This is a genomic window from Pseudomonas sp. BMW13 (assembly GCF_013357275.1).
Taxonomy (GTDB): Bacteria; Pseudomonadota; Gammaproteobacteria; order Pseudomonadales; family Pseudomonadaceae; genus Aquipseudomonas; species Aquipseudomonas khazarica.
On record NZ_SUKD01000022.1, the window covers coordinates 110,701 to 165,481 of the forward strand.

The 54,781-nt window shown below is 65.7% G+C and carries 56 protein-coding genes and 1 pseudogene (2 of these 57 running past the window's edge); 25 read left to right on the top strand and 32 right to left on the bottom strand.

Features of this window, described 5'->3' with window-relative positions:
* Positions 1 to 855, top strand: partial view of a DMT family transporter gene (locus E4487_RS17210; protein ID WP_150609916.1) — the 3' portion only. The gene continues 39 nt to the left of window position 1, outside the view; the window shows 855 of its 894 coding nt (coding positions 40-894); its start codon lies beyond the left edge, outside the window; its stop codon occupies positions 853 to 855.
* Here the strand turns inward: E4487_RS17210 and mnmC are convergent.
* Positions 852 to 2,813 carry a bifunctional tRNA (5-methylaminomethyl-2-thiouridine)(34)-methyltransferase MnmD/FAD-dependent 5-carboxymethylaminomethyl-2-thiouridine(34) oxidoreductase MnmC gene (mnmC, locus tag E4487_RS17215; protein WP_150609914.1) on the bottom strand — a complete coding sequence of 654 codons (1,962 nt, stop codon included), beginning with the start codon at positions 2,811 to 2,813 and terminating at the stop codon, positions 852 to 854. The genes E4487_RS17210 and mnmC overlap by 4 nt on opposite strands.
* 145 nt (positions 2,814 to 2,958) lie before the next feature.
* Here mnmC and pap point away from each other — a divergent pair, with 145 nt between their 5' ends.
* The 7 genes from pap to E4487_RS17250 all read left to right on the top strand — a co-directional run bounded on the left by pap (position 2,959) and on the right by E4487_RS17250 (position 11,933).
* Complete coding sequence (pap, locus tag E4487_RS17220) at positions 2,959 to 4,446, top strand: polyphosphate:AMP phosphotransferase (protein ID WP_175253943.1); 1,488 nt, start codon at positions 2,959 to 2,961, stop codon at positions 4,444 to 4,446.
* A 790-nt stretch (positions 4,447 to 5,236) separates the two neighbouring features.
* On the top strand, positions 5,237 to 6,424 hold the full coding sequence (locus tag E4487_RS17225) for a thiolase family protein (RefSeq protein WP_175253944.1): 1,188 nt from the start codon (positions 5,237 to 5,239) through the stop codon (positions 6,422 to 6,424).
* 147 nt (positions 6,425 to 6,571) lie between these two features.
* Positions 6,572 to 7,192: a LysE family translocator gene (locus E4487_RS17230; RefSeq protein ID WP_175253945.1), complete on the top strand. Its 621-nt coding sequence runs from the start codon at positions 6,572 to 6,574 to the stop codon at positions 7,190 to 7,192.
* Positions 7,193 to 7,255: 63 nt separating this feature from the next.
* Complete coding sequence (locus tag E4487_RS17235; protein ID WP_175253946.1) at positions 7,256 to 8,179, top strand: LysR family transcriptional regulator; 924 nt, start codon at positions 7,256 to 7,258, stop codon at positions 8,177 to 8,179.
* Complete coding sequence (locus tag E4487_RS17240; RefSeq protein ID WP_175253947.1) at positions 8,176 to 9,066, top strand: LysR family transcriptional regulator; 891 nt, start codon at positions 8,176 to 8,178, stop codon at positions 9,064 to 9,066. Before E4487_RS17235 ends, E4487_RS17240 begins: the two co-directional genes overlap by 4 nt.
* A 144-nt stretch (positions 9,067 to 9,210) precedes the next feature.
* Entirely contained in the window at positions 9,211 to 9,837 is a 627-nt protein-coding gene (locus tag E4487_RS17245; RefSeq protein WP_152488847.1) for a glutathione S-transferase family protein, read from the top strand.
* 50 nt (positions 9,838 to 9,887) lie between these two features.
* Positions 9,888 to 11,933, top strand: coding sequence for a pyridoxamine 5'-phosphate oxidase family protein (locus tag E4487_RS17250; protein WP_175253948.1), 2,046 nt, complete (start codon positions 9,888 to 9,890; stop codon positions 11,931 to 11,933).
* Between the two features lie 19 nt (positions 11,934 to 11,952).
* Here E4487_RS17250 and E4487_RS17255 read toward each other — a convergent pair whose 3' ends face one another.
* The 7 genes and pseudogenes from E4487_RS17255 to E4487_RS17280 form a co-directional block, all read right to left on the bottom strand.
* Complete coding sequence (locus tag E4487_RS17255; RefSeq protein WP_257229446.1) at positions 11,953 to 12,909, bottom strand: diguanylate cyclase domain-containing protein; 957 nt, start codon at positions 12,907 to 12,909, stop codon at positions 11,953 to 11,955.
* Between the two features lies 1 nt (position 12,910).
* Complete coding sequence (locus E4487_RS17260) at positions 12,911 to 17,311, bottom strand: CHASE domain-containing protein (protein WP_175254016.1); 4,401 nt, start codon at positions 17,309 to 17,311, stop codon at positions 12,911 to 12,913.
* 63 nt (positions 17,312 to 17,374) lie between these two features.
* Positions 17,375 to 19,075, bottom strand: a pseudogene (locus E4487_RS17265) (putative bifunctional diguanylate cyclase/phosphodiesterase).
* 378 nt (positions 19,076 to 19,453) lie between these two features.
* On the bottom strand, positions 19,454 to 19,627 hold the full coding sequence (locus tag E4487_RS17270; RefSeq protein WP_167494343.1) for a hypothetical protein: 174 nt from the start codon (positions 19,625 to 19,627) through the stop codon (positions 19,454 to 19,456).
* A 176-nt stretch (positions 19,628 to 19,803) separates the two neighbouring features.
* A complete protein-coding gene (locus E4487_RS24710) occupies positions 19,804 to 19,893 on the bottom strand; it encodes a helix-turn-helix transcriptional regulator (RefSeq protein WP_333983971.1) in 90 nt (29 codons plus the stop codon).
* Between the two features lie 3 nt (positions 19,894 to 19,896).
* Positions 19,897 to 21,162: an NADH:flavin oxidoreductase/NADH oxidase family protein gene (locus E4487_RS17275; RefSeq protein WP_175253949.1), complete on the bottom strand. Its 1,266-nt coding sequence runs from the start codon at positions 21,160 to 21,162 to the stop codon at positions 19,897 to 19,899.
* Between the two features lie 163 nt (positions 21,163 to 21,325).
* Complete coding sequence (locus E4487_RS17280; RefSeq protein WP_037047965.1) at positions 21,326 to 21,763, bottom strand: MerR family transcriptional regulator; 438 nt, start codon at positions 21,761 to 21,763, stop codon at positions 21,326 to 21,328.
* 195 nt (positions 21,764 to 21,958) lie between these two features.
* Between E4487_RS17280 and E4487_RS17285 the strand changes: the two genes are divergently transcribed.
* Positions 21,959 to 22,708 (top strand): ABC transporter substrate-binding protein, encoded by a 750-nt coding sequence (locus E4487_RS17285; RefSeq protein WP_175253950.1) that lies wholly within the window; start codon positions 21,959 to 21,961, stop codon positions 22,706 to 22,708.
* Positions 22,709 to 22,759: 51 nt separating this feature from the next.
* Here the strand turns inward: E4487_RS17285 and E4487_RS17290 are convergent, their stop codons facing one another.
* The 3 genes from E4487_RS17290 to E4487_RS17300 all read right to left on the bottom strand — a co-directional run bounded on the left by E4487_RS17290 (position 22,760) and on the right by E4487_RS17300 (position 25,044).
* Positions 22,760 to 23,146, bottom strand: coding sequence for a cupin domain-containing protein (locus E4487_RS17290; RefSeq protein WP_037047959.1), 387 nt, complete (start codon positions 23,144 to 23,146; stop codon positions 22,760 to 22,762).
* A 64-nt stretch (positions 23,147 to 23,210) separates the two neighbouring features.
* On the bottom strand, positions 23,211 to 24,020 hold the full coding sequence (locus tag E4487_RS17295) for an AraC family transcriptional regulator (protein ID WP_373921542.1): 810 nt from the start codon (positions 24,018 to 24,020) through the stop codon (positions 23,211 to 23,213).
* 121 nt (positions 24,021 to 24,141) lie between these two features.
* Complete coding sequence (locus tag E4487_RS17300) at positions 24,142 to 25,044, bottom strand: LysR family transcriptional regulator (protein WP_175253951.1); 903 nt, start codon at positions 25,042 to 25,044, stop codon at positions 24,142 to 24,144.
* 101 nt (positions 25,045 to 25,145) lie between these two features.
* Between E4487_RS17300 and E4487_RS17305 the strand changes: the two genes are divergently transcribed.
* The 4 genes from E4487_RS17305 to E4487_RS17320 all read left to right on the top strand — a co-directional run bounded on the left by E4487_RS17305 (position 25,146) and on the right by E4487_RS17320 (position 27,875).
* Positions 25,146 to 25,589, top strand: coding sequence for a cupin domain-containing protein (locus tag E4487_RS17305; protein ID WP_175253952.1), 444 nt, complete (start codon positions 25,146 to 25,148; stop codon positions 25,587 to 25,589).
* Positions 25,590 to 25,627: 38 nt separating this feature from the next.
* Positions 25,628 to 26,572: an alpha/beta hydrolase gene (locus tag E4487_RS17310; RefSeq protein ID WP_175253953.1), complete on the top strand. Its 945-nt coding sequence runs from the start codon at positions 25,628 to 25,630 to the stop codon at positions 26,570 to 26,572.
* 75 nt (positions 26,573 to 26,647) lie between these two features.
* A complete protein-coding gene (locus tag E4487_RS17315; RefSeq protein ID WP_175253954.1) occupies positions 26,648 to 27,142 on the top strand; it encodes a cupin domain-containing protein in 495 nt (164 codons plus the stop codon).
* Positions 27,111 to 27,875: a carboxymuconolactone decarboxylase family protein gene (locus tag E4487_RS17320; protein ID WP_175253955.1), complete on the top strand. Its 765-nt coding sequence runs from the start codon at positions 27,111 to 27,113 to the stop codon at positions 27,873 to 27,875. The genes E4487_RS17315 and E4487_RS17320 overlap by 32 nt, the downstream gene beginning before the upstream one ends.
* Before the next feature lie 31 nt (positions 27,876 to 27,906).
* On the opposite strand, the gene E4487_RS17325 is transcribed toward E4487_RS17320, so the two are convergent.
* On the bottom strand, positions 27,907 to 28,575 hold the full coding sequence (locus E4487_RS17325; protein WP_175254018.1) for a phytanoyl-CoA dioxygenase family protein: 669 nt from the start codon (positions 28,573 to 28,575) through the stop codon (positions 27,907 to 27,909).
* A 155-nt stretch (positions 28,576 to 28,730) separates the two neighbouring features.
* On the opposite strand from E4487_RS17325, the gene E4487_RS17330 reads away from it, so the two are divergent.
* Positions 28,731 to 29,210: a hypothetical protein gene (locus E4487_RS17330; RefSeq protein ID WP_047592557.1), complete on the top strand. Its 480-nt coding sequence runs from the start codon at positions 28,731 to 28,733 to the stop codon at positions 29,208 to 29,210.
* Positions 29,211 to 29,222: 12 nt separating this feature from the next.
* On the opposite strand, the gene E4487_RS17335 is transcribed toward E4487_RS17330, so the two are convergent.
* A complete protein-coding gene (locus E4487_RS17335; RefSeq protein ID WP_150609890.1) occupies positions 29,223 to 29,702 on the bottom strand; it encodes a VOC family protein in 480 nt (159 codons plus the stop codon).
* An 88-nt stretch (positions 29,703 to 29,790) separates the two neighbouring features.
* Positions 29,791 to 30,243 (bottom strand): Lrp/AsnC family transcriptional regulator, encoded by a 453-nt coding sequence (locus tag E4487_RS17340; protein WP_037047941.1) that lies wholly within the window; start codon positions 30,241 to 30,243, stop codon positions 29,791 to 29,793.
* Between the two features lie 85 nt (positions 30,244 to 30,328).
* On the opposite strand from E4487_RS17340, the gene E4487_RS17345 reads away from it, so the two are divergent.
* Complete coding sequence (locus E4487_RS17345) at positions 30,329 to 30,958, top strand: LysE family translocator (protein ID WP_244229938.1); 630 nt, start codon at positions 30,329 to 30,331, stop codon at positions 30,956 to 30,958.
* A 154-nt stretch (positions 30,959 to 31,112) separates the two neighbouring features.
* Here the strand turns inward: E4487_RS17345 and E4487_RS17350 are convergent, their stop codons facing one another.
* The 6 genes from E4487_RS17350 to E4487_RS17375 all read right to left on the bottom strand — a co-directional run bounded on the left by E4487_RS17350 (position 31,113) and on the right by E4487_RS17375 (position 36,638).
* A complete protein-coding gene (locus E4487_RS17350; protein WP_175253956.1) occupies positions 31,113 to 31,550 on the bottom strand; it encodes a hypothetical protein in 438 nt (145 codons plus the stop codon).
* Positions 31,550 to 32,395 (bottom strand): enoyl-CoA hydratase/isomerase family protein, encoded by an 846-nt coding sequence (locus E4487_RS17355; protein ID WP_037047935.1) that lies wholly within the window; start codon positions 32,393 to 32,395, stop codon positions 31,550 to 31,552. Before E4487_RS17355 ends, E4487_RS17350 begins: the two co-directional genes overlap by 1 nt.
* 32 nt (positions 32,396 to 32,427) lie before the next feature.
* Positions 32,428 to 33,159, bottom strand: coding sequence for a nitroreductase family protein (locus E4487_RS17360; RefSeq protein WP_150609887.1), 732 nt, complete (start codon positions 33,157 to 33,159; stop codon positions 32,428 to 32,430).
* Complete coding sequence (locus tag E4487_RS17365; protein ID WP_175253957.1) at positions 33,156 to 34,070, bottom strand: alpha/beta fold hydrolase; 915 nt, start codon at positions 34,068 to 34,070, stop codon at positions 33,156 to 33,158. Before E4487_RS17365 ends, E4487_RS17360 begins: the two co-directional genes overlap by 4 nt.
* Positions 34,067 to 35,755, bottom strand: a complete 1,689-nt coding sequence (locus E4487_RS17370) for an AMP-binding protein (protein ID WP_175253958.1) — start codon at positions 35,753 to 35,755, stop codon at positions 34,067 to 34,069. The genes E4487_RS17365 and E4487_RS17370 overlap by 4 nt, the downstream gene beginning before the upstream one ends.
* An 85-nt stretch (positions 35,756 to 35,840) precedes the next feature.
* Complete coding sequence (locus tag E4487_RS17375) at positions 35,841 to 36,638, bottom strand: crotonase/enoyl-CoA hydratase family protein (protein WP_175253959.1); 798 nt, start codon at positions 36,636 to 36,638, stop codon at positions 35,841 to 35,843.
* A gap of 153 nt (positions 36,639 to 36,791) precedes the next feature.
* Between E4487_RS17375 and E4487_RS17380 the strand changes: the two genes are divergently transcribed.
* Positions 36,792 to 37,355 (top strand): TetR/AcrR family transcriptional regulator, encoded by a 564-nt coding sequence (locus E4487_RS17380; RefSeq protein ID WP_037048355.1) that lies wholly within the window; start codon positions 36,792 to 36,794, stop codon positions 37,353 to 37,355.
* Positions 37,356 to 37,436: 81 nt separating this feature from the next.
* Positions 37,437 to 37,913 (top strand): PaaI family thioesterase, encoded by a 477-nt coding sequence (locus E4487_RS17385; protein ID WP_037047925.1) that lies wholly within the window; start codon positions 37,437 to 37,439, stop codon positions 37,911 to 37,913.
* Between the two features lie 42 nt (positions 37,914 to 37,955).
* On the opposite strand, the gene E4487_RS17390 is transcribed toward E4487_RS17385, so the two are convergent.
* Positions 37,956 to 38,540, bottom strand: a complete 585-nt coding sequence (locus E4487_RS17390) for a TetR/AcrR family transcriptional regulator (protein WP_081876427.1) — start codon at positions 38,538 to 38,540, stop codon at positions 37,956 to 37,958.
* A 127-nt stretch (positions 38,541 to 38,667) separates the two neighbouring features.
* Between E4487_RS17390 and E4487_RS17395 the strand changes: the two genes are divergently transcribed.
* From E4487_RS17395 to E4487_RS17420, 6 genes are all read left to right on the top strand, one after another.
* On the top strand, positions 38,668 to 39,063 hold the full coding sequence (locus E4487_RS17395; RefSeq protein WP_051800527.1) for a cupin domain-containing protein: 396 nt from the start codon (positions 38,668 to 38,670) through the stop codon (positions 39,061 to 39,063).
* A gap of 384 nt (positions 39,064 to 39,447) precedes the next feature.
* Positions 39,448 to 39,750, top strand: a complete 303-nt coding sequence (locus E4487_RS17400) for a helix-turn-helix transcriptional regulator (protein WP_037047921.1) — start codon at positions 39,448 to 39,450, stop codon at positions 39,748 to 39,750.
* A gap of 150 nt (positions 39,751 to 39,900) precedes the next feature.
* Positions 39,901 to 40,917, top strand: a complete 1,017-nt coding sequence (locus E4487_RS17405; RefSeq protein ID WP_175253960.1) for a zinc-dependent alcohol dehydrogenase family protein — start codon at positions 39,901 to 39,903, stop codon at positions 40,915 to 40,917.
* Entirely contained in the window at positions 40,914 to 41,246 is a 333-nt protein-coding gene (locus E4487_RS17410) for an antibiotic biosynthesis monooxygenase (RefSeq protein ID WP_175253961.1), read from the top strand. Before E4487_RS17405 ends, E4487_RS17410 begins: the two co-directional genes overlap by 4 nt.
* A 190-nt stretch (positions 41,247 to 41,436) precedes the next feature.
* Positions 41,437 to 42,309: a pyridoxal kinase PdxY gene (gene pdxY / locus E4487_RS17415; RefSeq protein WP_175253962.1), complete on the top strand. Its 873-nt coding sequence runs from the start codon at positions 41,437 to 41,439 to the stop codon at positions 42,307 to 42,309.
* Positions 42,310 to 42,458: 149 nt separating this feature from the next.
* On the top strand, positions 42,459 to 42,764 hold the full coding sequence (locus tag E4487_RS17420) for a hypothetical protein (protein ID WP_037047911.1): 306 nt from the start codon (positions 42,459 to 42,461) through the stop codon (positions 42,762 to 42,764).
* A 4-nt stretch (positions 42,765 to 42,768) separates the two neighbouring features.
* Here the strand turns inward: E4487_RS17420 and E4487_RS17425 are convergent, their stop codons facing one another.
* The 10 genes from E4487_RS17425 to E4487_RS17470 form a co-directional block, all read right to left on the bottom strand.
* Entirely contained in the window at positions 42,769 to 43,731 is a 963-nt protein-coding gene (locus tag E4487_RS17425) for a spore coat protein U domain-containing protein (protein ID WP_037047908.1), read from the bottom strand.
* A complete protein-coding gene (locus E4487_RS17430) occupies positions 43,728 to 46,040 on the bottom strand; it encodes a fimbria/pilus outer membrane usher protein (RefSeq protein ID WP_257229450.1) in 2,313 nt (770 codons plus the stop codon). Before E4487_RS17430 ends, E4487_RS17425 begins: the two co-directional genes overlap by 4 nt.
* 13 nt (positions 46,041 to 46,053) lie before the next feature.
* Complete coding sequence (locus E4487_RS17435) at positions 46,054 to 46,809, bottom strand: molecular chaperone (protein WP_175253963.1); 756 nt, start codon at positions 46,807 to 46,809, stop codon at positions 46,054 to 46,056.
* Positions 46,810 to 46,812: 3 nt separating this feature from the next.
* Positions 46,813 to 47,385: a spore coat U domain-containing protein gene (locus E4487_RS17440; protein ID WP_175253964.1), complete on the bottom strand. Its 573-nt coding sequence runs from the start codon at positions 47,383 to 47,385 to the stop codon at positions 46,813 to 46,815.
* Positions 47,385 to 47,885, bottom strand: a complete 501-nt coding sequence (locus E4487_RS17445; protein WP_175253965.1) for a spore coat U domain-containing protein — start codon at positions 47,883 to 47,885, stop codon at positions 47,385 to 47,387. Before E4487_RS17445 ends, E4487_RS17440 begins: the two co-directional genes overlap by 1 nt.
* A 51-nt stretch (positions 47,886 to 47,936) precedes the next feature.
* Positions 47,937 to 48,458: a spore coat U domain-containing protein gene (locus E4487_RS17450; protein ID WP_175253966.1), complete on the bottom strand. Its 522-nt coding sequence runs from the start codon at positions 48,456 to 48,458 to the stop codon at positions 47,937 to 47,939.
* A gap of 239 nt (positions 48,459 to 48,697) precedes the next feature.
* Complete coding sequence (locus E4487_RS17455; RefSeq protein ID WP_175253967.1) at positions 48,698 to 49,519, bottom strand: ABC transporter ATP-binding protein; 822 nt, start codon at positions 49,517 to 49,519, stop codon at positions 48,698 to 48,700.
* Entirely contained in the window at positions 49,516 to 50,580 is a 1,065-nt protein-coding gene (locus E4487_RS17460) for an iron chelate uptake ABC transporter family permease subunit (RefSeq protein WP_175253968.1), read from the bottom strand. The genes E4487_RS17455 and E4487_RS17460 overlap by 4 nt, the downstream gene beginning before the upstream one ends.
* A gap of 1 nt (position 50,581) precedes the next feature.
* Positions 50,582 to 51,583 carry an iron ABC transporter permease gene (locus E4487_RS17465; protein WP_175253969.1) on the bottom strand — a complete coding sequence of 334 codons (1,002 nt, stop codon included), beginning with the start codon at positions 51,581 to 51,583 and terminating at the stop codon, positions 50,582 to 50,584.
* Entirely contained in the window at positions 51,583 to 52,497 is a 915-nt protein-coding gene (locus tag E4487_RS17470; protein WP_175253970.1) for an ABC transporter substrate-binding protein, read from the bottom strand. Before E4487_RS17470 ends, E4487_RS17465 begins: the two co-directional genes overlap by 1 nt.
* Before the next feature lie 271 nt (positions 52,498 to 52,768).
* On the opposite strand from E4487_RS17470, the gene nfsB reads away from it, so the two are divergent.
* Positions 52,769 to 53,419: an oxygen-insensitive NAD(P)H nitroreductase gene (gene nfsB / locus E4487_RS17475; RefSeq protein ID WP_150609867.1), complete on the top strand. Its 651-nt coding sequence runs from the start codon at positions 52,769 to 52,771 to the stop codon at positions 53,417 to 53,419.
* A gap of 33 nt (positions 53,420 to 53,452) precedes the next feature.
* Here nfsB and E4487_RS17480 read toward each other — a convergent pair whose 3' ends face one another.
* Entirely contained in the window at positions 53,453 to 53,848 is a 396-nt protein-coding gene (locus E4487_RS17480) for a RidA family protein (RefSeq protein ID WP_037047879.1), read from the bottom strand.
* Positions 53,849 to 53,989: 141 nt separating this feature from the next.
* Between E4487_RS17480 and E4487_RS17485 the strand changes: the two genes are divergently transcribed.
* Positions 53,990 to 54,781 carry the 5' portion of a LysR family transcriptional regulator gene (locus tag E4487_RS17485; RefSeq protein ID WP_134676715.1) on the top strand. 129 nt of this gene lie beyond the right edge of the window, so the window shows 792 of its 921 coding nt (coding positions 1-792); its start codon is at positions 53,990 to 53,992; its stop codon lies off the right edge, out of view.

Below are 54,781 nucleotides of genomic sequence, written 5' to 3' on the forward strand. Positions count from 1 at the left end.
GGCACCACCTGGATCGCCATCAAACTCCAGGTCGGCGAGGTGGCGCTTGCCGCCTCCATCGCCTACCGCTTCGCCCTGGCCTCGCTGGTGCTGTTCGTCATGCTCTGGCTCAGCGGGCGCCTGCAGCCGCTGGATCGCCGCGCCCAGGGGATCTGCGTGGTGCAGGGGCTGTGCCTGTTCTGCCTCAACTTCCTGTGCTTCTACACCGCCAGTCAGTGGATTCCCAGTGGCCTGATCGCGGTGATCTTCTCCACCGCGACCCTGTGGAACGCGATCAATGCGCGGCTGTTCTTCAAGCAGCGCATCGCCAGCAACGTGTTGCTGGGTGGCGCCCTTGGCCTGGGCGGGCTGGGACTGCTGTTCTGGCCCGAACTGGCCGGCCACCAGGCCACCCGGGAAAGCCTGCTGGGCATTGGCCTGGCGCTGTGCGGCACGCTGTTCTTCTCGGCCGGCAACATGCTCTCCAGCCTGCAGCAGAAGGCCGGCCTCAAGCCGCTGACCACCAACGCCTGGGGCATGCTCTACGGCGCCCTGATGCTGGTGCTGATCTGCCTGGTCAGCGGCACGCCGTTCGCGTTCGACTGGAGCCTGCGCTACGTCGGTTCGCTGCTGTACCTGGCGATTCCCGGATCGGTGATCGGTTTCACCGCCTACCTGACCCTGGTCGGGCGCATGGGGCCGGAGCGCGCGGCCTACTGCACCGTGCTGTTTCCGGTGGTGGCGCTGAATATCTCGGTGTTCGCCGAAGGCTACCAGTGGACGGCCCCGGCGCTGCTCGGCCTGGGCCTGGTGATGCTGGGCAACGTGCTGGTGTTTCGCAAACCCCGGCCGGTGCTGACGCAGGCCCGCGCCTAGGTGCCGCGAATCAGCTTGCGCAGCATGAAGCGATTGGGGTGGCTGGCCTCGGCCACTTCGCGCGGCACCGGCAAGGGCTCGCCGTTCAGCCAGGCGGCGATCAGCTCGCCTGACAGCGGCGCCGTGATCAGCCCGCGCGAGCCATGGCCGCTGTTGATGTACAGGCCGGGCAGCCAGGGGCAGGGTGCGTCCGGCACCTGGCGGGCGTCCCTGGCCAACACGGCATAGGCCTCGGCGAAGGCCGACTGCTCGGCCAGTGGCCCGACCAGCGGCAGGTAGTCCGGGCTGGTGCAGCGGAAGGCGGCGCGGCCCTGCAGCGTGGCCGGATCGAGCGCCGGCGCACCCAGACGCTGGCTGAGGTCCGTGGAGATTTCCTCCAGCAGCGCCAGGTTGCCGGCGTGTTCGGCGACGCTGGGCGTGAGGTCGTCACTGTGAAAGTCGAAGCTGGCGCCGAGGGTGTGTTCCCCCTCTCGCGGCGGGGCGACGTAGCCTTCGGCGCAGACCACCGTGCGCAGCGCGCGGCTGGCGTCGCTGGCCGGCAGGCGGCTGATCTGCCCGCGAATGCGCTTGAGCGGCAGGTTCGCGGCCGGCAGCAAGCGGCCTATCTCGGCGGCGCAGGCCAGCACCACGACAGGCGCCTCGGCCAGCACGCCGCTGGCCCCGCTGACCTGCCAGCGGTCAGCCTGGCGCTGCAGGCCCAGCGCCTCGCGGTAGGTCTGCAGGCTGATCAGCGGGTGCTGCACCAGGTGCCGGCACAGCGCCGGCGGGTGCACCCAGCCGGCATCGGGGTAGAACAGACCACCGGCGGGCAGGGCGACAGCGGCGCGCTGCTCGGCTTCGGCCTGGCTCAACGGCTGCAGCAGGTCGGCGGGGAAGGCGGCGGCCAGTTTGCCTTGGCGTTCGCCTTCCTTGGCGTCGAAGGCCAGCTGCAGCACGCCGCAGGCATCCCAGTCCTGGCCGCGCTGCAGGCGTTCGAGCAGGCGCCGGGTGTGGCCGAAACCGGCGACGATCAGGCGCGACAGCGATGTGCCATGGGCCGAGAGCTTGAGGTAGAGCACGCCCTGCGGATTGCCCGAGGCCTCGCGGGCGACGTCGTCCTGGCGTTCCAGCAGGGTCACCCGCCAGCCGCGCGCGGCCAGGCTGGCTGCCGTGGCACAGCCGGCCAGGCCGGCGCCGATGACCACGGCATGGCGTTCGGCGCTGGGCGGCTCGGGGCGGGCGAACCAGGGCGCGACGCCCTGGCGGTGGGTGTGCTGGAAAGGCCCGGCGAGCATCTCGCGCTTGTGGCCGAAACCCTTGACGCGAACCATGGCGAAGCCGGCTTCGATCAGCCCGCGGCGGACGAACCCCGCACTGGTGAAGGTGGCCAGGGTGGCGCCGGGTGCGGACAGCCGGGCCAGTTCGGCGAACAGCTCTGGCGTCCACATCTCCGGGTTCTTCGCCGGGGCGAAGCCATCGAGGAACCAGGCGTCGACCTGTGCGTCGAGCTGCGGCAGGCAGTCGAGCACGTCGCCGATCATCAGCGTCAGCACCACGCGGCCGCCGTCGAGCAGCAGGCGCTGGAAACCCGGATGGATTGCCCGGTACTGCGCCAGCAGCGGCGTGGCGAAGGGCGCCAGTTCCGGCCACAGGGCCAGGGCGCGCTGCAGGTCGGCGGCGCTCAGCGGGAATTTCTCGACGCTGACGAAATGCAGGCGGGCATCGGCCGGCGCGTGTTCGGCGAAGGCCTGCCAGGCGCAGAGAAAGTTCAGCCCGGTGCCGAAGCCGGTCTCGCCGATCACCAGGCTGCCGCCGGCCGGCAGGGCCTGGCAGCGCTCGCTGATACGGTTGTGGGCGAGGAACACGTGGCGGGTTTCCTCCAGGCCGTTGGCGCGGGAGAAGTACACGTCGCCATAGCTGCGTGACAGCGGCTGGCCGTGTTCGTCCCAGTCGAGCTGGGCGTTGTGCAGATCGGGCATGACGGGGTTCCGGGCAGAGCAGGCGGCGATTCTACCCGTTGTGCAGGGTGTTTTCCCGGCTCAGGTCAAGTCGCGACACTTCGGCGTCAGGCAAAGTCGCGGCCTATCCGTTAGGCTGTCATGACCATTCCAGGGAGGTCACTGCATGTTCGAATCCGCCGAAATCGGCCGCACCATCGACAAGGCCACGTTCGACGCCGAAGAGCCGGCGTTGCGCGAGGCGTTGCTGGAAGCGCAGTACGAGCTGAAGCAGCAGGCGCGCTTTCCGGTGATCGTGCTGATCAACGGTGTCGAAGGGGCCGGCAAGGGCGAGACGGTCAAGCTGCTCAACGAGTGGATGGACCCACGGCTGATCCAGGTCAGCACCTTCGACCTGCAGACCGACGAGGAGCTGGCGCGTCCGCCGGCCTGGCGCTACTGGCGTCAGCTTCCGCCCAAGGGGCGCATGGGCGTGTTCTTCGGCAACTGGTACAGCCAGATGCTGCAGGGGCGGGTACATGGGCGTTTCAAGGATGCCGTGCTGGACCAGGCCATCGACGGTGCCGAGCGCCTGGAGCGCATGCTCTGCGACGAGGGGGCGCTGATCTTCAAGTTCTGGTTTCACCTGTCCAAGAAACAGATGAAATCGCGCCTCGAAGCGCTCAAGGACGATCCGCTGCACAGCTGGCGGATCAGCCCGCTGGACTGGCAGCAGTCGAAGACCTACGACAAGTTCGTGCGCTACGGCGAGCGCATCCTGCGTCGTACCAGCCGCGACTACGCGCCTTGGTACGTGGTCGAGGGCGTCGACCACTACTACCGCAGCCTGACCGTCGGACGCATCCTCCTCGAAGGCCTGCAGGCGGCGCTGGCCAGCCCGCAGGGGACGAAGTTGCAGCCGCACGCCGCGCCGCTGATCTCCAGCCTGGACAATCGCGGCCTGCTGGCCAGCCTGGACATGACCCAGGCACTCGGCAAGGACGACTACAAGGAACAGCTGGCCACCGAGCAGGCGCGTCTGTCCGGCCTGATGCGCGACAAGCGCATGCGCAAGCACGCCCTGCTCGCGGTGTTCGAAGGCAACGACGCGGCGGGCAAGGGGGGCGCGATTCGCCGGGTCACCGGCGCCCTGGACCCGCGCCAGTACCGCATCGTGCCGGTGGCCGCACCGACCGAGGAGGAGCGAGCGCAACCCTATCTGTGGCGGTTCTGGCGGCACATCCCCGCGCGCGGGCACTTCACCATCTTCGACCGCAGCTGGTACGGCCGCGTGCTGGTGGAGCGGGTCGAGGGCTTCTGCAGCGAAGGCGACTGGCTGCGCGCCTATGGCGAGATCAACGACTTCGAGGAAGAGCTGACCAGCGCCGGGGTGATCCTGGTGAAGTTCTGGCTGGCCATCGACCAGCAGACGCAGTTGCAGCGCTTCAAGGAGCGCGAGCAGATCCCGTTCAAGCGCTTCAAGATCACCGAGGAAGACTGGCGCAACCGCGACAAGTGGGATGACTACGCCGATGCGGTGGGCGACATGGTCGACCGCACCAGCACCGAGATCGCCCCCTGGACGCTGATCGAGGCCAACGACAAGCGCTTCGCCCGGGTCAAGGTCCTGCGCACCCTCAACGAGGCCATCGAGGCGGCTTTCGCCAGGGACTGATGCCTGTCGCGGCTGAAGCCCCTCCCACGGTTTCCGTGCGCATCGGCAGGCGCGCTGCGCATGGGCCGGAATGGTGGGGCGTCTGTAGGTACGCATTGGCAGGAACGGCGGAGTGTCTGTGGGAGCGGCTTCAGCCGCGATGCTTTTGATCGTCACGGGTGCCATATGGGCGACGGGGCCTGGCAAGTGCATCGGGCGGCCTTCGCCGCAGGCTCAGGCGCTATCGCGGCTAAAGCCGCTCCTACGGGTTGGTGTATATCGACCGGAACGGTGGATCGTCTGTAGGCGCGCATCGGCAGGCGCGCTGCGCATCTGTGGGAGCGGCTTCAGCCGCGATGCTTTTGATCGTCACGGGCGCCATCTGGGCGACGGGGCCTGGCAAGTGCATCGGGCGGCCTTCGCCGGAGGCTCAGGCGCTATCGCGGCTAAAGCCGCTCCTACGGGATCGTGCGTATCGGCCGGGACGTGGAGCGTCTGTAGGTGTGCATCGGCCGGAATGGTGGGGCGTCTGTAGCTACGCATCGGCAGGAACGGCGGAGTGCCTGTGGGAGCGGCTTCAGCCGCGATGCTTTTGATCGTCACGGGTGCCACCTGGGCGACAGGGCCTGGCGATGCTCTTGAACAGCGCAACTACCATCCGGGCTGGCCAGTCCCGGGCCATGCTTTCGGTCGAGCGGGCCTCGCCCCTGGTCCCATCGACCCGTATACGCCAGATCAATGATGGTCGCTTCCCGACAGTGGCTGGATTTATCTTCGGTGCATTCGCCATCCAATAACAACGAGGTGCGTCATGCGTGAAGTGGTGATCGTCGACAGCGTACGGACTGGCCTGGCCAAGTCCTTCCGCGGCAAGTTCAATATGACCCGGCCGGACGACATGGCCGCCCATTGCGTCGATGCCCTGCTGGTGCGCAACGGCATCGACCCGAAACTGGTCGATGACTGCATCGTCGGGGCGGGCTCCAACGAGGGCGCGCAGGGCATGAACATCGGTCGCAACGTCGCGGCACTCTCGCGCCTGGGCAATCCGGTGGCGGGCATGACGCTCAACCGCTTCTGTTCCTCCGGCCTGCAGGCCATCGCCATCGCCGCCAACCAGGTGGCGTCCGGCTGCAGCGAGATCATCGTCGCTGGTGGCGTCGAGTCCATCACCATGACCCTGAAAAGCATGAACATGGACAACCTGTTCAATCCGCTGTTGCAGCAGGACAACCCCGGCATCTACTACCCCATGGGCAAGACCGCCGAGATCGTGGCCAGCCGTTATGGCGTGACCCGCGAGGCGCAGGACGCCTATGCCCTGCAGAGCCAGCAGCGTACCGCGCGTGCCCAGGCCGCAGGCCTGTATGCCGACGAGATCGTGCCGATGGCGGTGAAGTACCAGGTCGAAGACAAGGCCACGGGCGAGAAGCGGATCGTCGACGGCGTGGTCGAGGCGGATGACTGCAACCGCCCGGACACCACCCTGGAATCCCTGGCCAAGCTGCAACCGGCGTTCGATCCGGCCGGCAGCGTGACGGCCGGCAACGCTTCGCAGCTCTCCGATGGCGCCTCCATGACCCTGGTGATGAGCCTGGACAAGGCCCTGGAGCTGGGCCTCACGCCCAAGGCGTACTTCCGTGGCTTCACCGTTGCCGGTTGCGAGCCGGACGAGATGGGCATCGGCCCGGTGTATTCGGTAACCAAGCTGCTCGCGGCCAAGGGCCTGAGCGTGGCCGACATCGACCTGTGGGAACTGAACGAGGCCTTCGCTTCGCAGTGCCTGTACTGCCGCGACACCCTGGGCATCGACAACGACAAGTACAACGTCAATGGCGGCTCCATCTCCATCGGCCATCCCTTCGGCATGACCGGCTCGCGCCAGGTCGGCCACCTGGTGCGTGAACTGCAGCGGCGTGAGCTGCGCTACGGCATCGTCACCATGTGCGTCGGCGGCGGCATGGGCGCCACCGGGCTGTTCGAGGCGTATCGCGGCTGACGAGGCGCTGTTCGGCGCCCGTGTCGCCACGGGCGTCGGAAACGCTGGGCAAGGCGTGCCCTCGGCGCCTGCCGCGTCGGCTTATTTTTTCCTGCCTGCGCTGCCTATAATCGGCCTCCGTCAGCCCCAGCCTGCGAGTCGCCGTCGATGCCCTTTGCCGAGAACCTGATCGCCTTCACCCTGGCAGCCAGCCTGCTGACCCTCACGCCGGGCATCGACACGGCGCTGGTGCTGCGTACGGCTGCCGTCGAGGGGCGGCAGCAGGCCTTGCGCGCCGCCCTCGGCATCAATGCCGGCTGCCTGCTCTGGGGCGCGGCGGTGGCCTTCGGGCTGGGTGCGCTGCTGGCCGTCTCCGAGTTTGCCTATAACCTCCTCAAGTACTGCGGCGCGGCTTATCTGGCCTGGCTCGGGCTGAACATGCTGGTGCGCCCGCGCACCTCGCTGGCAGCGGCGCAGGCCTCCGGCACGCCCGGCGCCAACTGGTTCCTGCGCGGTCTGCTGGGCAATGTGCTCAACCCCAAGGTGGGCATCTTCTACGTGTCCTTCCTGCCGCAGTTCATTCCGCACGGGCAGCCGCTGATTGCCTGGACCTTCGCCCTGGTGGGCATCCACGTGGCGCTCAGCCTGGTCTGGGTGCTGCTGCTGATCGGCGCGACCCGGCCGCTCGGCCACTGGCTGCGCCGTGAGCAGGTGATCAAGTGGATGGATCGCGGCACCGGCCTGGTGTTCGTGCTGTTCGCTGCACGTCTGGCCCTGAGCCGACGCTGAGTCCTGCCACGGCGGCGGCATGCTTTACTCTGTGCCGGCACAACAGACGACCAGGCGGTGACGATGGATCGGTTTCAGGAAATGAGGGTGCTGCTGGCGGTGACCGAAGCCGAGAGCTTCGCCGGTGGCGCCAAGCTGCTGGGCATCTCGCCACCCAGCGTGACCCGTGCCGTCGCGGCACTGGAGGCACGTCTGGGCACGCTGTTGCTGGCCCGCAGCACGCGCAGCTTGCGCCTGACCGAGGCCGGCCAGCGGTATGTCGAGGACTGCCGGCGCATCCTGCTCGAACTGGAGGAGGCCGAAGAGCTGGCAGCCGGTGGCAGCGTGCGGCCGCGTGGCCGGCTGACGGTGACGGCACCGGTGATGTTCGGCGAGCTGTTCCTGATTCCACGCATCGCCCAGTACCTCGATCTGTACCCGGAGGTGGAGATCAACGCGCTGCTGGTCGACCGCGTGGTGAACATGATGGAGGAGGGCATCGACATCGCCGTGCGCATCGGCTCGTTGCCCGAGGGCGATCACCCGGCACTGCAGGTCGGGCAGGTGCGCCAGGTGCTGTGCGCGTCCCCGGCGTTCCTCGATCGTGTCGGGCGGCCACGCCATCCGGATGAGCTGCGCAGCGCGCCCATCGTCATGCCCAGTGGCAGCGGGCTGCTCAGTCACTGGCAGTTCAGCGCGGCGGACGGCACCTTCGGTTTCACCCCCACACCGCGTTTCACCGTCAACTCCAACCAGGCGGCGATCAGTGCGGCGCGCCTGGGCTGGGGCTACACCCGTGTGCTGTCCTATCAGGTCGCGGCGGCGGTGGCCCGTGGCGAGGTCGAACTGGTGCTGGAGGCCTTCGAGCCGCCTGCGCTGCCGGTGCACATCATTCATCAGGGCGGCCGCCAGGTCTCGGCCAAGGTGCGTGCCTTCGTCGACTACTGCGCGGCGAGCTTCCGTGCCGACCCGGCCTTGCGGGCGGCCGGCCAGCCACCGGCGGCATGAACCCGTACCGCGAGATGCAGGTGTTTCTCGCCGTCGTTCAGGCGGGAAGCCTGGCCGCTGCCGCGCGGCAGTTGCAGCTGTCGCCGGCCAGCGTGATGCGCAGCATCGCCGCGCTGGAACGGCGCCTGGACAGCAGGCTGCTGCTGCGTGGGCCGCGTGGCGTCAGCCCGAGCGCGGCCGGTGAGGGTTTCGCCGAGCGCTGCGAGGGCATCCTCCTGCGCGTGGCAGAGGCCGAGCGCTCCGTCTCGGGGCTGCACGCGAACCCGGCCGGGCATCTGCAGGTGGCGCTGCCGTTGCTGATGATCCATCAGGTGCTGACGCCCATCGCCCTGGGTTATCTGGCCGCGTTTCCCGACGTCAGCCTGACCACCCTGGCGCGTGAAGAGCTGCCACGGCTGGTGGAAGAGGGCGTCGACCTGGCGCTGGTGGTCGGCCACCTGCCCAGCTCGTCCGGCTTCGCCGTGCCGCTGGGCCAGGTGCGGCCGCTGGTCTGCGCGGCGCCGGACTACCTGCAGCGCCGGGGCCGGCCGGACACTCCGCAGGCCTTGCACGCGCATCGCATCATCGCCACGTCCTCGACGGGGCATGTCGCCGACTGGCGCTTCGCCAACCAGCAGACGAAGCTTGCGCCGCGCCTGGTCTGCAATACCGCGCAGGCCGCGATTCGGGCGGCCGTTTCCGGCTTCGGCCTGACGCGCTGCCTCAGCTACGAGGTCGATCAGGAGTTGCGCAGTGGTCAGCTGCAGACGGTGCTGGACGACTTCGCCGCCGCGCCCCTGCCGGTGCAGCTGTACTACCGCGAAGGGCGCCGGGCTGCCGCGCGGGTGCGCAGTTTTCTCGATTTCGTGGTGCCGCGCCTGCGTGCCCACCCGGCATTCCGGGCCTGAGCGACTGCTTGATTGCAGAAAGTGAAATAGTGGATTGCCTTGGATGGGGATTCTTTTCATCGATGGATGAGGTGAACATGGCCCCATCGTCGCGAAGGCAAGTCGTCTCGCGGTGACCTTAGCCAACTCCAAGGAGTCATCGCCATGTCCCGTCCCGCTATCAAGCTGTACAACTTTCCCCGTTCCGGCCATGCCCACCGCGCCGAGCTGATGCTCTCGCTGCTGCAACTGCCAACCGAGCTGATCTTCGTCGATCTGGCCAAGGGCGAGCACAAGACGCCAGAGTTCCTCGCGCTCAACCCCTTCGGCCAGGTACCGGTGATCGATGACGGCGGCACCATCATCAGTGACTCCAACGCCATTCTCCTGTACCTGGCCACGCGTTATGGCAATGACGACTGGCTGCCCAAGGAGCCTGCCGCCGCCGCCCGCGTACAGCGCTGGTTGTCGGTGGCCGCCGGCCAGGTGGCCTTCGGCCCGGCTGCTGCGCGTCTGGTCACGGTATTCGGTTACGCCTTCAACAGCGAAGAGGTGATCAATCGCGCCCATGCCCTGTTCAAGATCATGGAAGGCGAGTTGAGCGACACCCCGTTCCTCACCGGTGACAAGCCGAGCATCGCCGACGTCGCCAACTACTCCTACATCGCTCACGCGCCGGAAGGCAACGTGTCGCTGGAGCCCTACCCGAATATCCGTGCCTGGCTGGCGCGCATCGAGGCGCTGCCGGGTTTCGTGCCCATGCCGCGTACCGCTGCCGGTCTGCAGGCCTGATCCACGCCCGCTGCCGGGTTACCGGCAGCACCTCTGAAGGAGGGCGCAACATGCAACAGCTCCCCAGTCACCGGCACTCGCCCTGGCATGCAGGTGAAAGGCAATTGCAGGAGAAGGTGGGCGTCGCCGAGCGCATGGAAGTGCTCGGGCAGAAGGTGATTCGCGACTATATGCCGGATCAGCATCGCGAGTTCTATCACCAGTTGCCCTTCATGATCGCCGCTGCCGTCGACGGCTCGGGCCAGCCCTGGGCGACGCTGATCGAGGGCGAGGAGGGCTTCGTCACCTCGCCCGATCCACGCAGCCTGTCGTTCGATCTCGACGCCATGGCGCTCGATCCACTCGACCCGGCCACCGCCGGCCTCGCTGCCGGCGAGGCCATCGGCCTGCTCGGCATCGAGCTGCACACGCGCCGGCGCAACCGTATCAACGGGCATATCCAGCGGGCCTCGGCGCAGCGCCTGGAGATCAGCGTGGAGCATTCCTTCGGCAACTGCCCGCAGTACATCCAGCTGCGCCACTACCAGCGGGTGCCCGAGGGGCGGGCCAGCGAGCGCCTGGATGCGCACGAGCTGGATGCGCGCAGCGCCGCGATGATCGCCAGCGCCGATACCTTCTTCGTGGCCAGTTACGTCGAACACGACGATGGCCGGCGCTCGGTGGACGTTTCTCACCGTGGCGGGCGCGCCGGTTTCGTGCGCGTGCAGGGCAATCGCCTGACCATCCCGGACTACGCCGGCAACCTGCACTTCAACACTCTGGGCAACCTCAGCGTCAACCCGCGGGCCGGTCTGCTGTTCGTCGATTTCAGCAGCGGTGACGTGCTGCAGCTGGCCGGGCGTGCCGAGATCATTCTCGACAGCCCGCTGATCAGGTTGTTCGAGGGTGCCGAACGGCTGTGGACCTTCGATGTCGAGCAGGTGGTCCTGCGTCCTGCGGCGGCGTCGCTGCGCTGGGCGTTCGAAGCCTACGCACCGACCAGCCTGATGACCGGCACCTGGGCGCAGGCCGACGCACGGCTGCGCGAGCGCGAGCAGCGCAACGCCTGGCAGCGCTGGCGCGTAAGCAGCGTGCAGCAGGAGAGCGCCGATATCCGCTCACTGGTGCTGGCACCCGAACTGGGCGATGCGCCACGCTTCGCCGCGGGCCAGCATCTGCCGATCCGGATCACCCGCGCCGATGGGCAGCAACTGCTGCGCACCTACAGCCTGTCCAGCGCGCCATCGGATGCTCACCTGCGTATCAGCGTCAAGGCACAGGGCCAGGTTTCCAGGCACCTGCACGAGCAGGTCCGGGTCGGCGACCTGCTCGACGTACGGCCACCGCTGGGCAGTTTCACCCTCGATAGCGACAGCCCCCGTCCCGTGGTGCTGATCGGTGCCGGCGTCGGCATCACGCCACTGCTGTCGATGCTGCGCGAGCAGGTGGCGCTGGGGCAGGGCAAGCGCATCCATTTCTTCCAGGGCGCACGTTGCCTGCGCGACCTGCCGTTCCAGGCCGAACTGCGTGAACTGCAGCAACGTGGCAAGGGGCTGTTGCACGTTCACCGCGCATTGAGCGCGCCAGAGGCCGATGCCGAGCTGGGACGTGACTACGAACAGCAGGGGCGGATCGATCTGCAGCAGATCAAGCACGCGCTGTCGTTCGATGACTACGACTTCTACCTGTGCGGGCCGGCGGCCTTCACTCAGACGATCTACGACGGCTTGCGCGACCTCAATGTGGCCGATGAGCGCATCCATGCCGAGGCGTTCGGCCCCTCGACGCTGACACGCCGCCAGGCCGGAGGGGCCAGTGAACCGGCCCAGCCGCCTGCGGCGAGCGAGCCGGTGCCGGTGTACTTCACCGCCTCGGCCAAGGAGGCCCGTTGGACACCGGGCAGCGGCAGCCTGCTGGAACTGGCGGAGAGCCGCGGGCTGACGCCTGAGTTCAGTTGCCGTGGCGGTTCCTGCGGTACCTGCAAGACGCGGCTGGTCAGCGGTGCGGTGCACTACCCGAATCCGCCGGCACAGCTGCCGGAGGGCGATAGCGTGTTGATCTGCTGCGCGGTGCCGGCTGCCAGCGAAGAGCGCCAGAGCCTGGTGCTGGACCTCTGAGCGAGGCCCCGGGCGCCTGTCAGGCCTCGCTGCTCATTCTCACGGGCGAGGTGTAGGTCTTGCTGCAGATGCGATCGCGTCCCTCGGCCTTGGCCCTGTACAGCTGCTCGTCGGCCCAGTTCAGGTGCTGCTCCACGCTGGCGCCAGCGTTCGGCGGCAGGGTCGCACTGCCGATGGACAGGGTCAGGACAGTGGCCACGTCCGAACTGCCGTGTTCGATGGCCAGGCGCCTGATGGCTTCCTGCAGGCGTTCGGCTACCTGGCGCGCGCCGGCTTCGTCGGTATCCGGCAGCAGGGCGGCGAACTCCTCGCCACCGAAGCGCGCGACGAGGTCATAGGGACGGTTCAGGGTGTTGGCCAGCGCCTGGGCGACGTCACGCAGGCACTGGTCGCCGCGCAGGTGTCCGTACTGGTCGTTGTAGCGCTTGAAGTAGTCGACATCGATCATCAGCAGCGACAGCGGCTTCTGCTCGCGCTGGGCCTGCGCTCTGGCCGCGTCGAAGCGCTCGTCGAAGCCACGGCGGTTGAGAATGCTGGTCAGGCCGTCGATCAGGGCCATCTGACGCAGGTAGTCGCCTTGCAGTTTCAGGCGCAGGTGGTTGATCACGCGAGCGCGGACCACCAGCGCGTTGAAGGGCTTGCGGATGTAATCCACCGCGCCGAGCTCGAAGCCCGTGGCTTCATCGTCCTCATGGCTCTTGCCGGTGACGAAGATGATCGGGATCTCGCTGGTTTCGGGATTGGCCTTGAGGCGCCGACAGACTTCGTAGCCGTCCATGCCGGGCATGACCACGTCGAGCAGGATCAGGTCAGGGCGCAGTTCACGGCTGATGGTCAGTGCCTGTTCGCCATGGGTGGCCATGAAGACATCGCACTCGGGACGAAACAGCTCGTGCAGAACCCGGATGTTGATTGGCTGGTCATCGACCACCAGCAGTTTTGGGCGTCCATGGAAAAACGGTTTCAGGCGCTCCAAATCAATCCCCTATGGCAGAGTGCTGTAAATCTTGAAGCAATCGCTTGGCTCGCTCGAAGTCAAGGGAGGTCACGGCCTGACGCAGCGCATCGAACAGGCTGTCGAGATGTTGTGGTGCATGGGCAGCGAGTGCCTGCACGGTCTCCAGCGCTGCAAGGTTGCCCGTATCGAGTTGTACCTTAAGCGCTTCCACCTCCTGCGTCCACAATCCAGTGGTTGCTGGCGCGGCTGGGCTGGCCGGCTCCTCGGGGATGGCGAACATCGCCTGCAGACGGGCGTGGCTCTCCTGCAGCGACTGCTTGAGCTCGCTCAGCCAGTCATCGTCGCCATAGGCGCTGTCCGGGGTCTGGGCGAAACGCCGTTCCAGCTCGGCGAATCGGGCGGACAGTTCCATGGCGCCCATGGTGCCGGAAGTGCCCTTGAGGGTATGCAGGTCCTTGAGCATGGCCGGCAGATCACGTGCCTGCCGGTGCGCCTCCAGTTGCGTCAGCTGCTTGTTCAGTTCGTCCGGGAGCAGGACCAGCATCGAGCGCAGCAGGTTCAGGTTGCCGCCGAAGCGCTTGAGGATGGCTTCGGCACCTTCCACTTTGCCCGGCGGCTGCGGGGCGCTCGCGGCAGCGTCGTCGAGGCCGCACCAGGTGCGGATCACGGCGACCAGCTTTTCGATGTCGATGGGCTTGCCCACATGGTCGTTCATCCCGGCCGCAAGGCAGGAGTCGCGGTCGCTGTTCGACGCGTTGGCGGTCATGGCGATGATGGGTTGTGCCGGCTGCCCCGACTGCTGGCGGATGCGTCGCGTCGCCTCCAGCCCGTCGATATCGGGCATCTGGATGTCCATGAGAATGGCGTCGAATGGCGGCTCGCTGCCCAGCGCCAGTTCGACACCCTGCAGACCACCTTCCGCCAGGCTGACCTCGGCACCTTCGCCGATCAGCAGTTCACGCGCCACCTGACGGTTGAGGGCGTTGTCCTCGACCACCAGCAGGCGCAGGCCCTGCAGGCGCTGGCCCAGCTTGTAGCCCGGAACGGGCAGGGCGCGACTGTCGCCGTGACGTGCGCTGAGGATGCTGGCGATCAGCTGGCGTGGGGTCACCGGTTTGGTGAGGAAGCCGGCGAACGGGGCGTCGGCCTCGCTGTAGCGATCGGCCAGGACCTCGCGGCCATGGGCGGTGATCATGATCACCGTGGGCGGTGTGCGCTCGTTCCGCCCCTGTGCCCGCAGGCGCTGGGCCGCTTCCAGGCCGTCCATGCCCGGCATGCGCCAGTCCATCAGCACGATGTCGTAGGGCGGCTCGGCCCGCTGCACCTGGTCCAGCGCCTCCTGGCCACCGACCGCAGTGTCGGCCAGCCAGCCCAGGCTGTGCGCCGTCTGCTGCAACAATTGCCGGGCCAGCGCGTTGTCATCGACGATCAGCAGGCGCAGGCTCTCCGACCGGTCCGCCGGCTCGGCCAGCAGATTCGCCTGCGCGCCAATGCCAAGCTCGATCTCGAACCAGAAGCGGCTGCCTTCACCCTGGCGGCTCTCCACCTGCAGCTCGCCGCCCATCAGCTCCACCAGGCGCTTGCAGATCACCAGGCCCAGCCCGGTGCCGCCGTAGCGCCGGGTAGTCGATGCCTCGGCCTGGGTGAAACCGTCGAAGATGCGCTGCAGCTGCGCCTCGCTGATGCCGATGCCGGTGTCGCTGACGGCGATCCGCAGGCGCACCTGGTGCGGCGAACGCGCCACCTGATGCAGGCTGACGACCACCTGGCCGGATTCGGTGAACTTCAGCGCATTGCCGGACAGGTTGATCAGCACCTGCTGCAGGCGCAGGCTGTCGCCGCAGAGCACGTCCGGCAGCGAGGTGTCGACATCGAACATCACCTCGATGTCCTTGTCGCCCTGATTGCCGGCCAGTACCACCGCCAGGTCGCTGAGCATGGGTTCCAGCTCGAAGTCGTGGAGGTCCAGCTGCAGCTTGCCGACCTCGATCTTCGAGTAATCGAGAATGTCGTTGAGCAGGCCCAGCAGCGAGTGAGCCGCTCCCTGGGCCTTGAGGATGTAGTCGAGCTGGCGCGGGTTGAGTTCGGTCGCCTGCACCAGCTGCAGCATGCCCAGTACCGCGTTCATGGGCGTGCGAATCTCATGGCTCATGTTGGCCAGGAAGGCGCTTTTCGCCGCGCTGGCGGCATCGGCCTGTTCCTTGGCGTGGCGCAGACGTGATTCGAGCTGCAGTTGGGCGGTGATGTCGCGGTTGATACCCGTCACCTTCGCCGGCCGGCCCATGGCGTCGTACTCGACGTGGGCGCCGGCCTGGATATGCAACACCTGGCCATCGGGCCTGACGATGCGGAACACCACGTCGAAGGTCGAAACCCGGGCGAGGGCCTCCTGCAGGCTGGCCTCCATGGCGGCGCGATCCTCCGGGTGGATGCGTGCCTGCCAGTGCCCATAGCTGAGGCCTTGCTCGCGCTGCGACAGTGGGTAGTCGTAGAGCTCGAACATCCGCTCGTTCCACTGCAGCTGGTCATCGCCCGGGATCCAGGACCAGATGCCCAGCTCGGCCACCTCGGCTGCCATGGCCACCTGATCCCGCGCGGCGAGCGCTTCGCGGCGCAGCCGCTGTTCTTCGGAGAGGTCGAGCGCGATGCCCAGGTAGCCGGTCAGCTGTCCGCCGGTGTCGCGCATGGCGGTCACCATCAGCGTCACGGCAAGCCTGGAACCGTCCTTGCGGATATAGGACCACTCGCGGCTCTCCGCGCCCTCCAGCTCCGACTTGTGCACGAAGACGCGAAAACCGCTGATCGGCTGGCCGTATTCCTCGCTCAGTTCGCGGCTGCGCGCCTCCACCTCCTCGGGCAGGTGGAACACCGCCGGCTTCTGCTTGCCGATCATCTCCTCGGCGCTGTAGCCCAGCAGGCGTTCCGCGCCGCGATTGAACACGCGGATGGTGCCTTCCAGGTCGGTGGCGATGATCGATACCTCGGAGGCCGACTCCAGTACGTTGTTCAGCAGCAGGTTGAGCTCGCTCAGCTCCTGGGTGCGTTTGCCCACCTGTTCTTCGAGGCTGGCGTTGAGTTCGAGAATGCGTGCCTCGGCGGCTTTCTGCGCCGAGATGTCGCGCACGGTCTTCGACAGGCCGGTCAATACGCCACTGGCATCGATCAGCGGGGAGATCGAAGCGGAAACGTCCACCAGGCTGCCGTCCTTGCGATGCCGCTGGGTATCGAAGTTGCCGATCGGCTTGCTGGCCGCAACGTTGGCGAGGATGTTTCGTTCTTCCTGAAAAAGGGCTTCGGGCACGATCAGTTCGATCAGCGTATGGCCGATGGCCTCCTGCGCGGTGTAGCCGAAGATCCGTTCTGCGCCGTGGTTCCAGCTGATCACCGTGCCATCGAGTGACTGACCGATGATGCCGTCGCTGGAGCTTTCCACGATCGCGGCGGAGCGTGCCTGTTCGGCGAGGATCTGCCGATGGCGCTGGCGATTGACCAGCAGCACGCCGGCGAGGCTCGCCAGCAGTAGGCTGACCAGGCTGCCGACCAGCATCACCAGGCGCGGCGAGGCCTGGTGCAGGCCGGCGACGAAACCGGGGTGGGCCAGCAGTTCGACCTGCCAGTCGCGCCCGTAGATATGCCGTGATACCGCATGCCGAGCGATGACAGGGGCATCGTCGCTGGCTTCGCTGGCGTAGAAATCGACGACATGCCCGGCGTCGGTGACGTCGCTCAGCTGTAGCTGCAGGCCGTCGTTGCTCAGTTTCAGGCCTTGCAGGACCTCTTCGGTCAGCAGCGGGGCGTAGCTCCAGCCGATGCCCTTGGCCATGCGCTCCTCGACGCTGTCCGGGGTGACGGCACCGCGATAGATCGGCAGCAGGATAAGGAAGGATTGCAGGGGATTGCCGGTCGCCTGCACCAGGGTGATGGGCCCGGTGATACGCACCTCGCCGCTGGTCAGTGCGGCGAGCGCTGCGCTGCGGCGGTTGTTTTCCGAGGCGATGTCCAGGCCGACGGCGGGGAGATTCTGCTCGACCGGCTCGATGTACTGGATGATGAAGCGCTCGCCATCGTGTGGCGTCAGCTGGCGAATCTCGAAACCGGGCATGTCGTCGGCGCGGGCCTGGGCGATGAAGCGCTCCTGTTCCGCTGCCGGCACCCGCCGGATGAAGCCGAAACCACGGGCGCCGGGAAACTCGCGGTCGACGTCGCGCGTCTTGCTGTAGCTGAGGAAGCGTTTGCGGGTGATGCCGCCGTCACCGCTGGCCAGCACGGCTCCGCGTGCCCCGCGCAGGCCGTACTGATAGAGCTCGATGCGCTTGGTGACGACATCCGCGGCGCGCTCCGTGGCTTTGGCGAGTTCATCGCGGGCCTGTTTTTCGTTGGCCTGATGCACCCAACCGGCCACCAGCGCGGTAGCGGCCATGCCCGTTGCGAAAGTCAGCAGGACGATCAGTCTCAATGTGGTTTCTTCTTTTCTGCGAGGTGATCAGTTGTGCTCGAGTGCTGGCAGCAGATCCAGGTTCTTGCGCAGTTGCTCGAAGGGCATGGGGCGGCAGTAGAGGTAACCCTGCATCAACTCGCAGCCCAGTGCGAGCAGTTGCTGCGACTGTTCGCTGCACTCCACGCCCTCGGCGACCAGCTCCAGGTCCAGTGCCTGGCCCATGCGCACGATGGCCTCGATGATCGCAGCATCGCTGCGATCCGTCAGCATGTCGCGCACGAAGCTCTGATCGATCTTCAGCACATCGATCGGCAGGCGCTTGAGGTAGGACAGGCTCGAATAGCCGGTGCCGAAGTCGTCGATGGCGATGCGCACGCCCATGTGCTTGAGCTCGTCGAGCAGGGCCCGGGTCTGGTCCATGTCGCGCGCCAGCACCCCTTCGGTGATCTCCAGTTCCAGCAGTTCCGCTGGCAGGCCGGTGTCGTTGAGCACTTCCTTGATCATGTCGAGGAAGGACTCCTCGCGGAACTGCACCACCGAGATGTTGACCCCGACGCACAGGCGTTTGCCCTGGTCGAGCAGCAGCTTGGCATCGTGGCAGGCCTGGTGGAGGACCTACTTGCCCATCGGTACGATCAGGCCGGTTTCTTCCGCCAGCGGGATGAACTCGGCAGGGGAGACCAGTTCGCCGTCGGCTCGGCGCCAGCGGATCAGCGCCTCCATGCCGCAACTCTGCTGACGACTGACATCGAAACGAAGCTGGTAAAAGACTTCGAAGACCCCCGACTCCAGCGCGCTGCGCATGTGGCTTTCGAGCAGGTGGCGGGCTCTGGCATCGCTCTCGATGCTCTGGGAGAAGAAGCGATAGCGGTTGCGACCCTCCTGCTTGGCCTGGTACATCGCGGCATCGGCCTGGCGATAGAGGGATTCGAGGTCGTCGCCGTCATCCGGGAACACGCTCACGCCGATGCAGGCGGACAGGTCGAAGCGACTGCCGGCGATGTTCATCGGCATCGCGATGACTTCCAGCAAGCGCTCCACGTAGTCGCTGATCACCTCCGAGCGCTGGATATCGGTCACCAGGATGACGAACTCATCACCGCCCTGGCGGCTGACGGTGTCGAGGTTGCGTGATACCTCGGTCAGGCGTGCGCTGACCTCCTTGAGAATCAGGTCGCCCGTCGAGTGGCCCAGGGTGTCGTTGATGCCCTTGAAGTTGTCCAGGTCCAGCAACAGCAGGGCGAGGCGGCTGCCGCTGCGCCGCGCTTTCTGCAGCATCTGCTCGGCGCGGTCGCGCAGCAGCATGCGATTGGGCAGGTTGGTCAGCGCGTCGAAGTAGGCCAGCCGCTTGGCTTCCGTCCGCAGGTTGAGGTGCGCACGGACATGGGCGCGCACCACGGGAATGCTCAGCGGTTTCTGGATGAAGTCGATGGCGCCTTGCTCCAGCGCCGCCACTTCATTCTCCGTCTGGGTGTGCGCGGTGACGAACAGGATGGCGGCATCGCACAGCTTGGCGTCGGCCTTGATCAGGCGGCACAGCTCGAAACCGCTCATGCCGGGCATCTCGATATCCAGCAGGACCACATCGGGCCGACAGAACCGTGCGACCTCCAGCGCCATGCGTCCGTCATGAGCGATATGCACCTGCGCCAGCTCACCGACCGCCTCTTGCAGGATTCTGATGTCGCTGGACTGGTCATCGACGATGAGAATGACGGGAGACGGGTCGAACCTGTTTTCAGACATGCAATAGCTCCGGAACTCCACTTTCCTGAGGGTGAGACTAGACCAGTTCGTGACATGTGCAGGGCGTTTGCGCCGTGGTTCATGGCAGATAGTCAGCCGGTGCAGGGAGGGCCCGACGCTGGCGGTGCCGCGGCGGATTGCCTGCTCCGTGGCAACTGCGAGATTCAGGGCGTTTGGCGTCGGACTGGCCAGGGTTTGGCGAGGGGCGACGCGCCCGGACGAGAGGGCTGCGCTGGGGGAAAAATCGGATGGGCGGTCGCACCGTGGATGGCTGTCGCCAGGCGCGGAAGGGCCCGAGGTTTCGGATCAGGGCCGACAAGGGCGCTGCAAAGCGGGAAGGCTGCTGCCGTTTTTCACGAAAACGGCAGCAGTCTCGGATCATCCTTGTGGCTGTGCCTCTTCCAGCGATCTGCGGTAGGCGTCGGCTTCGTCCTGCGAGGGGAAGATGCCGACCAGCTCCCCATTCTGGATCACATCCCAGACCACGGCTCCCATGGCGCGGGCTTCACGGGAAAGATGTTCGCTGTCACGCTCGTGCACGATCACGTTCATGCTTGTCTCCTCGAAATACGGATGCGGCGAAATGTCGCATTCCGTTTATACGCTTCGTTAGCAAGCTAATTAAACCGCCGATCTGGCAAAGGACTGTTGCACCCATGCAACGAGCGAAATGGATTTTTCGTTGTCAAGGGGCACTCGGCGCCGGCGCGTGGCCGTGGCATGCGGGGTCAGGCACGCCCGTATTGCTGGCGATATTGCCCGGGCGTCAAGCCGGTCAGCGCCTTGAACAGGCGCCGCAGATTGGTCGCGCTGCTGATACCTCAGGATGGCGAAGTGCTGACGTTCTGATCCCGGCCTGCCGCGCGCTGCGTCATCCAGCGCCGGTACTGGCGAGTCCGGAAGATGTCCTTCACCTGCTGCGTCAGCAGTGCCCACAACGGCGACACGCCGGGCTGGCTGTCCCGGCCCTGGCTGAGCTTGTGCAGCTGGTATTTCACCACTGCCATGTTCGCCAGCGAGGCCAGCACCTTGTTCTTCCAGGTGATCGGCGGCAGTTGCGGGGCGCTGCCCAGGCCGAGTTGCCAGTCGCGCGGCAGGTTCGGCTCGATGGCCAGCGCGGTGCCGATGCCGACCATCTCGATGCCGCTGGCCAGCACGTCCTGGGCGATCGGTGCGCGACGGATACCGCCGGTGACCATGATCGGCATGTGCGCCACCGCGCGAATCTCGCGGGCGAATTCGAGGAAGTAGGCCTCACGCGCCAGGGTGCGCCCATCGCGTGTCTGGCCCTGCATGGCCGGGGCCTCGTAGCTGCCGCCGGACAGTTCGACCAGGTCCACATCCAGCTCGTTGAGCAGGCGCACCACTTGCTGTGCGTCGTCGGCACTGAAGCCGCCGCGCTGGAAGTCCGCCGAGTTGAGCTTGACCGCCACGGCGAAGCCGGGTGAGACCACGCCGCGCACCGCCTTGACGATCTCCAGCAGCAGGCGTGCGCGGTTCTCCAGCGAGCCGCCCCACTGGTCGCTGCGCTGGTTGGTCAGGGGCGACAGGAACTGGTTGAGCAGGTAGCCATGGGCGGCGTGAACTTCCACCCCGGTGAAACCCGCCTGTTCAGCCAGGCGCGCGGTGCGGGCGAAGCGCTCGATCACGTCCTCGATCACCGCCTCGGTCATCGCCTGTGGCGTGGCGAAGCGCTTCGACAGGTTGCCCAGCTCCAGCGGCACCGCCGAGGGCGCCCAGGTCGGCTGGCCCAGGTTGGCCTGCATCTGCCGGCCAGGGTGATTGATCTGCAGCCAGAACTGCGCCCCCTTGGCGCGGCCAATGCGGGCCCAGCGCTGGAAGCGGGCCAGCTGCTGCTCATCCTCCAGCACCACGCCACCCGGCCCGGTCATGGCGCGCCTGTCGACCATCACGTTGCCGCTGATCAGCAGGCCGCTGCCGCCGTCCGCCCAGGCCTCATACAGGCGCAGCAGCGGTTCGGACGGTGCGTGGTCGGCGTCCGCCATGTTTTCTTCCATCGCCGCCTTGGCGATGCGGTTGGGAAGGGTCGAGCCATTGGGCAGGGTGAGACTGTCGAACAGATTCATGGGGGGCCTCCTCGGCTGAGCGTGAGGTGACCTTAACTTTAAAGTTCACTTTAATGTCAATGGCCCATTTCATCCCGGAACAGTATTTTTGCAGACGCTGAAGAAACAGCGTTCAAGCCGCTTGAGCCTGGGTGGCCGGCTCGTCAGCGAGTCGGCTGCCTGCCTACCTCTTCACGCGCTTGCCCGGCTCGTTCATCTCCCCCAGATTCATCTTCGACAGGACCCGCTTGGCGTTGGCTGCACAGTCCAGGTCACCGGGTTTGCTCTCGATCTCGTGGATCAGCGCGAGCAGGTGCGTCTTGCTCTGGGCGAGCCGCTGCTCCAGCGCTTCGATGTCGCGGACCTTGCCCTGCAGGGTGTCGAGCAGCTTGCCATGCTCCCATTGCGACAGGTCCTGCGGCAGCAGGCTGCGCAGCTCGTCGAGGCTGAAGCCGGCCTGCTGGGCGGTGGTGATCAGGTTGAGCACCAGCACGGCTTCTTCCGGGTAGCTGCGATAGCCGTTCGCCTGACGCTCCACCAGCTTGAGCAGGCCGATGCTCTCGTAGAAGCGGATACGCGAGGCTGCAAGCCCCGTGCGCGTCGCCAGTTCACCAATCTTCATCTCTGTCCCGCTACCCTGAATGGTCGTCCGATTAAGCCTAACTTTAACCTTCAGGTCTGGCCATGAGCGACCTCGGGTGCATGCGGGTTTGGCGAAATGTGCCCGGCAGGGTGCAATGCTTCGCGTCTATGCTTGTCTGACTTTTCAATCCGGCAAGTCTCCGGCTCGCGACAACTTCTTCACCAGGCAGACCATTTGAAGCGTTCGATACTCACCGCAGCCCTGCTGTGTCTGCTCCTGAGCCCGCTGGCCCGCGCGGATGCGTATCGAGTGATCACCGAAGAGTGGGCACCCTACAACTATCGGGAAAATGGCCGGCTCACGGGCATGGCCACGGAGATCGTGCGGGCGATCATGGCACTGAACGGTGATGACTTCGAGATCACCCTGCTGCCCAGCATGCGCACCACGCGCACGCTGCAGAGCCAACCGCGCACGATCATGTATTCGCTGTTTCGCACCCGCGAGCGCGAGCCGCAGTACAAGTGGGTGGGGCCGATCCTCGAAGAGTCCATCCATCCCTATCAGCGGGCCGATGCGTCACAGCCGATAGACACCCTGGAGCAACTGCTGCAGGCGCCACGTGTCACCACCCGGCATGCCGGCCTGGTTCCCGATGTGTTGCAGTCGCTGGGGTTCACCAACCTGGACAAGAGTGCGGCGGAGAGCTATCAGCTCTACCGCATGCTGCTGGCGGGGCGCACCGAGGTGATAGCGGGGGACACCGATGCCGGCGTGGCGTACTACTGTCGGCAACTGAACATCGCTGCCGATGCGCTGCGGCAGATCCCCGTCGAGCTGTATCGCTCGTCGTTGTACATCGCGTTCAGCCGGGACAGCGACGATGCCCTGGTCAGCGCCTGGGCCGACGCCCTGGAGCAGCTGCGCCTGTCGGGAGAACTCGCCCGCATCCAGAGGCGCTACGAGCAGATGCCGGGGCGCTAGAGCCAGGGCGCAGAGCCAGCCAGGGGCTCTGCGCGGGGTGGTGGGCTCGCTTCAGATCCAGCGATCGTTCTGCGCCGTGCGCTCGCCACCTTCTTCGCCGGTGTTGAGCACGCCACGGGGTTCGATGAGCATCATCTTCACCTCCTGCGCGGCGTAGGGCTTGTGCTCGACGCCGCGGGGCACCACGTAAAGTTCGCCGGCTTGCAGCAGTACGTGGCCATCGCGAAAGTCGATACGCAGCTGGCCTTCGAGGACGAAGAAGGCTTCGTCGGTGTCGGCATGCGAATGCCAGATGAAGTCACCTTCGATGCGGACCACCTTGAACTGGTAGTCGTTCATCTCGGCGACCACTCTGGGCGACCAGTGTTCGTCGATCAGCGCCAGCTTCTGCTGCAGGTTGATCGCTTGGGTGGCCGGGGTAGGGGATTGCTGGGTCATGCGGGGCTCCTCGTTCTGGTTGTCACCAGCCTAGCGAGGCGCCGCGGAGGCTTCTTGTACGATCCTACAGCTTGAGCATGCCGAGCCAGCGTGCCGGTGACAGGCCGAAGGCGCGGATGAAGTGGCGTGTCATGTGGCTCTGGTCGAAGAAGCCGGCGATCAGTGCGGCATCGGCCAGTGCCACGCCGGCATGTATCAGCGCGCGGCAATGGTCGAGGCGGCGCAGGGTGACGTAGCGGTAGGGGCTGGTACCGAACAGCGCGCGGAAATCCCGTGACAGGCTCCAGCGATCCCGGCCGCTGGCGTGTTCCAGGTCGTCCAGGGCGATGTTCGTGTCGAGGTGGGCATGGATGTAGGCACGGGCGCGCTCCGCTGCGACGTAGTCGAAGGCGCGGCGGCCGCGACGCTGGCCGGCCACGGCTTGCAGCGCGTGGGCCAGGTCATAGATGGCGTCGTCTTCCTCCAGCGTTTCGAACGCATGGTCCATGGTCTGCAGGAAGGACTCGCTGGCGTGGCGCAGGCGGATGTCGTCGGAGAGGCCGCCGGCGATGAAGGGCAGAGGCCGACCACCGAGCACCTGCTGGATCAGCACCGGGTCGATGTAGAGCATGCGGTAGCGAAAGCCTTCGTCGGTGCCGGCCATGCCGTCGTGCACCTCGTCGGGGTGCAGCACCAGCGTGCCGCCAGGCAGGCTGTGGCGCATGGCGCGGCGATAGCGAAAGCTCTGCACGCCGGACAGCGTGCGGCCGATGGCGTAGGTGTCGTGGCGGTGCGGATCGTAGCCGTGGCCGCTGAAATACGCCTCGATGCGCTCGATCCTTCCCGGCATCTGGCTATGCCGGACCCAGTCACGTTCAGCACTGCGTCGACTCACGGACGAGACTCCTGGCCATCGATGCGATGGCGGTTGACCCGCCACATGTTAAGGCAATGGCGTGCGAGAAGGCGATCCGTCGCCACGCTCGGCCTGCCTGCCGAGCATGCAGAACGTCTCGTCAACCTGGCGCCTGCCAGTCGCGCAGTGCATCCAGCACCACACGGAAGGCGGCCGTCTGCTGGCGCCGGCTCGGGTAGTACAGGTGATAGCCAGGGAAGCTGTCGGACCATGCCCCGAGTACCTCGGTCAGCGCTCCGCTGTCCAGATAGGGCCGTACCTGGGTATCCGGTAGCTGCGCCAGGCCTACGCCGGCCAGGCAGGCATCGAGGATCTGCAGCACGCTGTTCATGATCAGCGGGCCGCCGACACGTACGCGGAATTCGTTCTCGCCGCTGCCGAACTCCCAGGAGTAGAGGCCGCCGTGCGTGGGCAGGCGCAGGTTGATGCAGCGATGCGCGGTCAGCTCCTCCGGACGGCGCGGGGTACCGTACCGCGCCAGATAGCCAGGGGTGGCCACGGTGACCATGCGCATCTCGGGACCGATGAGAACGGCGATCATGTCCGCGTCGATGATCCCGCCCAGGCGTATGCCGGCATCGAAGCGTTCGGCAACGATGTCGGTGAGCCCGTAGTCGGTGATCAACTCCACCACCACGTCCGGGTAGGTCTCCAGCAGCGTCGCCAGCTTGGGCCAGACGACGTGGCGGGCAGCGAACTCGTCGGCGGTGATGCGCACCGTACCGGACGGGTGCTGGCGCAGATCGGAGATGGCGCTCAGGTGCGCGTCGATGCGCTCGAGCAGCGGCGCGATCTCGAGCAGCAGCTTCTCTCCCGCTTCGGTGCGCGTGACGCTGCGGGTCGTGCGCGTCAGCAGGCGCACCCCAAGGCGCTCCTCCAGGCCGCGTATGGTCTGGCTGACCGCCGAAGGCGAGACGCCGAGACGCGCGGCGGCGCGGGTGAAGTTGCGCTCCCGTGCCACCGCGATGAAAACCACCAGATCATCCATGCCGCTCGTGAACATTGTTAAGTACTGCTTCATGCCGAGTTAATTATTTTGCGTATACACGAATCAATCTGCCGTCGCTACCTTTGTCTCCTCGAGCAACGAATGAGGTGACCGACATGAGTGACAGCGATCTGGCCAGTGCCGACATGCAGGTTCACCGCGCAGGGTCGAGCCAGGCCATCGTCGGCCCGGCCGACTGGTTCACCGGGCGTGTGCGCATCGACCGCATCTTCAACGCGCCGGCTCCTGCGCGGGTTGGCGTCGCGGTGGTCAATTTCGAACCGGGGGCGCGGACCAACTGGCATACCCATCCGCTGGGCCAGGTACTGCTGGTGACCGATGGCGTGGGCTGGACGCAGTGCGAGGGTGGGCCGAAGACCGAGATTCGCCCCGGCGACCTGATCTGGTGCAACTGCGGCCGCCGCCACTGGCACGGTGCAACCGACAGCAGCGCCATGCAGCACATCGCGATCAACGAGTCGCTCGATGGCAAGCCGGTCGACTGGCTGGCGCCGGTGACGGACGCCGAGTTCCTCGCCGGCCCGGTGAAAAAGGACTGAGCCGCCGTCATTCCCTTCCCCTCAAACAGGAGCCTCTCATGGGCAACTACATTTTCGCGTTGAGTGAGCAGGTGCGCCGCCACCCGGTCAGCTATCGCAATCGCTTCGGCATCGAGCTGGCCGGCGACCTCTACCTGCCCGCTGACTTCCACAGTCGTGACGACTGGCCGGCGCTGATCATCGGCGCGCCTTATGGCGGGGTGAAGGAGCAGGGGCCGGGCGTGTACGCCAACGAGCTGGCCCAGCGCGGTTTCGTGGTACTGACCTTCGATGCCTCGCACAATGGTGAATCCGGCGGTTCGCCGCGGCGTCTGTCGTCGCCTGAGCTGTTCGTCGAGGATTTCCACGCGGGTGTCGACTTTCTCGGCAACCAGGCTGGCATCGCACGTGATGCCATCGGCGTGATCGGCATCTGTGGCTCCGGTGGCTTCGGCCTCAGCGCCGCGCAGGTCGACCCGCGCATCAAGGCCGTGGCCACCGTGAGTCTGTACGACATCTCGCGCCTGCATGCCGAGGGCTTTGCCGGCAGTCTGGACGAAGCTGCACGCAGGGCGACGCTGCAGGCCCTGGCCGAGCAGCGCTGGAGCGAGTTCGCCAGCGGGCGGGCGACGCTGGGCGAGCGCGGAGCACCGTTGCAGATCGATGCCGATACGCACCCGATAGGCCGCGAGTTCGGCGAATTCTATTCACGGCCACGCGGCTATCACGCCAATTCCAGCACCCAGTTCACCCAGACCTCGGCACAGGGCTTCATGAACTTCCCGCTGCTGGACAAGCTGCAGTGGATCTCGCCAAGGCCGCTGCTGCTGATCGTCGGCGAGCATGCCCATTCGCGCTTCTACAGCGAGGACATCTACGCCGCTGCCAGCGAGCCGAAGACGCTGCAGGTGGTGCCCGGCAGCAATCACGTCGACCTGTACGACCGTACCGATGTGATTCCTTTCGACCAGCTGCACGCGTTCTTCCACGACGCCCTGCAATGACCAGCAGCCGGCTGACGGGGAGCCGCCGGCCGACAGGGGTTGCACCGCACGTTGACTCAAGGAGATGTGATCAGCATGAACAAGCGGATCTTCACCGCGGCGCTTTGCGTCGCTGCCCTGCAGACCGGCCCAGCCCGCGCTGCAGAAACGGGCGGGGGCGAGCAGCAGATCGTGCGTGCCGGCACTCAGGCCTCGATCGCCGGCCCGGAGAGGTTCTTCACCGGCCGTGCGCGGATCGACCCGATCTGGCCGGCCGATGAGCACATCAATACCTCCGGTGCGCTGGTTACCTTCGAACCCGGCGCACGTTCGGCCTGGCATACCCATCCGGCCGGTCAGCGTCTGCTGGTTACCGCCGGCGTCGGCCTGACCCAGGAATGGGGCAAGCCGGTCCGGGTAATCCGCCCCGGCGACGTGGTCTGGTGCCCGCCAGGCGTCAAGCACTGGCACGGCGCGGCTCCGGACACGGCGATGACCCATATGGCGATCACCGCGACCCTGGACGGCAAGAACGTCAACTGGCTGGAGAAAGTGAGCGATGAGCAGTATGGCCAAACGCATCAGGACTAGGTCGGGCATGGCCATCGCTGCACTCGGCGTCGTTCTGGGCCTCGGCGAACCGGCGCGCAGCGCCATCGCCGAGGAGAACCCGGAGCAACCCGCCAGCAGCCGTGCAACCCTCGATTCACGTCAGCAGGCCATCGTGCCGATTGCAGCGTTCGCTGCCGCCGGTGATATCGCGAGGCTCAACGGCGCCCTCGAACAGGGCCTCGACCTCGGCATGAGCATCAGCGACGCCCGCGAGGTGCTGGTACAGCTCTACGCCTATGCGGGTTTTCCGCGCAGTCTCAATGCGCTGTCCGAGCTGATGAGGGGCGTCGAGGCACGCAAGGCCAGGGGCATCGAAGATGCGCCCGGGCGCGAGCCGAGTCAGCCCGTGCCCAAGGGCGATGCGCTGCTGGCTGCCGGCACGGCCAACCAGACCAGGCTGGCCGGAGCCGTGGCCGATGGGCCGTTGTTCGACTTCGCCCCGGTAGTCAACGAGTACCTGCGCGCTCACCTGTTCGGTGCCATCTTCGAACGTGACAACCTCGACTGGCAGAGCCGTGAACTGGCGACCCTGAGCATGCTCGCGGCACTGCCCGGCGCCGAGGCGCAACTGCAGGCGCACATGCGCATGAGCATGAACATCGGTATCAGTGCCGCACAGTTACGGCAGCTGAGTGAGGTGCTGGGGGAGCGCGTCACCGTCGAAGCTGCCGAGCGCGCCCAACAGGCGCTGCAGCGCCAGCTGAGCCCGTAACAGGTTTCGGCCCGGCTGGCCTTCGCACAGGCTAGCCGGCGCTCGGCAGGTGATCCGCAGGGTCGAAGCGCTCGCCGGTGTCCAGGCGAATTCCGCGCAGGTGCCGGGTGTGCAGGTACGAGGCATGCAGGGCCTCGGCGAAGTAGCTGATCAGGAGCGAGCGGCGACGTGCGCCGCTCGGGTTCAGGCTGCCCGCGTGAACCAGGTCGACATCGAACAGCAGGATGTCACCGGCCGACCCGCAGAGCTGCACGGCGAGGGATTCGTCAGGCGGCGCTCCCGGCTGCGTCCGATGGCTGCCGGGCACGATGCGGGTGGCGCCGTTGTCCTGGCCGTAGTCGTCGAGGTACACCAGGGCATTGGCGATGTCGCCCGGGCGTTGCTGTGACAGATCGCGATGCAGTTGCTGATGGCCACCGCCTGCCAGGGGTTCGCGGCCTTCTACCTGGGCGATGAAGAAACGCTCGCCAATCAACGCACTCACCCCCGCCAGAAGCAGCGGCAGGCGGCAGATGTCCAGGACCTGCGCATCATCGTCGAGCTGAGCGTGGCGCCAGTCCGCACCTCGCGGCACGGGCCACTGATCCGAAGGTCTGACGCGGGCATCGAACAGGCCGCGCAGCGCGTCCAGCCCATCCGCCGGCACGGCCTGGCGCAGCAGCACGTAGCCGTCCCGACGCAGGCGTTCATGGTCGATCATGACGTTGTCCTTCTCCTCGATGGCGGTCACGGGCCGCTCCCGCCGCGATCCTGCAACGGCAAATTCACCCACAGCCCGTGAGCAAGACTGCATACAATGCGCGCCTGATCATTTCGAGCCATGCACATGGCTGCCCCGAACGAGGAATACGCCCCATGGCCTCCCCAGACAAGCAGAAGAAACGCGCCCAGCGGGCCAAGGCCAAGGCCAAGCAGAACCGCATGGGCAAGCCGAAGAGTCACCCCATCCATCCGTTGCTGGCCAACGCGCAGATCGATGAGCCGTTCGATGATGTGGAGATCGACCTGAGCACCTTCGACTTCGCCGACATCAAGGAAAACGGTTTCGACCCGGCGCATTTCGACGACCTGTTCCAGGCGATGGCAGCGGCCGAGGGCATCAGCCTGCTCGCACTGTGCCTGGTGTTCCTGCAATACCCGGTGCTGGAACTGGTGGTTGCCGAAGAGGCGCAGGATGACGCGACCGATTTCATGATGGGCCTGCTGATCGCCTATCGTGCAGCCTTCCACGACGAAGACGAAGAGGCCGCCGTGACCTGGATCGGCAGCGACGCCTTCCAGGGTGCCTACAACGACGCCTCGACTATCCTGCAGCGGAAGAACGCACGTGGCTGATTCCCCCATCGTTCAGCCTTTCAATGCGGCCTCTATCCTGGCGATGTCGATCTTGCTCATGGTCATCATCGCCTCGAAGGCACGCCGGGCCGCCGCACGGTCCGGGCTGCCGATGGCGGCCGTGAGGATGCGCGGGGTGATCTGCCAGGAGATCCCCCACCTGTCCTTGCACCAGCCGCACTCGCTGGCCTGGCCGCCGTTGTCGATGATCGCCTGCCACAGGCGATCGGTTTCGGCCTGATCGTCGGTCGCCACCTGGAACGAGAAGGCCTCGTTGTGGCGGAACAGCGGGCCGCCGTTGAGTCCCAGGCAGGGGATACCCATGACGTCGAACCTCACCGTCAGCACATCGCCCTGCTGGCCGGAGGGGTAGTCGCCGGGGGCGTGGTGCACGGCCAGCACGGCGCTGTCGGGAAAGGTCTCGGCATAGAAGGTGGCTGCCTCCAGCGCGTCGCGGTCGTACCAGAGGCAGATGGTGTTCTTGCTGTTCATCCTGAATGTCCACGGTTGCAGCATGGACTCCAGAGTCTAGACGCGCGGCTGCGGATGGCGCATGAACCCGCGTGTTGTGCAAGCCGCGTCAGGAGCGGGTGCTCTTGCTGCTGTCCATCACGATATGGCTGGTGATGGACGAGACGTGGGGCAGGGTGCCCAGCACGTTGGTGTGGAAGTCCTTGTAGGCGCCGATGTCGGCTACCTCGACGCGTAGCAGGTATTCAACCGCGCCGGTGATGGTGTGGCACTCCACGACCTCGGGCGCCTCGGCGATGGCCCGTTCGAACGCTTCGAGGCTGGCCTTGGTGTGCTTGGACAGCCCCACCGTGAGATAGACCACGCAGCCGATGCCGAGTCGCGACCTGTCGATCACCGCCTTGTAGCCGGTGATCACGCCGCTGCGCTCCAGTTCCTGCACGCGTCTCAGGCAGGCGGAGGGCGACAGCCCCACCTGCTCGGCCAGCTTCACGTTGGTCTGGCGGGCGTCTCTGGAAAGCTCGTGCAATATACGTTGGTCTATTCGATCGATATTGGTCATATCTTGTGTTTCGTTCGCTATGGCATCAATGAATTGCAATCGAATTGCGCGCTAAGGGCAATAAAATTGTGCAATCGAAACCCAGATGGACATGACCCAGCCAATGACCGATACCAGCGTGCTTCTCTCGTTTCTGCTCTTCTGCGTGGTGATGACCGGCACGCCAGGCCCGAATAATGCGATGGTCCTGCTGGTCGGTGCGCGTGTCGGGGTATGGCGTGCGATGCCGCTGGTGGCGGGCATTTCCGTCGGCGTCGGCCTGCTCCTGGCGGCATTGGGGCTGGGCCTCGGCACGCTGCTGTCGGCCATACCCGGCTTCGATGTGGCGCTGCGTGTCGTCGGCGCAGCCTACATCCTCTGGCTTGCCTGGAAGATCGCCAGCAGTGGCCCGTTGCAGGTTCGTGATGACGACACCGCACCCATGGGGTTCTTCGGCGGGGTGGCATTCCAGTGGGTCAATCCCAAGGCCTGGGCCGTGACCATCAGCGGCGTGGCGACTTACGTACCAGCTGAGCATCACGCTCAGAACGTCCTCCTCGCGGCCGTGATCTTGCTGTTGGTCTCCGTGCCGTGCGTCGGCATCTGGGCCGTTGGCGGCGCGACGTTTCGCCGTCTGCTGATGCACCCACGCTATGCGTTGCTGTTCAACCTGAGCATGGCGTTGGTGCTGCTCGTGGCCACGCTGCCGGCGCTCGTGCAAAGCCTGGCGCTGTAGCGCCAGGCTCCGCATTGCGGCGGCGCCTGAGCGGCCTGCCCATGATTAAAAAAGAAGCCGCCCAACGAGGCGGCTCAAAGGGCCAACCCGAAGGGCCGGCAAGCAGGGGAGTAGCCCTGTTGTAGCGCGTGCGTCAGTGCGCCCGCACGCGAAGTCAGCGCACAGCCGCCAGATACAGGCCGCAGGCCAGCGCGATCAGTCCGGCCGGTATTGCCGTCAGCGATATCCTGTCGATCAGTCTGGACTGGGCAATGACATTGCCCAGATCGTCCCGTTGCGCGGCAGCATGCCGTTGCAGTACCGGCACCAGGCAGATCATGTTGCCCACTACGGCTATTGCACCGGCGACTACTTTCAGCGCGTAGATGCCATCGAAACGTCCAGGCTCGAAAAGCAGGATGCCGGTCAGCAGCACGACCAGAAAGGCGGGCGTTTCGAAGAACAGATCGATCTTGCGATGCAACTGGGCAACGGTGAAGCCGTGACTCCTGCTCTGGGCTCGGGTCCGTTCCAGCAGATATTCCACGGCTACCACCCCCAACCAGAAGGCAACGGCGAACAGGTGAAGCTGAAGCAACTGATAGTGGTTCATCACTTACCCCCTTGGTCTCGAACCAGACCAGGTGTCTGGTTGGGCTCGCCGACCCGGCGATCCGGGTGATCACGCTGAAGAAAACGCCTCAGGCCTTCTCGGGTTTCTTCGTGGTGGATGGACCGGTTGAAACACTCGGCCTCGATGCGTAACCCCTCGGCCAGAGGCTGGCCGAATCCACGCACTGCAGCTTCCTTGTCAGAGCGCATGGCTGGTTGTGGCAGTGCGCAAAGGAAGGTCGCCAATTCCATCGCGCGGGCCAATGAATGGCCCTTCGCGACGACCTCGTTAGCCAACCCCATGGCTAGCGCTTCGTGCGCGGAAATGACTCGCCCGGTCAGGATGAGCTCCATGGCCCTGCCCATGCCGATTATTCGCGGTAGTCGCTGGCTACCACCGTCAGCGAGTCCGATGTTCCAGCGTCGGCATGTCACGCCGAACGAGGCGTGTTCCTCGGCAATACGGATGTCCGCGAAACAGGCCCATTCCAGGCCCCCGGCGTACGCCACGCCGTTGACTGCCGCGATCACGGGTTTGTAGATGTCGGTCCAGCGGCTGGGGCCGAGAATGCCGGGGCGCTCTCCACGATCGTGTGCTGCGATCTCCTCGGCTGAAGATGGCACCAGGGTCAATCCTGCTTCCAGGTCGCCGCCGGCGCAGAATGCCTTGTCGCCGGCGCCTGTCATGATCGCGACCAGCGCCTCATCGTCGTCGCGAAAGCGGCGCCAGGCCTCGATCAGTTCTTCATGCGTGGTGGGGCCAATGCAGTTGCGTTTCTCGGGACGGTTCAGGCGGATGATCCTGATCGGCCCGAGGGCCTCGTATTCGATTTCGGTAAAGACCATTTCGGCGGCTCTCTTGTTGTTATCGGGACGCTTCAGTACCAGGTGACGCACTGTTCGACAGGGAAGCGTAGCCTGGGAGCGTGGATCGCCCGCTCCCCCGGTTGGCCTACTGCCAGGAGCATGATGGGGATTGCCTGGCGGGGCAGGGGCAGGACCTTCCTCAACCGCTTCTCATCGAAGCCTTCCATGGGGCAGGTGGCGTAGCCATGGCTCTGGAACGCCAGCATCAGGTTCTGCGCCGCCAGTGCGGTGGATTTCACCGCCCAAAGGCGCATCTGGCCCTGGCTGTTGGGTGTGCGCATGACCGCTTTGCGCAAGCCTGTCACGTACGTCAGGCCGCGCTTCAGCAAGCCCCTCCATCCCAGTTGCCCCTGGTTGTACTGGCGTGGCGCGCTCGTCGTGTAGAAGCGCTCGACGGCGGGCGGCACCTCGGTGGCGGGCCAGCGTTGCAGAATTTCCTGGCACGCGGACTTCCAGGTATCGGGGCGTGCCAGAACGGCAATGATCAGGGGCGCTCTGGCTGCACGTTGTCCCAGACAGACCGGGTGCAGGCGTTCGAGCCGCTGCGGGTCTGTGACGACGACGAACGACCATGGCTGAAGGTTGCATGAGCTGGGTGCCAGGACGGCGGTCTCCAGGCAATCCCTGATGACGGCATCGGGCACCTGCTGCCCGGTAAAGCAACGTACCGCACGGCGCCCGTCGACCAGCGCGCGAAAGCCGGCGGCTGTGCTATCTGTCGTCGTGCCGTCCGCCGTGGTCATTGCGCGACGCTCGCATCGGCATATGGGTGGGCGCTGCTATCAGCGCTGATCGCCTGGAACCAGTCGAGCATTTCATCCCAGATGTATGTGGAGGACGCTCTGAAGTAGCCCATGTGGCCGATGGGCTCACCCGTTTCGCCAGGCTTCAGGTCCTGGATCGCCAGGTCTGCATTGCGGTAGCCCTTGACGAACGCGTCCCGCGACGCGGGAGGTGCCCAGGGATCATCGACGGCGTTGGAGAACACGCAGGGCAGGCGAATGTCGGCATATTTCCTGGTCACAGCCTGCATGGACGGGTCGTCAAAGAAGTAGTGGGGGTGCGCGCACCAGCGTTTCCAGTCCTTGTAGACACCCAGCGGCAGGTCATCGCCCATGCCGAGAAGGCTCCAGGCCATATAGCCTTTCCAGGAAACGATCAGCGGCAGGATGGTGGACCACAGGAGGCGAACCTTGAACGCTTCTGCCCTGGGCATCCAGCCGGCCCAGCCGGCACCCGAGCCGAAGCAGTAAGCGGCGCTGACCTTGTGGTGATTGGGCAGCAGGCCGAGGCCATGACCGCCGAACGAGTGTCCCACCCAGTAGAGCGGCAGGTCGTCTGCCATGAACTCCACTGCCGCAGCCAGGTCCTGGAATCCCCAGTCCAGATAGGACATCTCGAAGCCCTTGAGCGACCTGGGTCGTGAGTCGCCGACGCCCCGGTAGTCAAGGGTCAGTACATTGAAACCCTGTGCACTCGCGTGTTCTGCGAAACGCCGATAGAAGCGCTGCTGAACGCCGGTGGCGCCGGCCACGATGAGGTTGCCCTTTTGCCTGCCACAGGCAGCGTAGCGGGTGGCTGCGAGACGATAGCCATCGCTGGCCAGCAGGCTGATCGGCTCGACCGTACCGGGATGCGCGGACAGGCGACTCATTGGTCTCGCTCCCGCGCATGGCTTTCGATCAGCGCTTTGCGCAGGACCTTGCCCACGGCGCTCTTGGGCAGTTCGTCGCAAAAGATGATGCGCCGTGGTCGTTTGTAGCTGACCAGGTGTTTTTCGCAGTGTTTCATCACGTGTTGCTCCTCCAGGTAGGGTTGGCGGCGGACGATATAGGCGACAGGCACTTCTCCGGCCTTGTCATCAGGTGTGGGTATCACCGCCGACTCACGGATGCCTGGATGGGCATTGAGGACGCGCTCGACCTCAGAAGGGAAAACCTTGAATCCGGAGCAGATGATCATCTCCTTCTTGCGGTCGATGATGCGGAGATAGCCGTCGGCATCGAAGGTGCCGACGTCACCCGTTCGAAAGAAGCCGTCGGAGGTGAACGCCGAGGCGTTGTCAGCCTCACGTTTCCAGTAGCCGCTCATGATTGCCGGGCTTCTGACGCAGATCTCGCCCTCTCCGATGGTGACCTCGCTGTCGCTCTCGTCACGCAGCGATATCTCGATTCCGCTGACCGGCAGGCCGACCGATCCAGGCCGGGAACGACCCGCCGGATTACAGGAAATCAACCCGGTTTCGGTCATTCCGTAGGCCTCGGTTATGTGGCACCCGGTAACCTGATGCCAGTGCTTGGCGGTAGCCTCAGAGACGGGCATGCCGGCGCCAAGGCAGATGACCAGCGAGCTGAAATCAAGGGCTCTGAACTCACCGTGCTCGAGCAGAGCGCTGTACAGCGTGTTCACGCCGGGAAAACTGCTGATGCGATGACGTGCCCACTCTCTGGCCAGGGCTGCAGTATCTCGTGGGTTCATCACCGGCACGGCCTTGCCTCCTCGTGCCAGGCTGAACAACAGGTTGCCGAGGCCGAGGATGTGGTAGAGCGGGACGGCCAGCAGCAGGACGTATTCGTGCTCGGCCCGACCGCTCAGATGCTGCCGCAATGCCGAGTACTGCTGTGCCACGTTGTGCAGCAGGGCACGATGGCTGATCGGGACGCCCTTGGGTTGTCCCGTCGTTCCGCCGCTATAGATGATGAAGGCGATCTGCCGAGCCTCGGGCCTTGCCATCTGTTCGCTGGCGACGGGGCGGGTCGATGTCACGCGCCGCCAGGACACCGCGTTCTCTACGGCTGCCGATTGTCCTCGAAGGCGTCTCTTGGCGATCCAGTTCACCAGCGGGCGCCTCCATCCCAGCATGTCGCCCGGGGTGACTCGGACCGAGATTGCGATGCCTGCCGCCTGTACTGCATGCTGCATCGGGCCGCTCATGGGGTCGAAAAAGAATACGGCCTTGACGTCGCTGTCCTGGAATATGTGAACCAGTTCCTGCCCGGTGTAGAGCGGGTTTACACATACGGCTGTCAGTCCTGCGCGGATGATGCCCAGGCAGGCAATGGGATGCGCCAGGAGATTGGGCAGGACAACAGCAACGCAGGCGCCTGGCTCGAGCCCCTGACGTGTCAGCCAGGCTGCGATCGAGGCACTCATGGCCTGCAGGTCGGCATAGCTGACATCCACGCCCAGGGCCGAAAGCGCAGCGGCTTCAGGCGCGCGAACAGCACCTCGGCGAAGCAGTTCATCCAGCGTGTCCAATGCCGGTTCATGCAGTTCGTTGTTGTCCTGGGTGCTCACGACCCTCAACCTGCTTTTCTCTTTCTTGTTCGGATGATTCATCGAGGGCTGCTCTGGCTGACCATGTGGGCATTGGCTACGGGTGTACGAGAGGGGCGAGGGCACGCCTCTCTCGCCAGGGCGGGTGCTAGCGGCCTTTGAACAGCGGCTCACGCTTCTGCAGCATGGCCATGACGCCTTCGCGCACGTCTTCGCTGCTGATCAGGCTGAACAGCAATGCGTTGAGCTGCGAAAGCGCTGCGTCATCGCCCTCGTCTCTGGCCTGGAAGGCTGACTGCAGCGTCACCTTGATCGCGAGAGGCGCTGCCTTGGCGATGCGCTCGGCATACTCGATGGCGCGGGCCAGCTCCTGGCCGGGCTCGACGACCTCGGTCAGCAGGCGCATGTTCAGTGCGTCGTTTGCGCCGAACTCTTCACCCGTCAGCATGTAGCGCATCGCGTTGGTCCAGCCGGCCGCTTGGGTGAAGCGCACCGTGGAGCCACCGGAAGGCGGAATGCCGCGCAGCACCTCCAGGTGCGCAAAGCGCGTGTTCCGGGCGGCGATGGCGATGTCCGCGTTGAGCACCAGCTCTATCCCGGCCGTCCAGCAGGTGCCCTGTACCGCAACGACGACCGGCTTGGTGCGGCGCGGTTTGGACACGCCCCAGGGATCGATGCCTGTGTCCGGGTATTTGAATCCGCCGGAGGCCAGCTTCGGCGTCAGTTCCATCAGGTCAAGCCCGGCCGTGAAGTGCTCGCCGTGAGCGAAGACCACCGCACAACGCAGTTCGTCGTTGCCTTCGTATTCGCCGAGGGCGAGGGCCAGGTCCGTGAGCATGGCGCTGTCGAAAGCGTTCCGTTTCCCGGCCCTGTCCAGACCGACCAGGAACAGGTTGCCGCGTTGTTCACGGGTGACGCGACCTGGGCCGCTATTCGCTTCGCTCATGAGATGCTTCTCCTGCGATGGGTTAGGCAGTGAATTATTACTTACCGAATGTTCGGTTTGAGAAAGCTAACCAAACATTTGGTAAGCGTCAAATTGAGAAGACATGGCTTATGTCGTATGATCAGCCCGCATTATCGAGAGCAGGAAATGTCCGTGCGTCCGTCAAAGATTTCTCGCGAAGAGCTGCTGCAACGTTGCGCCAACACCTTCAAGCGCCTGGGCTATCACGGCACCACGATGGATGCGCTGTCGACGGCCTGCGGCCTGACCAAGGCATCGTTCTATCACCACTACCCCAACAAGGACGCGTTGTTGAAGGACGTCCTGGGGTGGACGCACCAGCGTCTGAAGGTGTCGTTGTTCTCGCTCGCCTATGAAGAGGGGAGCCCTCCCGAGGAGAGGCTGCATGACATGGGGCAGAAGGCGAAAAAGCTGTTCCAGGACGACTCCATCGGCTGCCTGATGGGGGTCATCGCCGTTGATGCCAGCTACGGCCGAAAGGAGTTGATGGAGCCGATCCGCGCATTTCTGGACGACTGGATCGCCGCATTCGCCAAGCTCTTCGAGCCAGGAGATGCCGCTGGCGCTGAACCCAAGGCCAGGCAGCTCGTTGCCGATTACGAAGGGGCGATTCTGCTGGCGCGAATCTACAACGACCCGTCCTATATCGACGCGGTAACACGGCGAGCCATCGAACAGCTCAAGCCGACTGACTAGGAACCTTGTCCCCTGGGGTACCAGCGGACTGGGTATTGGTCAGCATCCCTCACCTGAGTGATTCCCTGAACGGTACTGGATATGCAGAAAGCAACGTCGCTGATCGATGAGATTGCCGCAGACCTGAACGGTCTGGAGCAGATGGAAGCGCTGCTTCGCTCACCGAGGAAAGTCGGGATATTCGAGTCATTGAAGCTGGAGTTCGCCGAGGTGACCAAAGGGCGTGTGGTGGTGGCCGGGATCCCCGACGCGCATGCCTACAATCCGATCGGGACGGTGCACGGCGGGTACGCTGCGACGATGCTGGACTCGGTCTGTGGCTGCGCCACCCACACCCTGCTGCAGGCCAACCAGGCCTATACCACCCTGGAGCTGAAAGTGGCATACCACCGTCCCATCACCCGTGACACCGGTCAGGTGCGTGCCATCGGCGAGGTGATGAGCGCCGGCAGGCGAGTGGCCTTTACCGAAGCCCGCATCGTGGACAGCCAGGACAGGCTCCTGGCCTCGGCGACCTCCACGCTGCTGATCATGGAAAAGCCAGCTTCGGGCAAGTGAGTGTCGGCGTCGGGCCTGATCTTTCAGGCCCCTGTGCAGGACTCAAGTCGAGCTCTCCAGCGCCCGCTGGAGTTCCTGCCATATGGCGTTCAGGGGCTCGGCACTTCGCGCGGCACGACACAACGCAACCGAGCCCTCGATCGAGGCGATGACCAGCACTGCCAGGCTCATTGCTCGAGCCTCCGACGCGCCGGAACTCAGCAGCGACTGGCTGATGATGCCTTGCCACTCGCGGAATATGGCGTTGGCCTGGTCCAGCAACTGCTCGTGGATCCGGTGATCCTGTTCCGGGCTGGCATCCCCGCGCTGCTCCGACGAATACTGCTCGACGGCCACGGCGAGCACCGCACAGCCGGCCTGAAAGTCCGTCTCCTCCAGCATCTGCCGCCACCTTGCGACGAAACATTCCAGGCCGACCACGGTGCCGTGCCGGGCGAGAAGTTCTGCCAGAGGAATACTCACCTCACGGCCTGCATGCTCGACCGCCGCCTCGAGCAATTGCTGCTTGCCCCCTGGGAAGTGGTAGGCAATGGACCCCCTTGGCGTAGCGGAGTGGCGGACCACCTCGCGAACGCTGGTGGCGCATACCCCGCGTCGGCGCAGCAGGTCCGCAGCGCCGAGGATCATCCGATCGCGTGTCGATAGAGTCATGTTTTGATTATGCCATCTGTCATATTTGATGTAGTCTCAGTCGCGGCACTATGTCACGTGGCATAGTCGTCTTCCACCCCTGTCCGCATGAGGCGACAACAACATGAATACCCGCCCGCTGCTTCCCAACCCGATTACCTCGATATCCAGAGCGTCGCTCGATACCCCGGATGGCTGGTTGCCATACCCCCTGGGAGACGATGTCCTCGAGGGCCAGCCCGATACCAGGATGAAATTGCTGCGTACCGTGGGTGTGAAAACGCCACACAAGTCGGTGGCTTTTTTCACCTCGCAGCCGGCAAAGTTTCACTGGCGGTTCGACAACGATGAAGCCTTCGTTCTGATCGAGGGAAAGATCGTGATCACCATGGATGATGGCGAGCGCCATGAGATGGGACCTGGGGATGCCATCTCGATTCCGGCCGGGCGAACCGGTGTGTGCGAGGTGCTCGAGTTCAGCCGGAAATTCACGGTCGTCACCAGCGGCGCCCAGGATTGATCGGGTCCACTCCATCGTTTCGTCGATGAGCGATGTGCCGCAGCGCAGGCCACACAGTGCTCGGGCCTGGCTTCGGCCTGTATCGACGGCGTTGCTGCTGACCCAGGACGAAGCGGTGGGGGCTACCACCGCTTCGTCTCCAGGCAGGCGTTCCTGCGGTCGCCATTCTGCAAGGCCTGGAACAGGCTCTGCTGACGAGGACGGGGAGGTCTCCCGGGCTCAGTCACCATCAGTCAGGCGCCCGTGCTGAAAACATCGAGCGAGCTACCCGGTCGTGCCATCTGTCGGCGAGGGCGAATTGTTCAGGCGGAGGTCCGGGGCATGTGCCCGACGGGCGGCTTAACGCTGAATTGACATATCGGTAAATCTCGATATTATCGCGGCATGGACCTGATCAGCATATTCAAAGCCCTGTCGAACCCTACGCGCCTCGAGATCCTCAGAAGGTTGAAGGATCCCGAGAAGGGCTTTCCTCCGCAGGATGAAGGGGACGTGCACACGGTGGGTGTCTGCGTCAGCAGCATCCAGGAAGGTGTCGGTCTGTCGCAGTCGACGGTGTCCGATTACCTGGCGACGCTGCAGCGAGCGGGGCTGGTGGAGGTCCGTCGTGTCGGGCAGTGGACCTACTACAAACGCAACGAAGCGAACATCAGTGCGCTTGCCGAGTTCCTTGGCAAGGAGCTGTAATCTTTTGATCTGATATATCGATATTTTCCGATATCCCTTTTTCGCGAAGTGAGGATTGAAGATGGCCTGAGAGCAGGAAATTCCGTGATCTTTTTGCGTTTATATATCGAAAAATCTCGATATCCCTTTTTATCGAAGCGAGGAAATACCATGAAAGCGTTGGTTCTCAACTCATTTGGCGGCCCGCAAGCCTTCGAGCTGCGCGACGTGCCCAAGCCAGTGGCGCAGGCAGGGCAGGTACTGGTGCGGGTGCATGCAACGTCCATCAATCCGCTGGACTTCCAGGTCCGGCGCGGTGATTACGCCGATCTGGTGCCATTGCCGGGCATTACCGGGCATGACGTCTCCGGTGTCGTCGAAGCGGTCGGGCCGGGCGTGACGAGCTTCGCGCCGGGCGACGAGGTCTGGTACACGCCACAGATCTTCGACGGTCCGGGAAGCTATGCCGAGTACCACGTCGCCGCCGAAGGCATTGTCGGCAAGAAACCGGCGGCGCTGAGTCACCTGGAGGCCGCCAGCCTCACCCTGGTCGGTGGCACGGCCTGGGAAGCACTGGTGGTGCGTGCTGCGCTGAGGGTGGGCGAGCGCATCCTCGTGCATGGCGGTGCCGGTGGCGTCGGCCATGTGGCGATCCAGCTGGCAAAGGCCATGGGCGCCAGGGTGTTCACCACCGTGCGCGAGGCGAACGTCGAGTTCGCCAGAGGGATGGGGGCCGACGTGGTCATCGACTACGAGAAAGAGGACTACGTTGACGCCATCCTGCGGGAAACCAATGGCCAGGGCGTCGATGTGATCCTCGACACCATCGGCGGCGACACGCTGTCGCGCAGCCCCGATGCGCTCGCGCAACTGGGGCGCGTGGTCTCGATCGTGGACATTGCCCAGCCGCAGAACGTCATCCAGGCCTGGGGCAAGAACGCCAGCTATCACTTCGTCTTCACCCGGCAGAACCGCGGCAAGCTCGATGAGCTCCGTGCCCTGGTGGAGCGTGGCCAATTGCGGCCGCATGTTGGCGCCGTCTATTCGCTTGCGGACGTTCCACGTGCCCATGCGCTGCTGCAGAGCCCCAACAATGGCCTGCGCGGCAAGATCGCGATTGCCATCGAGCCCTCACTGCTTTCGTCAGCGCACTCGACCGTTCAAGCCACCCCGGAGGCAACCCCATGATTCACGAGATTGCGCTGCTGCCCATTCACCGCGAGCGTATCGAGCCGTTCAAGCGCGCCTTCGCCGACGTCGAGTACCTGCTCCGGCGTGCCGAGGGTTACGCCGGCCACTTGCTGGCGCAAGGTATCGAGACGCCGGAGGTGTTCAACCTCATCGTGCGCTGGCGTTCACTCGAGGATCACGCGCCGGGCTTCGAGGCGAGTGAGGATCACCGCCTCTTCATGGCGGGGCTGGAGGCGTACTTTGCACAGGAGCCGCAGGTCTACCACGTCGAGGCGGTCAGGCCCGGTGAGTCTCCGGCGCCAGGGGCATTCACGTTCGCTGAGTGAGTCGTCGTGGTCGCGCCTCGATCCGGCAGTCGGTTGCTTCCTGCTTCACGGCTGCCGGAACGCTGGCCATGGCCATGGCCAGGCGCAGCGAACCGCAGAAGAGCGCGAGGGCGTCAGTGATGGTGCGGGCGCGTGACTTGGCGAATAATCGCGGCCACTCCATCGTCGTCGAGCCATTGTCGGAATGTCCATGAGCACCACCTTGCCGCCCCTCGTTCTGTCGATCCAGTCGCATGTGGCCTGGGGCCATGTCGGCAACGCCGCTGCGGTCTTTCCCTTGCAGCGACTGGGCTTCGAAGTGCTGCCGATCCATACCGTGCAGTTCTCCAACCACACCGGTTATGGCCAGTTTCGCGGCCAGGTATTCGGTGCCGAACATATCCGCGACGTGCTGCTGGGGTTGCGTGAACGTGGCGTGCTGCCGCGTCTGGCGGCCGTGCTTTCCGGTTATCTGGGGGATGCCGATACGGGGCGGGTGATTCTCGAAGCGGTGGGTGAGATTCGCCAGCACAACCCGGCGCTGCGCTACCTGTGCGACCCGGTGATGGGCGATGTCGGGCGTGGTGTGTTCGTCAATCCGGCGATTCCCGACTTTCTGCGGGATCAGGCCATTCCCTGCGCCACTATCATCACCCCCAACCAGTTCGAGTTCGAGCTGCTGACCGGCAGCCAGCCGGCCAGCCTGCAGGAAGCCGTCAAGGTCGCCAGGCAGTTGCGCGGACGCGGGCCGGATGTGGTGATCGTCACCAGTCTGGCGACCGCGGACATCCCTGAGGACGAGCTGGGCACCCTGGCGGTGAACGGCGAGGGCGCCTGGCTGGTGACGACACCGCGACTGGCGCTGCACCCCTTGCCCAACGGCATGGGCGATGTGTTCTCCGCCACCTTGCTGGGTCGCCTGCTGGCGGGGCAGGCCCTGCCGCAGGCGCTGGAGCTGGCGACCGCGACGCTCTACGCGCTGGTCGAGCGAACGGTGCAGGGCGCGCGCGACCTGCCGTTGGTCGCGGCGCAGGAGCAGATCGTCGAGCCGGCCCGTGCTTTCCTGGCCAGGCGCTTGTCCTGAACGGGCGTTCGTCGGAATCGGCGTGATCTCAAAGTGATATCGCGGTAATCTGGCCCTGTTTTCGGTCGCGCCTCGAAGCCGTGACCGTTTCTACGGATGGATTTTGACCTTCAACTCCAGCAGGCCACCATCACAGTAGAAGCGTTGTCATGCCGTACCGCCGACTTGTTGCCTCCCTCCTGGCCGTGGCTCTGTGCCTCGTCGCCAATCAGTCTCTCGCTGAGCAGATCAGCGGGCAGCTGCACATCAGTCTGACCATTCTCAAGCGCTGCGAAGTATCCGCCGAGCGTGACCAGCAGGCCGTTCGCGTGCTCGGCAACGGTTGCGCGCAGGCCGCGTACCAGCTGCAGGACGGACGCGGGCGGGCGCTGCCGCTGAAGCCCGATGCAGGGGCGGCGTCGGTCTCCACGCAGTCCGTCGCGGATGCCGGCTCGACGCTGGTGGTCTACTGGTAACGCCTCAGTAGTTGATGATCAGCAGCACGTTGTCGGTGTACACGCCGACCGGCGCGTTGGCCTGTGACGGGTCGAGAATCGCCTGGTAGGTGAACGTCTGCGAATCGCCCGTGCCACTGGCGCTCAGTGGCGAGCCGCTGTTCCAGATCAGGCTGCTGCCGTTGTGATAGAGGTTGTAGCGCAGGTAGTCGCTGCCGTTTCTCAGCCGTCGCCAGGGGGCCAGGTAGTTCTGCCCGTCATCGAAGGTCAGCGTGTAGCCCTCGGTGTTGGTGCAGGTCACCGCGAAGGTACGTTGCTGGGCGGAAAACTGGCTGATCAGCGCATTGGCGCCGAAGTCCACGGCAGGCAGCGTATCGATGCGACAGGCCTTGGTCACGACCAGGGTGATGGTCAGCGTCGCCAGGGAGCCGCTGCCCCAGTTGGTGGGGGCGCCGCAGATGGGCAGGCAGCTCTGGGTCAGTCCGGGGCTGCGGCTCCAGGAGCAGAGGTTGAGCGCGCCGACGGTGCAGATGGCCCAGTCCCAGCGCAGGGTGATCGTGGCGGTGTAGGTGCCAGCCGGCACATTGGGCCCGGGGTTGGTGCGAAAGTACAGGCCGATGGCACTGGAGCTGCCGCCCAGTGCGACCAGGTTGATGGCGTCGAGCTGCTGGGGCTGGCCGGCTACCAGCGTCTGGCTGTAGCCGGAGTCGCGGTAGATCGAGAAGGGTATCTGGTTGCCCTGGCCGTCCTGCAGGGCCAGGGTCCCGGCATTCTGCAGCGTGACCCTGACATAGGCGGCGGCCAGTACCTGGAGCACGCCGGGGCAGGAGAGACCCGCACCGGCCGCGGCCTGCTGCTGGGTGGTGCGCAGGCTCAGTGAGTTGCTGCTGCCGAGGCTCACCGACGCCGCATAGATGCCACAGGCATGGGCCGGGGCGACGAGCAGGAGGCTGCAGAGCGTCAGCGCGAGGGCCAGCCAGCGGGTCATGGCCGGGCACCGTCGTACTGGCAGGGGAGCGGGCCGACCAGGGTAATTTCCACGGCGTCGTCATCCAGGGTGAAGCGGCTGCTGCAGGTCCTGCCATCGGCCAGGCGTACGTCGAGGCGGTTGTCCTTGGCCAGACCTTCGAAGTACAGCAGCCCGTCCCAGCCGATGTAGGTGCGTTGGCCGCTGGGCTGATGCGTCACCTGGCTGCCTCGCGGCAGCGGGCGGCCCTGGCCGTCGACCAGCTGGATGCTGGCGGAGAGGGTCATCACCATGGCGAAGTTGAGCAGGGCGCCGCTGCCCTGGTGAACCGCGATGCGCTTCTGGGTTTCGCTCAGGTGCAGGTTGCTGGGCATGTCCAGCAGGTCGACTTCGTACTGTCCGGGGTAGTAGGACGGCACCCAGGGCACCAGCAGATAACCCGCTCTGTCGGTGCGGCCGAGCAACTGGTGCTCGTAGTGCACCGGCACGCCTGACTGGCCTTCGGTGCTGACCAGGACGAAGGCGTCGTCGATGCGGTTGCTGGCGAACAGCTGTCCCTGCATCGCCACCAGGGAGCCGCTGACGCCGCCCCACTGCGTGGTCTGGCCGTCGTTGCTGTAGACCCCCGCCTGCACCTGCGCATGGCGCGAGCGCCAGGTCAGGTCGGCCTGGCGGAAGTCGCTGTCACCCTCGGCCACGCCCAGGTTCCAGCCCAGGCCACCGTCGCTGGGCGCGTTGCGACTGTAGTTGGCGCGCACGCTCTGCTTGCCGTTGCTGTCCCGCTCCACACCCGTGGTCAGGCTGGAGTAGAGGTCGAAGGGCACGACCAGCTGGGCCTGGATGGCGTGCGTCGCATCGTCCAGCTGGCGGTTGAAGGAGAGGTAGAGGCTGCTGTTGCCCCACAGGCTGCGCGACCACGACAGGTTGATCAGGCGGGTCCGCTGGCCACTGTGTTCTTCGCTGGCGAAGTAGCCGATACCGAACGAGCCGAACCCTTCCGGGCTGAAGCTGAAGATCAGCTGATCCTGCAGTTTGCTCAGCGGGCCGCCCGCGAGGTCGCTGTCCAGCGCCTGGGCGACGCTGAGGTCGGCATAGTCGGCGGTGCGCTGAATGCGCTGGGCGGTGACGCCGAAGCGGCGCCCGTAGTAGCTGTAGCCGAGGCTGTACTGCTGGCCGTTGCCGATGCCAGCGCTATGGCTGATGGAGCTGGTCAGGGTACCGAGCAGGCCGAGCCCGACGGTGGCGCCGATGCCGGCCTGCCTGAGCCCGGCGCCATTCTCGCCGTGCGCCTCCAGGGTGAGGCTGTCGCTCAGACCGTAGCGCAGGCTGCCGCTGCCGACGAGACGGCCGTAGGCGAAATCCTCCACGCCATAGTTGCGGCGCAGCTTGCCCAGCGACAGGGAGAAGTCGGAGAGGCCCTCGCGCAGCAGGCTGTCGGTCACGTAGAAGGGGACGGTCGTCGATACCTGGCGGCCCAGCACGTCGGTGGTGACCAGGGTCGCGGTGCCGGCACCGCTGATATAGGGCACGGTGTTGAGGGTGAAGGGGCCAGGGCGCAGGTCCTGCTGGCTGACGCGGGCGTCGTCGATGAACAGGTCCACCGTGCTGGGCACCGTGGCATCGCCGTCGAAGCGGGGCAGGGGGTAGGTGATCAGGTCCGGACGCAGGGCAAACTCGCGCGACAGCTGCACGCCGCCGAGGCGGACCGCGCTGTTCCAGGTCAGCGCGCCGGTGATCAGGTCGCCGCCGCTCAGGCTGAGCATGCGTTGCTGGTCGTTGAAGCGCCAGGTGGTGTCGTAGCGGGTGTAGCCGTCGCGGTAGCCTGGGCCGGAGAAGCTGTGGCGATACACGCCGGTGTTGGAAATCATGCCGAAGCCATCGAAGACGCGTTGCTCCAGCCAGGTATTGGCATAGTGGCCGGCGTTCTCGGTGTGGCTGTAGTAGAGGTCGTAGTTGAACAGCGCGCCGAAGGCGCTTTGCGCCGGCATCGGTTCGCTCAGGCTGCTGGGGCCGAAGCGCTGGTGTGGCAGCCATTCGCTGGGCAGGGTCAGCAGCAGGCGCTGGCTTTCCTGCTGATAGTCGCTGCGTAGCGCGTCGATCCGGTCCAGGGCGACCCAGGGCGGTGGCTCGGGGGGCAGGCGAACGCCGGCGGCGAGCAGATCCTCGCGCTGGACGAACAGCCGGCCCTGATGTTCTCTCACTTCCGTTACCTTGCCGCTGGGCAGTTGATTGACGATCAGTTCCAGATACAGCACCTGAGCCTGGGCCAGTTGCTCGGCGTCATCGGCATGGGCCGTGCGTATGCAGAGCACGGCTGCCAGTAACAGCAACAGGGGCAGTGAGCTACTCAGTGGCCAGTACCTGCGCTTGGCGACTCTCGTTGATGCGTGCCTGTATGCGCCCGCTGCGAACCCCGCTCGGCATCGGCCAGCGCATCCTGGCGCCGGGCAGGACGTAACCGAGCAGTCCTTCGGCGACGGGCTGGGGGCCGTTGGCGCGCAGCAGTTCCACCTGCGACAGCCTGGCCGGTGCGGGGCCGACGTTGTGCAGGTGGAGGAAGGTTCCGGCGCGTTCCTCGACGAAGCGGTAGCGCAGGTCCGGCGCCAGTGGCTGACCCTGGTCGGGTGCTTCGCGCAAGCCGTCATCCAGATAGGCTCCGGGGCCGACCACGACCAGCGGCACGGAGTAGCGCATCTGGAACTGCACGCCCAGCTGCGACGGATTCGCCCTCGGCGGCAGCACCTCGTCGACCAGTACCCGGTAGGTGCGCAGGGTGCCGGGCGGCGGCGGTTGCAGGTTGACCAGCCTGACCAGCTGGCGCTTGCCCGGTTGCACGGTGGCCATCGGCGGGCTGCCGACCACCTGCTTCTGTTGGCTCAGGCGGTCTGCGAAGGCTTCCTGCTCCCAGGTCATCACCCTGACCTGCAGGTTCACCGGCTCCAGGCCACGGTTCTCCAGCCACAGTGCGGCTGACTTCTGGCGATCCGCCTCGATCATCGGGTTGATGGGCCAGATGAGTATGGAGGTGGCCGCCTGCACGGCGACGCTGAGCATCGCTGTCGCCAGCAGGCAGCCGAGCAGCAGGGCGCGCGTGCACATGGCTCAGTAGCTCACGGTAACGGTGACGGTATCGGTGTAGAGGCCGGCCGAGGGCATCGGGCTGACGCTGAACAGGCGGGCGTACACCGGATAGGTCTGGCTGCCGCCGCCACTGGGGAAGTTGATGCTCATGCGCGTGCCTCCGTTGCTGTCGTCGCCCCAGATGATGTTGCGGGCGGCATCCTGATAGAGCTGGTAGCGCAGGCGCTCGCTGCCCTGGGCGAGGTAGCGGCCCAGGCCGACGCTGCTGGCGTGGAGCCCGGCATTGAGCGAGACGCTGACCGAGGTGCCGGGAGAGCACTGCAGGACGATGGAACCGTTGCCCGGCGTGCTGGCGATGTCCAGGTTGCCTGGCAGGCTGCTGACCTGGCCGAACGACAGGTTGCCGAACGAGGTGGCGTCGCTGGCGCCGCTGCCGAGCAGGCAGCCCGCCACGATTTCCGCGCGCAGCTGGAAGCTCTGGCTGACGATCTGATCGTTGACCCCGGTATCGCCGAGGACCGGCACCACGGGTGCAGCCAGCAGGGTCAGGCAGGCGAGGCCGGCTGTCGTGGGCGCAAGGGCTCGGCACGGCATCACCAGCTCACCGTGACGGTCAGGGTGTCGCTGTAGTTGCCCGGCAGCGGCGTGCCCTGGGCCGGTACCCGGGCATAGACCGGTAGCCACTGGTCCTGGCCGTTGCCCATGGCGCTGACGCCGGTCGTATCGTCCCAGACCGTGGCGTGGTCGGCGCTGGTGTAGAGGTTGTAGCTCACCACGTCGGCGCCAGGCCCCGCCATCTGGCGGTTGCTGGTGGTGCCGCTGTGGCCGGCGTTGATCAGCACGCGATAGGGAATGTTCTGCTGGCAGTTGATGCGCAGGGCGCCTGCTCCGGGCTGGCCCACGCGCTCGATGAGGTTGTCGAGCCTGAGGTGGGTGCCGAAATCCAGGGTGCCGAAGCTGACCCCGGAACCGCTGTCGCCGCCTGCCTGGCAGGCCGGCAGTACCTCCACGCTGAGGCCGACCGTGGCGGTCTTGTCGACCGCAGGCAGAACGCCCGGGGTCAGCAGGAGTAGCAGGGCGATCAGGCGGTGCATGGCGATTCTTCCTTGGTGGGCGTGACGTCCTCTTGCACGGGCCGTGAGGGATTACCAGGCGATGGTCACCTGCACGGTGTCGGTGTAGGTGCCGGCGACGGGCGTGGTCTGCGCCGGTACACGACCGTAGACGACCACTTCTTCGTCATTGCCGGTACCGGTGCCGGAAAGCACGTTGCCGGTGGCGCCGCCATCGCCCCAGGACTGCGTTCGACCGGCATCCTGGTAGAGGTTGTAGTCGATGAGGACGCCGCCGCTGTTCATGCGTCGCTGTCCGCCGCTGGCGTTCTGCCCGGCGTTCAGCGCGATGGTGTAGGGCGTGTTCTGCGTGCACTGCAGGCCGAACGAGCTGCCGCCGGAGTTGCCGAGGGAGCGTCCGTCGATCAGGTTGTTGAGGTCGTTGTAGTCACCGAATGACAGCGAGCCGAAGGTGTTGCCGCTGCCACTGGTACTGCCGTTGGTGACCGTACAGCCACTGCCGATGGTGATCTGGATGTTCAGTTGACCTTGCAACTCGCCGGCCGAGAACGCCGGTGCGGAGAAGAAGAAGAGGGTCAGTACGGCGCTTCTCATGACGCACTTCATCGCTCGAGTCCCTTCCAAACGGAGTTGCTTGGACCATAGTTCAAGCTCGTCGGAGGCTCAAAGACGGCCCGTCCCGTCCGGTTGGCGCAGGCAACGAATATTGCGAATAAATGACTGATTGGTCAGGAGAATTTGTCCGTGTAAGCAATAACCGGAATGACGAATCGGTGATGGCTTACAGGGTTTTCAGAATGCAGCGTCCGGGCCGGATTGCCCGGCCTGGCGTGTTACAACCGGCTCACCCCGGCAATCACCGGGGTACCGCTCAGCGGGTCGCTCAGCAGTGTGCAACGCACGCCGTACAGGCGTTCCACCAGCTGCGGCGTGACGATGTCGTTCGGGCTGCCGCTGGCAACGATCCGCCCCTGGTGCATGGCGATCAGGTGATCGGCGTAGCGGCAGGCGCTGGACAGGTCATGCACCACCATGACGATGGTCTTGCCGGCCGCGGCCAACTCGCGGATCAGCTCGAACACCTCGATCTGATGGCCCAGGTCGAGCGCCGAGGTGGGCTCGTCGAGCAGCAGCAGCGGCGTGGTCTGCGCGATGGCCATGGCCAGCCAGGCACGCTGGCGCTGGCCCCCGGACATGGACTCCAGGGGGCGATCGGCCAGTTCGACCAGGTCCGCCGCAACCAGCGCGGCGTCGACGATCGCCTGATCCTCCTCGCTCCACTGGCGCAGCAGGCTCTGGTGCGGCTGACGGCCGAAGCGGATCAGCTCGCTGACGGTCAACCCATCCGGCGCGCTGGCATCCTGGGGCAACAGGGCCAGCCGCCGTGCGACCTCGCGCGAGGGCAGGCTGCCGATGGCCTTGCCGTCGAGCAGCACGCTGCCGGCGCTGGGCTTGTGCAGGCGGGCCAGGCCGGCAAGCAGGGTGGACTTGCCGCAGCCGTTGGGGCCGACGATGGCGCTGACCTGGCCGCTGGGGATCGTCAGGTTGAGCGTGTCGATGATCAGGCTCTGGGCATAGCCCATGCTCAGTTCACGGGCTTCCAGGCTCACGTCCGTCGGTCTGGCGTCGGCGAGCAGGGAGGAAAGGTGGGTCATGTCGAACTCCGTGAGGGCTGGCGCAGCAGAATCCACAGCAGGTAGGGGCCGCCGACCACGGCGGCGATGATGCCCACCGGAATCTCGATGGGGGCCAGCAGGGTGCGGCCGACCCAGTCGGCGAGGATCATCATCAGTGCGCCGCACAGCGCGGCATTGAGCACCGGCACGCCATGCCGGCGGCCCAGGTGACGTGCCATCTCCGGCGCCGCCAGGGCGATCAGGCCGACCGGGCCGACGACGGCAACGGCCAGGGCCGTGAGCCAGACGCAGAGGACCAGGGTGAGCAGGCGCATCAGCTGCAGGCGCACGCCGAGGCCGATGGCGACGCTGTCGGAAAAGCGCATCAGGCTCAGCGCGTTGATCAGCAGCTTGGCCAGGGGCAGGCCGAGCGCCAGGCCGATGCCGAGCAGCAGCACCGAGTCGGCCGGGCGCGCATTGAGGCTGCCGACGGTCCAGGGGTAGGCCGCGTTGGCCGCGTCCATGTCGCTGCGCGCCAGCATGAGATTGGTCAGTGCGCCGAACAGCGCGCCGATGGCGATACCGACGACGATGAAGCGGTAGCCACGCGCGCCGCCGCCTGCGGCCAGGGCGAAGGTCAGCACGGCGGCGGTGGCGGCCCCGCTCAGGGCCAGCGCCGAGGGGGCAAGGCTGGTCGGCACCGCCACGATCGAGGCGACCGCGAAGGCGGTGGCGCCGTTGTCGATGCCGATCACTCCCGGGGTGGCGAGGCGGTTGCGCGCCAGGGTCTGCAGCAGGCAGCCGGCGGCCCCGAGGGCGGCGCCACTGAGCAGGCCGGCGACGAGGCGCGGCAGGCGCAGCTCCTGGATCAGGAACACCTGCAACGGCTCACCCTGGCCAAAGGCGGCCTGCAGTGCCTTCCAGGGCGTGAGGGCGTCATCGCCACTGGCCAGGAGCCAGGTGCTGACGGCGACCAGCAGGGCCCCCAGAATCAGGCCGACCGTCAGGCTGCGTCGATGCAGCAGCAGGCTGCATTCGCCCAGGCGTAGCAGGGAGTGGCCACCGGGGGCGAGGCGGGGGCGTGCGGATGGATGCTTCATGTCACAAGGTCGGCAGGCGATGGTTGCGCACCACGGCGATCAGGATCGGTGCACCGACGAAGGCGCTCACCACCCCCACCGGCAGTTCGTAAGGCTGCACCAGCAGGCGCGAGATGACGTCGGCCAGGAGCAGGACGCAAGGCCCCAGCAACATGCTCAGCGCCAGCGTGCGACGGATGTCGGAGCCGACCAGGCGCCGCGCGGTGTAGGGCACGATCAGGCCGATGAAAGCGATGGGGCCGGCTGCAGCCGTTGCCGTGCCCACCAGGATCGCCACGGCCAGCAGCGTGCCCAGGCGGGTCAGTTGCGGGTGGTGGCCAAGGCCGCTGGCGACGCGCTCACCGAGGGCCAGTGCCGCCAGTGGACGGACGACGATCAGTGCCAGCAACACGCCGGCGAGCAGCCCGGGCATGCTCCACTCGAGCGTGTCGAGGGGGCGTCCGGCGAGGGCGCCGATGACCCAGAAACGCATCTCGTCGGCGGTGCGCTGGTCCCACAGCAGCAACAGGCTGCTGAGCGCGCCGAGCATGCCGGAGAAGGCGGCGCCGGCCAGCACCAGGCGCACCGGGTCATCGCCCACACCGCGCAGACGGGTGACCAGCAGCACCAGCAGGCAACCCAGCAACGCGCCGAGCATGGCGACGCCCAGGTGCAGGCTGGCGGCGGAGGCGCCGAGGTTGATGGCCAGCACCACGGCGAAGGAGGCGCCGGCACTGACGCCCAGCAGGCCCGGCTCGGCCAGTGGATTGCGGGTCACGGCCTGGAGCAGCACCCCGGCCGCGCCGAGGGCGACGCCCACCAGCAGAGCCAGCTCCGTGCGCACCCAGCGCAGCTCGAAGACGATGAAGCGGGCGTCGTCATCCTGGCCGCCCAGCAGCGCATGGAAACTGGGCAGGATGCCGATGTCGCCGGCCCCGAGCAGCAGGCTGGCGCCACATAAAAGCAAAAGGCACAGGGCGGCGAAGCCCAGTGCCTTGGCAACGGTCAGGCGTGAGGCGGGCATCAGTCGAGCAGTGCCTTCTCCACGTCATCGAGCACCTGCTGGGCCGCCAGGTAGCCGGAGCTGCTGCTCCAGATCTGCCCATCCACGGTCATCACCTGATCGTCGGCGACGGCTTTCAGGCGCGTGAAGGCCGGCTGCTTGCGGGCATCGTCCAGGGCCTTGCGGCCGTCGGGGTTGAGCGTGGCGAGGAAGATCCAGTCGGCATTGATGCGCGACAGGTTTTCCAGGCTGAGCACGTCGCTGTGTGGCTTCTTCTCCTGGGCGGCCGCCAGCGCGTTGGGGCGCAGGCCGAGGTCAGCGAGCAGCTGACCGACGAACAGGTGGGTGGACATGATCACCGGCCCCTGCGGGTTCCAGCGCACCACGCTGATCGCCTGGCCCTGCGGCAGGCGCTGGCGCAGGGCAGCGCTGCGCGCGTCGATTTCGGCGATGCGTTGCTGGCCTTGCTGCGCCTTGTCGAGCGCCTGGGCGTAGGTTGCGTAGGTGATGCGCCAGTCCTCGAAGCTGTTGCCCTTGGGCACCACGGTCGGGGCCATCAGGCTCAGCTTGGCGTACAGCTCGGGCGACAGTTCGCTCGAGGCCAGGACCAGGTCGGGCTGCAGGCGCAGGATCGCCTCCAGGTTGGGTTCGCGCACGCTGCCCACCAGGGTGATCGCGCCGGCCTTGGCCTTCAGATAGTCCGGCACGTCGTTGCCACCCCGGCTGGCCAGCGTGCCGACGGGTTGCACGCCCAGCGACAAGGCGGCATCCAGCGCGCTATCGCCCAGTGCGACCACGCGCTGCGGCGTGCCGCTGAGTGTCAGCGGGCCATTGGCGCTGTCCAGCGTGCGTTCGCTGGCTTGCAGGGGAAGGTTGAACAGCAGCGTGGCGGCGAACGCCAGCGCAGTGCGTTGCACGAAAGAGGGGATGGACATGCAGGACTCCAGGCCGAAAGGGGTGCGATGACGCCGCCCCATACAGGATCGAAAGCAAGCTATCTTTTACCCTCAAGCGTAATGAAAATCCATTGCGTTTACGAAGTTTTTACAAGGACATCGCTCAAGCTCCGCCTGTGACAGGTGTCTGCAGGGCGGTCATTTTCATTTCTGCTTTGAAACTCCTAGCGCGTTCATCGGCTTCTTTCATGCATTCGAATGCTGCAGACTAGCGCGCATTTCCTTCCCTCCATCGATCAGGAGAGTGTTCATGAGCCCCGTTTCCTTCGCCCGCCAGCGCTACACCACCAAGGCTTACGATGCCAGTCGCCAGGTCGATCAGGCGATCATCGACGAGCTGCTCGAACTGCTGCGCCTGGCCCCGTCGTCGGTCAATTCGCAGCCGTGGCACTTCGTCGTGGCCAGCACCGCCGAGGGCAAGGCGCGCCTGGCCAAGGGCGCCCAGGATGGCTTCGCCTACAACCAGCCGAAGATCCTCAACGCCTCGCACGTGATCCTGATCTGCGCGCGTCGCGACATCGACGACGCCTACCTGGCCGACGTGCTGCAACAGGAAGCCGACGATGGCCGCTTCCGTGACGATGCGGCGCGCACCGGCCAGCACAACACGCGCAGCAGCTACGTCGAACTGCATCGCGGCCTTGGCGACATGCCGCACTGGACGGAGAAACAGGCCTACCTGGCACTGGGCACCCTGCTGCTGGGCGCGGCTGCCAAGGGCGTGGATGCCACGCCGATGGAGGGCATCGACCGGGTGGCGCTGGACGAGGAGCTGGGCCTGGCTGCCCAGGGGCTGAGCAGCGTCGTCGCCGTGGCACTGGGGTACCACAGCGACGGCGACTTCAATGCGGCGCTGCCGAAGTCGCGCCTGCCGGCCGAGCGCGTCTTCACCCACCTCTGAGCACACGGCCCCTGCACAGGGGCCGCGTCGCCATCATTCCGGCAGCTTGGCGATCACCTTGATCTCGAAGTCGAAGCCGGCCAGCCAGGTCACGCCGATGGCCGTCGCGGTCGAGTAGGGGGCTTCGCCCCAGTACTCGGCCGCGACTTCCCAGATGGTCTCGAAGCGCGAATGCGGGTCGACCATGAAGATGGTGGTGTCCACCACATCGTCGAAGCTGCTGCCCGCCGCGGCAAGAATCGCATTGAGGTTGCTGAAGGCCAGGCGCACCTGCTCTTCGAGAACCGGTTCCGGCGAGCCGTCCTTGCGACTGCCGACCTGGCCGGAGACGAACAGGAAACCATTGGAGCGCACCGCCGGCGAGTAGCGGTGAAGTTCATAGAGCGCATGGCGATCGGCCGGGAAGACCACGTCACGTTTGGGGTTCATTGCACACCTCCATCTGGGCTGCGCTGCAGCCGTTGTTAACGATGGAGCCACTGTAAGAAGACGCCTGGCCTGGATAAACGCGCAACTCTGGTCATGACTGTTTGTAGAATCCAAACAATCAACAGTCGAGAGAGACACGAAATGGACCGTTTCGATGCGATGCAGGCGTTCGCGCGCGTGGTCGAGACCGGCAGCTTCACCAAGGCTGCCAGCACCCTGCACATGAGCAAGACCAGCGTGACCCAGCTCGTCCAGCAACTCGAGGCGCGCCTGCGCGTGCGTCTGCTCAACCGCACCACGCGCAAGGTCAATGTCACCGCCGACGGCGCGGCCTATTACGAACGCGTGGTGCGCCTGCTGGCCGATGTCGACGACGCCGAGACCAGCCTGTCCAGCGCGGCGATGGCGCCCCGTGGACGCCTGCGGGTCGACGTGCCCAGCCCCTTTGCGCGGATGCTGCTGATTCCGGCCCTGCCGGCGTTCTACGCACGCTATCCGGAGATTCAGCTGACCCTGGGGGTGAGCGACCGCATCGTCGACATCATCGGCGAGAACGTCGATTGCGTGGTGCGTGGCGGCGAGATCACCGACCAGTCGCTGATCGCCCGCCACGTGGGCGACCTGCAGCTGGGCATCTACGCCACGCCAGGCTATCTGCAGCGCAGCGGAACGCCGGGCCACCCGCGCGAGCTGGAAGAGGCGGGGCACAGCACCGTGGGTTTTCTCTGGTCGCGGACCGGCAGGGCTTTGCCCTACGCCATGCAGCGGGGCGACGAGCGCATCGAGGCGCAAGGTCGGCCGCTGCTGACCGTCGATGATGGCAATGCCTATCTCGCGGCCGGCCTGGCGGGCCTGGGCATGCTCTGGCTGCCGCATTACATGGCCGCGCCGCACCTGGCCAGCGGCGAGCTGGTGCGCCTGTTCGAGGACTGG

Excerpts from the sequence above, each read along its gene's own strand:
- E4487_RS17330 (WP_047592557.1), top strand. The coding sequence starts at position 28,731 with ATGGCCTCCCCAGACAAGCAGAAGAAACGCGCCCAGCGGGCCAAGGCC.
- E4487_RS17400 (WP_037047921.1), top strand. The coding sequence starts at position 39,448 with ATGGACCTGATCAGCATATTCAAAGCCCTGTCGAACCCTACGCGCCTC.
- E4487_RS17260 (WP_175254016.1), bottom strand. The coding sequence starts at position 17,311 with ATGGCCGCTACCGCGCTGGTGGCCGGTTGGGTGCATCAGGCCAACGAA.
- E4487_RS17350 (WP_175253956.1), bottom strand. The coding sequence starts at position 31,550 with ATGAACCACTATCAGTTGCTTCAGCTTCACCTGTTCGCCGTTGCCTTC.
- E4487_RS17445 (WP_175253965.1), bottom strand. The coding sequence starts at position 47,885 with ATGCACCGCCTGATCGCCCTGCTACTCCTGCTGACCCCGGGCGTTCTG.
- E4487_RS17460 (WP_175253968.1), bottom strand. The coding sequence starts at position 50,580 with ATGAAGCATCCATCCGCACGCCCCCGCCTCGCCCCCGGTGGCCACTCC.
- E4487_RS17395 (WP_051800527.1), top strand. The coding sequence starts at position 38,668 with ATGAATACCCGCCCGCTGCTTCCCAACCCGATTACCTCGATATCCAGA.
- E4487_RS17225 (WP_175253944.1), top strand. The coding sequence starts at position 5,237 with ATGCGTGAAGTGGTGATCGTCGACAGCGTACGGACTGGCCTGGCCAAG.
- E4487_RS17250 (WP_175253948.1), top strand. The coding sequence starts at position 9,888 with ATGCAACAGCTCCCCAGTCACCGGCACTCGCCCTGGCATGCAGGTGAA.
- E4487_RS17305 (WP_175253952.1), top strand. The coding sequence starts at position 25,146 with ATGAGTGACAGCGATCTGGCCAGTGCCGACATGCAGGTTCACCGCGCA.
- E4487_RS17465 (WP_175253969.1), bottom strand. The coding sequence starts at position 51,583 with ATGCCCGCCTCACGCCTGACCGTTGCCAAGGCACTGGGCTTCGCCGCC.
- E4487_RS17275 (WP_175253949.1), bottom strand. The coding sequence starts at position 21,162 with ATGAATCTGTTCGACAGTCTCACCCTGCCCAATGGCTCGACCCTTCCC.
- E4487_RS17345 (WP_244229938.1), top strand. The coding sequence starts at position 30,329 with ATGGACATGACCCAGCCAATGACCGATACCAGCGTGCTTCTCTCGTTT.
- pap (WP_175253943.1), top strand. The coding sequence starts at position 2,959 with ATGTTCGAATCCGCCGAAATCGGCCGCACCATCGACAAGGCCACGTTC.
- E4487_RS17245 (WP_152488847.1), top strand. The coding sequence starts at position 9,211 with ATGTCCCGTCCCGCTATCAAGCTGTACAACTTTCCCCGTTCCGGCCAT.
- E4487_RS17365 (WP_175253957.1), bottom strand. The coding sequence starts at position 34,070 with ATGAGTCGCCTGTCCGCGCATCCCGGTACGGTCGAGCCGATCAGCCTG.
- E4487_RS17315 (WP_175253954.1), top strand. The coding sequence starts at position 26,648 with ATGAACAAGCGGATCTTCACCGCGGCGCTTTGCGTCGCTGCCCTGCAG.
- mnmC (WP_150609914.1), bottom strand. The coding sequence starts at position 2,813 with ATGCCCGATCTGCACAACGCCCAGCTCGACTGGGACGAACACGGCCAG.
- E4487_RS17320 (WP_175253955.1), top strand. The coding sequence starts at position 27,111 with ATGAGCAGTATGGCCAAACGCATCAGGACTAGGTCGGGCATGGCCATC.
- E4487_RS17375 (WP_175253959.1), bottom strand. The coding sequence starts at position 36,638 with ATGAGCGAAGCGAATAGCGGCCCAGGTCGCGTCACCCGTGAACAACGC.
- E4487_RS17230 (WP_175253945.1), top strand. The coding sequence starts at position 6,572 with ATGCCCTTTGCCGAGAACCTGATCGCCTTCACCCTGGCAGCCAGCCTG.
- pdxY (WP_175253962.1), top strand. The coding sequence starts at position 41,437 with ATGAGCACCACCTTGCCGCCCCTCGTTCTGTCGATCCAGTCGCATGTG.
- nfsB (WP_150609867.1), top strand. The coding sequence starts at position 52,769 with ATGAGCCCCGTTTCCTTCGCCCGCCAGCGCTACACCACCAAGGCTTAC.
- E4487_RS17335 (WP_150609890.1), bottom strand. The coding sequence starts at position 29,702 with ATGAACAGCAAGAACACCATCTGCCTCTGGTACGACCGCGACGCGCTG.
- E4487_RS17390 (WP_081876427.1), bottom strand. The coding sequence starts at position 38,540 with ATGATCCTCGGCGCTGCGGACCTGCTGCGCCGACGCGGGGTATGCGCC.
- E4487_RS17425 (WP_037047908.1), bottom strand. The coding sequence starts at position 43,731 with ATGACCCGCTGGCTGGCCCTCGCGCTGACGCTCTGCAGCCTCCTGCTC.
- E4487_RS17240 (WP_175253947.1), top strand. The coding sequence starts at position 8,176 with ATGAACCCGTACCGCGAGATGCAGGTGTTTCTCGCCGTCGTTCAGGCG.
- E4487_RS17360 (WP_150609887.1), bottom strand. The coding sequence starts at position 33,159 with ATGACCACGGCGGACGGCACGACGACAGATAGCACAGCCGCCGGCTTT.
- E4487_RS17385 (WP_037047925.1), top strand. The coding sequence starts at position 37,437 with ATGCAGAAAGCAACGTCGCTGATCGATGAGATTGCCGCAGACCTGAAC.
- E4487_RS17325 (WP_175254018.1), bottom strand. The coding sequence starts at position 28,575 with ATGATCGACCATGAACGCCTGCGTCGGGACGGCTACGTGCTGCTGCGC.
- E4487_RS17455 (WP_175253967.1), bottom strand. The coding sequence starts at position 49,519 with ATGACCCACCTTTCCTCCCTGCTCGCCGACGCCAGACCGACGGACGTG.
- E4487_RS17280 (WP_037047965.1), bottom strand. The coding sequence starts at position 21,763 with ATGAAGATTGGTGAACTGGCGACGCGCACGGGGCTTGCAGCCTCGCGT.
- E4487_RS17355 (WP_037047935.1), bottom strand. The coding sequence starts at position 32,395 with ATGGTCTTTACCGAAATCGAATACGAGGCCCTCGGGCCGATCAGGATC.
- E4487_RS17340 (WP_037047941.1), bottom strand. The coding sequence starts at position 30,243 with ATGACCAATATCGATCGAATAGACCAACGTATATTGCACGAGCTTTCC.
- E4487_RS17480 (WP_037047879.1), bottom strand. The coding sequence starts at position 53,848 with ATGAACCCCAAACGTGACGTGGTCTTCCCGGCCGATCGCCATGCGCTC.
- E4487_RS17440 (WP_175253964.1), bottom strand. The coding sequence starts at position 47,385 with ATGCCGTGCCGAGCCCTTGCGCCCACGACAGCCGGCCTCGCCTGCCTG.
- E4487_RS17450 (WP_175253966.1), bottom strand. The coding sequence starts at position 48,458 with ATGAGAAGCGCCGTACTGACCCTCTTCTTCTTCTCCGCACCGGCGTTC.
- E4487_RS17370 (WP_175253958.1), bottom strand. The coding sequence starts at position 35,755 with ATGAATCATCCGAACAAGAAAGAGAAAAGCAGGTTGAGGGTCGTGAGC.
- E4487_RS17420 (WP_037047911.1), top strand. The coding sequence starts at position 42,459 with ATGCCGTACCGCCGACTTGTTGCCTCCCTCCTGGCCGTGGCTCTGTGC.
- E4487_RS17235 (WP_175253946.1), top strand. The coding sequence starts at position 7,256 with ATGGATCGGTTTCAGGAAATGAGGGTGCTGCTGGCGGTGACCGAAGCC.
- E4487_RS17410 (WP_175253961.1), top strand. The coding sequence starts at position 40,914 with ATGATTCACGAGATTGCGCTGCTGCCCATTCACCGCGAGCGTATCGAG.
- E4487_RS17435 (WP_175253963.1), bottom strand. The coding sequence starts at position 46,809 with ATGTGCACGCGCGCCCTGCTGCTCGGCTGCCTGCTGGCGACAGCGATG.
- E4487_RS17310 (WP_175253953.1), top strand. The coding sequence starts at position 25,628 with ATGGGCAACTACATTTTCGCGTTGAGTGAGCAGGTGCGCCGCCACCCG.
- E4487_RS17270 (WP_167494343.1), bottom strand. The coding sequence starts at position 19,627 with ATGAACGTGATCGTGCACGAGCGTGACAGCGAACATCTTTCCCGTGAA.
- E4487_RS17470 (WP_175253970.1), bottom strand. The coding sequence starts at position 52,497 with ATGTCCATCCCCTCTTTCGTGCAACGCACTGCGCTGGCGTTCGCCGCC.
- E4487_RS17405 (WP_175253960.1), top strand. The coding sequence starts at position 39,901 with ATGAAAGCGTTGGTTCTCAACTCATTTGGCGGCCCGCAAGCCTTCGAG.
- E4487_RS17290 (WP_037047959.1), bottom strand. The coding sequence starts at position 23,146 with ATGACCCAGCAATCCCCTACCCCGGCCACCCAAGCGATCAACCTGCAG.
- E4487_RS17300 (WP_175253951.1), bottom strand. The coding sequence starts at position 25,044 with ATGTTCACGAGCGGCATGGATGATCTGGTGGTTTTCATCGCGGTGGCA.